This window comes from Pseudomonadota bacterium (assembly GCA_018823135.1).
Taxonomy (GTDB): domain Bacteria; phylum Desulfobacterota; class Desulfobulbia; order Desulfobulbales; family CALZHT01; genus JAHJJF01.
This window is the reverse complement of sequence record JAHJJF010000097.1, coordinates 1-57,671: the sequence shown is the minus strand read 5'-3', so window position 1 is coordinate 57,671 and position 57,671 is coordinate 1. Positions and strand designations below refer to the sequence as shown.

The window sequence follows — 57,671 nt, the reverse complement described above, 5'->3', positions numbered from 1 at the left end:
GTCGACCGCCGGATTTTTTCCCGGCAGGCCGATTCGTGTCATGCCCTGATTCATGCGTCATTTTGGGCATGGCGGAGAACCAGAGTTCATCCTTGCTGATTGATGCCATTGAGACCAGAGGTAGAATCAGCAAGAATGAGGCAATCGTAAGTGTTTTAATGAAGGCCTTCATATACATATTCCTTTAAAATTTCAGATTCACACGGGCCATGATGGTTCTCGGTGCACCAGGCTTGTAGCTTTTTACAAGGGCAAGATCCTTGGTTACCTCAACGGCATACTGATCATCAAAAAGGTTATCAATATTGACGCTGAAATCGTATCTGGAGGTTTCGTAACCCAGCATTAGGTTGGTCACAAAATCATACCCTTCGTACTTCTCTGTATTGGCATTGTCCATGTAATAGGAACCCCAGGTATGCGATTGAATTTTCGCCTTGAAACCGGTCTGATGCTTGTAGGAAGCAAAAAGGGAATATTGATGTACCGGTATATACGGCAATCGATTACCGTTTCTGAAATTATCCTGATAGACCATCCCTATTGGAAAAACGTAAGAACCAGTCGGTTCATTAAATTCTTCAAAAGTGTAGTCGGAATAGGTATAGCTGGTACCTATGTTTAGACTATCAAGAAGAGTGTAGGAACCGGCAAACTCAAAACCCTTTTTCAGGGTTTTTCCGGCATTGACATAGTCGGTATGGTCAGATTGGGCAACCTTGACAACCTCATTTTTTACTGGTGAATAGTATACCGAGGAATCAAAGGTCCAATTTCCCCCTCGCCCTTTAAGCCCCAGTTCGTAACTTTGGGTTTCCACCATTTCCAGGTTCGGGTTGTCGTTTATTTCGCTCTCACTGGGTGTATTGACCCCGGTTGATGCACTTATGAAAGTATGAAATTGCTCGGTCAGCTCGTAGTTGGCACCGATTCTCGGGCTGAATGCGGTATAGCTCTTATTCGTTTCAGTATACGGTACACTTGGAATACCATAATTTTTCGTTCCCCAATTGTATTCCCAATCCGCATTACTGATAATTTTGAAATCAATCACATCAACTCGTGCGCCGACATCAACCACGGTTTTTTTAACGGGGGAAAAGGATTCCTGTACATAAAGCCCGTAAAGAAGCGCTTCCCGGGTCTGTGTTTCCATATGATCTCCCACAGCATCAGACAATACATGATCTATCGGGGCCGGACTTGGACCCGGAGGATCTACCCCTAATGCAATGTCAGCATATTTATAGTACTCGGTTTTCTGGTCATCAAATCTGACCGTAATACCAACAGTCATTGTGGCTGCTTCGCTAGCAACCTTATGCTTGTAATTGAACTGGAAATCAGTTCCCATGGTCCAGGTTTCGGCATCGTTGATCCTGCCGGTTACCGGGTGATGGTGTTCCCAGTAATTGACATAGACGAGAGGGATAAATTCCAAATCTCCCAATTCCTTGGTGACTTTCGAACTTACAAAATACGAATCGGAATAGCGCCCCGAATACTGCCACTGTCCTGTTGTTTGATTAGCTTCTCCGGTTTGCAGGTATTCTTGGAACATGGCTTCGTCAAGGGATCCGGACAACTGCAGATCAGCCTTGGAGTAGCTGATATTATTCTCCCAGGTTGACCCGTCATCCAGAACCACATACGGTTGGACGCTCAACTGGGTGGTTTCGAATTCATTCCAGCGTCGCCATGAGTTACTGGTCTCTCGCCTGGAAAGACTGGCGCTGTAATAGAGTTTTTCCGATATGTCATCGGTATAGGAAGCATGCAGATTATAAGTATCGAAATCTCCTGCTCCGAGTTTTATGGTGCCGCCTTTTCTTTCCAGCGGATTTTTTGTGATGATGTTTATGACTCCTCCGGATGCATTGGCGCCCCACAATGTTGAGTTCGGCCCCTTAACCACTTCGATGCGCTCGATGTTCTGCGTGTCGACCATATCAAGGCGGGTCATGCCATCCGGGTCGGTCACCGGAACTCCATCGCGGAGCACCATGATCTCGCGAACTCCATAAGCAGCTTTAAGACCAGCGCCGCGAATAATCAGTCGCGAGTCATATCCCTGATTGGTCGTCTCGATTAACACTCCAGGAGTGCCGGTGAGGGCTTCCTTAACATTGAACATCTTGGTATCGTTAATCTGCTCTTCGGAAATCACTGCAATTGACGCCGGGACTTCGGCAGTCTTTCTTTCGATTCTGGTTGCGGTGACACTTACCTCGTCAAGTTCTTTTTTCACTTCTTCAGCACCGGCATTTGATTGCATGGCAAGAACAACTGCAGTTGCGAGTAATATGCTCTTTTTCAAAACCCCCTCCCCTTCTTCCTGAAATTACGTTATTTATTGAAGCAAACAGCAGACTGCCACGATGTGGTAGTTGGACGGGAAGATAACATTTCTTAATAAGGCTGAAAATGTGGCAAATTGTCGCATCAACTTTGTGGTGCGGCTGGAGAAAAAATAAAGGAGGGCTAATCAAAAAAACGAAGAATGTTTCTTTGATCTTAAAAAGATTCTATTCTTTAGGCAGGGGGATGAACTGTCAGATTTGATTATCAAGAAGGAAAACAAATCAGGATAATTTGCGGTTTTCAGACGAAACAGCTTTGTTCAATCGTTGTGATGATGGTTTCACCAGTTCCCCTAAAATGATCCGGCGTTGGGAGACTTGGGGCAACAGGCTTGGAGTGCTGGTTTCGGTGAGCAGATAGATGTCTCGTTTATTTCCGGAATACAACACATTGGGGCCAATTCGGACATCCGGGGATTCGAGCTTTATGGCGCCATCCTTTATGTACTGAGATATTGCTGATTGCGGGTCTGTGATATCGCCGAAAATCCTGGCGCTGCCGATACAGGTTTCAACACAAAATGGTTCAAGTCCCTGATCCAGTCGCCCCTGGCAGAAATCGCATTTATCAGCTTTGAGTGGTTTTTTCGCATCATTCACAAAACGTGCATTATACGGGCATCCCTTAACACAGGCTCCGCAACCGATGCATCTTGATTTATCAATCTCGACAATCCCGTTGAATGGGTTTTTCCAAGTAGCGGAAACCTGGATTGTCTTTGCCAGTCCGGTCCCCTGATGGCGAAATTCTTTGGGGACAGGCGTGACCGGACAGACCGGGATACAGGCAGGTTTGTCACATTGGTTGCAATGCCCCGGATAATAGGTTGAAGCAAGGCCGAACGGAGTTTCAGCAGGCCCGAGTCGATGGACCCAGCTTCTCTGGTGCGGCACCGGCACCTGCCAGATTGCCCGGCAGGCCACGGCACAGGAATGACAGCCGATACATCTGTTCAAATCTATGAGCATTGCGTATTGCATTTAAGAATAAACCGCGATGGTTGGCTATTAAAAATTCTGTTAATAAAACTAGTCAACTATACAACACTTTTCTTGAGTTTCAATTCCGATTAACAAAAAATATTATTTTGCTGCGCCTCCCAAAAGCCGGCTCTGGCCATTGATATTTGCAGAATCGTATTGATTTGATCACATAATTACAGGCAAAGGAATTGATATATTGACATGTATAAAATTATTGTTTAATTATTTGTAATAATTCAAAAAGTTACTTCATTCTCGTGATGGTGTTCTATGCGATATTTCTCTGTAAAAAAATATATGCATTTGTATAACGTTATTCGCCTGTCGTTTGCCTTATTAACTCTCATTATTTCCCTTCACAGTCCCGCCATTGCAGATGAGCAACAACTGAACATGGAACAGCTTCTTTCCATGGATATCGAGCAGCTTATTGAACTTGAAGTCACCCTTGCCACCGGCAACTCAAAACCTCTCAAACTTGCACCATCGGTGACCACGGTCATTACCTCCGAGCAGATTGAAAAAATGGGGGCTACCACACTCGATCAAGTCTTGGAGGCGGTGCCGGGCCTCCATGTGGAGCCTTCAGGCACCGCTTTTTTGGGGTCGATCTGGTCTATTCGCGGCATTCATGCAGTCTCCAACCCTCATGTCCTGCTGCTGATTAATTCCGTGCCTTTTACCAGCAACTATACGGGCGGCCGGGGTTCCGCCTTTAAAATGCCGGTGGCCATGATCTCCCGGGTGGAAGTGATCCGGGGGCCTGGCTCGGCACTGCATGGCGCCGACGCTTTTTCCGGGGTGATCAATGTCATTATCAAGAACGGTCAGGAGTTGGCGGGCACCAAATCAGGCGCCCGTTACGGCTCCTTTGATACCAGCGATGTATGGCTCCAGCATGGCGCAAACTATGGCGGCTGGAAACTGGCCTTAGGCCTTGAGTGGCAAAAAACTTCAGGCGATAAGGACCGGATCATTGACAAAGATTTTGTTCATACCTCAGCCCCTGGCCTGCCTCCGGCCGATCCGACTAAATCCGATGCACCTGGCCCCATTGACACCTCTTACGAATTACTGGATACTCATCTCAATCTACGCAAGGACAACTGGAACCTCAACCTCTACTCCAACCTGCAGGAAACGGCCGCGGGCCTTGGAAGTCTGCAGGCCCTCACTGATGGCAATGAGATTGATAGAACCAGCCTGCTGGCTGACCTCAACTATGAAAATAAGGTACTCCAAGACTGGCAGCTTTATGGCCGGCTCTATTATTCCTATTTTCACGCTGATACTTTTTTACAGCAATTGCCGCCGGCCTTTCTTAATATGCAGGGCAATCCGATCAGTGAAAGCCAGGATGGTGGCGTCGAACTGAGCAGCCTCTACACAGGCTTCCGCGACCACCAATTGCGACTGGTGGCGGGATGGAAGAATTATGATTATGAACCGGACCAGTATAAAAACTTTGGCCCGGCCGCCGGGGCTGACCAGTTCGGAGACCTGGTTCATGTCACGGATCCGGACCATATTTACATGAATGACGCCAACCGCAGGCTTTTTTTTGGCGTAATCCAGGATGAATGGTGTTTTGCCAAGGGCTGGGAACTTACGGCCGGTGTCCGTTATGACGAGTACAGTGATTTCGGTTCAACTACCAATCCCAGGGCTGCCCTGGTCTGGGAGACCCGTTACGATCTGATCACCAAACTTATGTATGGCCAGGCCTTCCGCGCTCCTGCCTTTGGAGAGCAATGGGTCAAAAATAATCTCCAGGTCACAGGTAATCCGGACCTGGACCCGGAGGAGATCGAGACCCTGGAGCTGGCCGTGGACTACCAGCCCCTCAGAAACCTGCGCCTTGTAACCAGTGTCTATGCCTACGAGGCCAAGAATATTATCCAGCTCACAGGGGCATTGCCGCAGCCGTATACCAACTACGGCGAACAGAATGGGCAGGGCTTAGAATTTGAGATGGACTGGGAGATTATGGACAGCCTCTTGCTGCGTGCCAACTATGCCCGACAGCGTTCGAGATATATAGATACCGACAGTCTGGTGCCGGATGCGCCGGGCCAGCAATTCTATCTGAACCCTCACTGGGCTTTTATGAAAGACTGGTCCCTGGATAGCCAATTTTACTGGATCGCTGACCGCCACCGTGCTGCAGGTGATCCACGGTCTGATATCGAAGATTATGAACTTGTCAACCTGACTTTAAGGCGTAAGAATATCTCCAGGCATTGGGACATGGCCCTAGCGGTACGCAACCTTTTTGATGAGATCGGTCGTATCCCCAGCCCCTATGCCCCTGCAGTGCCAGAAGGAGCGTATGTACCCAATGATTATCCCATGGAAGGCAGAAGTTTCTGGGCAGAGATTGCCGCGCATTTTTAAGTAACGAAAACACAAGGCAGGTTGTTTAGCAGGCAACCCTGTTAATGGGAGTTGAGGCACGATTAAAAGATAAATTGATAAAAAAAGAATCTGGCTGTTAAATAAAGTTGTTCACCACAATCAATACTAATACGAACCGTTAAAAGTTCTATTCAAAGATGGTATATTTTTGTTTATTACTTTCCATTCAACATATAAGACAGCGCTGAAACATCTGCTCCTTGCCCTTCTTATTGTTTCTCTTCTGGATGTCTTCCCGATGACGGTATACGCTGAAAACTCCGCGTCACGCGCAGGTGAGTATGAACTCAAAGCGGCGTATCTCTATAATTTTTTTCATTTCATTCAATGGCCGACAAGTGAAAACCAAGAACTGATTGCAATCAATGTTATCGGCAAATCCCCTATCAACCAATCACTTGATAAGGTCAGGGAGCACATAAGAAAATCAACCAACAAGGAGGTTGAAATTCGATATTTTGATACTTTTGATCAAGATATCGATCTGGTCTGCTGCAAACTTCTTTTTATCAGCAGTTCTGAAAAAGCAAATTTCAGGGCAATAATTCGCAGTCTCAAAAATGCTCCGGTTCTCACCGTTTCCGATGAAGAGGGTTTTCTTGAAGCCGGCGGCATGATTAATTTCATCTCCACGGATGACAACAAGATCCGCTGGGAAATAAACCGGGTACAACTCAACAATGCAAATCTCGGTATCAGCGCCAAACTTCAGGAAATTGCTGTAAGAGTCATTACCAGCCAAAACAGAAGGGAGGGATTCTGATGCATTTCTTTAAAGATCTCTCCATCCGGAAAAAACTCGCTTTCATAGTACTGTTTACAAGTTCAACCGCAGTCATCCTGGCCTGTCTTGCTTTTTATCTGTTCATCATCAATCAATACAAGGTGTTTTATCATGAAAACCTCATAAGTCTTTCAGAAATCGTCGGTAAAAACTGTGAAGCCGCACTTGCATTCAATGTTCCGGATGATGCTCAAAATATTCTGGCTTCTCTTGATGCAAAGCCCAGTATAGTTCTGGCCAAGATAACTACCTCTGACGATAAGCTGTTTGCCGCTCATACAAATTGGAAAGAAGATGAAAACCCCTCAATTAATAAATTTGATACGGTGTTTAATCAGGTCCAGGCAAGCAAAGGTCTATGGGTGCAACGTGATATTATCGTTGGAGGCAGCATCCTGGGGACCCTCTATCTAGTTGATGACCTCAGTGAACTCAAGGATGTCCGTAAGGCCGCGATTTTCATTCTCACCGTAGTAGTATTCCTGACCCTTTTCTTTGCAAAAATTCTTGCTTCAAATCTTCAGCGAATAATCTCAGACCCTGTGGTATCCCTCGCAGCTGTTACAAGACGTATTTCAGAGGAACAGGATTTCACCTCAAGAGCAGTTAAATACGGCAATGACGAAGTCGGCCGTCTGGTTGATGATTTTAATGATATGCTGGGTCAATTAGAATCCAGGGAAATCGCATTGAGGGAAAGTGAAAAGCGGTTTCGCACCCTGGTTGACCAGGCTGTCGACGCATTTTTCCTGCATGATGCAAACGGCTGTTTTGTGGATGTGAATCAACGGGCATGTGAGAGCCTGGGATATACGCGGGATGAATTACTTTCCATGTGTGTGAACGACATTGCCAATATATCCCAACCCGAAAATTTTAAAGAAAAATATTGGGATAAACTTACCTCAGACCACACGGTCACCCTGACCAGCGAGCATCGCCGCAAAGACGGCACGACCTTCCAGGTAGAGGTCAAGCTGGGACTCCTTGAAATAGGCGGCCAGCAATTCATTATGGCCCTTGCCCGAGACATAACTGATCGATTGAAAGCCGAGGATGACAAGATCAAGCTTGAACTGCAACTCGCCCAGTCACAGAAAATGGAATCCATCGGCACTCTTGCCGGCGGCATCGCCCATGATTTTAATAATATCCTCACTTCATTGCTGGGAAATATTGAACTTGCACAATTGCTGCTTCCGGCGGGTAACGATGTCAGTGATCGACTCGTTGAAGCACTTAAGGCTGGAACCCGCGCCAAAGAACTTGTCAGACAGATTCTCACCTTCAGCCGTCAGGCGCCCCAGGATCAAAATCCTGTTCTGGTGCATTTGATCGTCAAAGAGGCATTGAAACTGTTGCGTGCGACCATTCCCACCTCTATTGAAATCCGCCAGGATATCGATAGCAATTCCGGCTCTGTTTTGGGCAATCCCATTCAGATTCATCAGGTCATGATGAATCTTTGCACAAACGCCTACCATTCCCTGCGCGATCAGGACAATGCCGTACTTGGCTTAAAACTCAAACGGGTCAGCATATCTCCAGAGGATGCCGGAAAAAATATCAGTCTTTCTCCCGGCTCCCATGTAATGCTTGAGGTCAGCGATACCGGTCACGGCATGAGCAAAGAAACTCTGTCAAGAATTTTCGAGCCATACTTCACCACCAAACCCCTTGGCGAAGGAACCGGAATGGGCTTGTCCGTGGTGCACGGTATTGTAAAAAGTTATGGAGGCGACATTACGGTTTACAGCGAGCCCGGCGCCGGAACAACCTTTCACGTTTACTTCCCGGCAATTGAAGATGGTGAAGTCCATGAGGAAGTAAAGGTTGGGTCCACCCCGGGAGGAAATGAACACATTCTGGTTGTTGACGATGAAGTGCCAATCGTCAGCATGGAAAGAGAGATGCTCACTGCTCTCGGATACCGGGTGACCGCAGTTTCCGATTCACAAGAGGCGTATGATCTTTTTTTGAACAATCCGGATGATTACGATCTGGTTATAACCGACATGGCAATGCCGCGGAAAAACGGCATACAGCTTGCTCAGGCGATTCTTGGGGTAAGATGGGATATACCTGTTATCCTCTGCACGGGATTCAGTGAAACCGTCAATGAAAAAATTGCCAATGACATGGGCATAAAGAAATTCATCATGAAACCGATCATCATGCGGGATCTGGCAATGAGTGTTCGGGAATGTCTGGATAAAAGAAGGGGCAAACCCAAAGTCTCATCCCCTGTTTAAATCCTTGTGCTTATCTGCCGGTATCATCTTAAATCAATAGCCATTTTCATGGAATTATTTATTTCCGGGTAATTGATGTAAGAGGTATTTCTTCGATAATCTGCACGTGGTCAAGATAAAATCTTCCATGAATAAACGGGGTGTCGCCGATATCGGGACACCAGTCAAAAAGAAATCCGTCAGTTGTGAAAAGATACGCAGGAGGCCCCGATGCCCTGCCCTTTCTCTCTCCATAAACCAGCACATAAGCCTCGCCATCCTTCACTGCGCTGAAGATCCTCTGAGGATTTCCCATCTGCCGGAGATAATCGGCAACTGTCTCGATTTTTCCTTTGGGGTCGTTAAAAGCTTTATTGCGTCGTTCCGAAATATAAAAGAAAAGAAGAAGGAACATCAGCAGAAAAAGCAGAATGGAGCATGCCTGGAAAAATCTCCGGGGTATTGCGGTTAATCCTTTGCTCATTTATTTCCTCAAACAGTACGATAAATATGCACGTTTCCTGGTGTCGGTGTTGAGTAATCCATCTAAAAATGAGTATAATCTATATAATTATCCTTTAAAGCAAAGATTTAATGAAAACTAACTAAGATTTATGGTCCGGAGGCAGCATGCCCGCAAAGCCCGTGCAAGATCTCAATATCGTTGGTGACTTTCTCAAATTTTTTATAATCCTCCTCGTTCCTTTTGTGATTATCGGTGGCGTCTGGGGGTATTTTCAACGAGCATTGCTGCTCTATGGCATTGGTTACCCTTTGATCTACAGTATAGGGATCAGTATGATCATTATTGTCATAAATAATGACATCAACGATGTCCTCGGTCTCTTCGGACTTGGCAACAAGGCTCAACTCAGTTTGACAGTAAAACATGCCAAGGCCATCCAGAGCATCGGCATCCTCATAGGATCTTCGAATTTCAACGAGGCATTAAAGAAAGTAAACGCCCTCTTGAAAGAAGAACCGAAATTCCCAGTCGCGCTGAACATGAAAGGACAAATACTCCTGGAGGGGTTTTCCAAATACCAGGAGGCACGCATATGTTTTGAAAGAGTTCTGGCTGCTACTGATGAAGGAGACGAACAGCATACACTTGCCGATTCAATGATCGTCGAGTGTTATAGCATGGAGGGAGAAACAGATTAAGAGAGACGAGAAATATCAATTGCCCTGTGTGGTCAAATCAAAAAAATACAGACGAATTTCAATTTTATTACCGGTTCAATCCCAGCTTATGTCCCAACCGAGATTTTTTGCAACCTTGCTCATGTCGTTGGGGTAAAATTCGCCTGGCACTTCGTTGGTTACCTTTTTATAGACGAATCTGGCGCATCGTTTATACATTTTCCGACAATAATATTCTTTTATTACTTCAGATGCATCCGGCATATTTTCCATCTTATCATTGAAAAAAAGACAATTTTCAAGCAGTTCACAATCAGCCATAAAGATACTCCTGTACCTGGTTGTTCAATGATTAATTAAACAGTTAACAACCACATTTATAAATATAAACCAATTATCAGTCAACAATTAAGGATATCAGTTATCTGATTTAATTGGTTAATATTTCTATGTTGAAAATAAATAAGCTAAAGATGCACTGTCCTTGTCAGGATTTTTCAGTATATTTACGAGTCATCGTCCTATGCAGGCAGTGATAAACTGAAAGTCGTACCGGATTTTGGAGTCGAGATGAAATCCACCTGTCCGTTAAGAAAATGCTCACCGAATATTTTCATGGAATAAGTCCCGAATCCTCTTCCGTCTCCATTTTTTGTGCTGAAATGACGTTGAAATATCCGCAATGCGATATTATCCGGGATGTTTTTCTTGCTCCAAACAAGAAAATTCACCGTATCCAGACAAGACTCAATCCAGAATTTCACTTTTCCGCCTTCATCTGTAGCTTCAAGGGCGTTGGTAATCATGTTGGTCAGAATTCTCATCAATAAAGAATAATCTGTTATGACCGGCTTATTGGGCAAGATTTCCGGAATTGTGATTATTTTGTTCTTGGAAGCCGGATGGACGGCGAAAATATTTTGTATATCCCGAACAATAATTTCAGGCTGAATCGGCTCAATATATATTTGATATTTACCCACTTCGGTTGCGCTCAAAGCTCTTTGGATCGCAACTTCTTTTGAAAGTCTGAGGCAGAGATGCTTGATTTGTCCGGCAATTTCCTGGACATTATCATATTCAATAAATGTTAGAATTTCCGAAGCTCCGATAAGCCCGTTCATGATATTATTCAAGTCATGAAAAAACATTCTTTCCAGAGCGGCCCTTCTTTCGTGGGTTGTGATATCCTGAAGCAGCACAACCAGGAAACGTTTATCGGTTATGTTAACCGGGGTTGAACGGACATGGAGAAATAGATCCTCATCTTTGCCGTTTTTTTTCACCGTGGCGGCACATTTTCTTTCAGCATAATGGTCGGTGCCGAGACTTGTGACAATCGCAACGGCCGCGCCGCAGGTTGAACAGTATCGTGTGGTGCCGCATCCCCCAAGCGCATCATAAGCGTGCACACAATTAATCGCTTCACCGGGCCTGAGACCTATGATTTCTTCTATGCTGGTAATGCCGATTAATTCGAGAAAGGAGATATTTGAAGCAAGGATCTGTCTGTATTCATTCAAAATTATCATGCAGCCGGTCACGGATTTTAATACTGCCTCGGTGATCGGGTTGTTGACAACACTCTTGATTTGCATCAATAATTCCGCACCATCAAGCCTTTCAGGCTTGGCAAAATAGGTTTCCATGATCTAAACCGTTTCCATGATAATTTAAATTTGTTGTAAATGGGGTCCACAAAAAAATCCTAACTTCCGAATTCATGAAAAGTCAAGAAAAAGCATACGGATAGAGTAAAAAGCAAAATCTTCCTTTCTGTGAAAATTGTCCAAAAGGTCTTCACGAACATTCGACCTCAATCTGCAACACATCTGTGGACTTGTAAATTTGAGTTTTTCTTAATGATTACAACAAGCTTTACTTTTTATATTTTTTTTGCGCTTTTACTGAAAAAGGAGCTGATTGTCATTGACAGCGATTGAGCAATCTGTAATTTTGCATTCCATGAAATCACTCAAAGAGAATCTTACAGACTGGACTGATTGGGACCAAGCAGAACTGGCAATTGCCAAGTCGCTGAACATTCTGTCACCTGATTCGGAAATGACCCCTGACACAAAGGGAATTTTCTGGAGCACCAACCCCCTGGGTAATTTCCTGGCCGATGTACTGGAACAAATGTCTGAGATTGGTATTCTCGAATTTCGCGAAAAGCCGGACCTGCAGTTCAGATGGAATAATGATTATACCCTTGGATCTGAATAATTTCGTTTTCCTTCCCTTCAGCAGATCCAGTTTAAAGATATTTTTTCAGTTAATCATCTCCACCCTGATCTATTTCACCACCTCTAAACTATTTTCATGTTGAACCTTGAGAATCCATGGAGTTTCGGGATTATTCGAAGGCGTTGCTCCCTGCCCCCAATGCGAATCGTATAAACCCATGAGTGCGTGACAGGAAATCCCCCATCGGCGAACCTGTTGGAAACGGGATTTCGTCAAGCAGCAAAGCAGTTCGGAAATGCCGAAGCATCAAAATACGGCCACAAGCATTTTAAACCTGAAAAAAATAGCGGGACACAAAGAAATTATTAAGCGCCTCAGAATTCACCATTATCGGCAAATTCAATTCCTTCAATATGAAACGACAAAGATACTCGCTTGATTTGCCTGCATTCTATCTGGCAGTTTGGTCATTTTTATGCTATCTTCTGCGGCTCTAATTAATCTCTTCGGATAACATAAATAAATGATCATAATCAACGATCTCAATCTACAATACGGCAACAAATATATATTCAAGGAGCTATCCGCACGTATCGGAGAGCAGGACAGAATCGGCCTGGTGGGGGTAAACGGCACAGGTAAATCCACGCTGCTTAAAATAATTGCAGGAATTCAGGAAACTGATTTCGGCGTGGTTACCAGGTCCAGACATGCGACCATCGGCTATCTTCCCCAGGAAATAACCGCATTTCCATCCGGCAGGTCACTGTATGAAGAGGCTGAATCCGCCTTCGGCAATATCATTGAAATGCAGAACAGGCTCGAAGAGATCAACCTCAGACTGAGCTCGGAAGATTCAGGTTCCGCCGGTTATTCGCTTCTCCTTGTCGAACAGGGAGAATTACAGCATGAACTGGAACGGGCAGACATTTTCCGGATGAAATCTCAGGTGGAAACGGTTCTTTCCGGCCTTGGTTTTTCCGAAGCCGATCTTTCCAAAGACTGCACAACTTTCAGCGGCGGCTGGACCATGCGTCTGATGCTTGCCAAACATCTGCTTGCAAAACCTTCTTTTCTGCTGCTGGATGAACCGACAAATCATCTTGACATTGAAAGTCTCACCTGGCTTGAAAGTTTTCTGACCACCTATCAGGGCGCAATGATAATTATCTCACATGACCGCGCTTTTCTTGACAACATGACTTCCGCAACCTGGGAACTGAGCCGCGGAACCCTGACCGCTTACAAGGGAAACTACACAAAATATCTCGTAGAAAAAGAACTGCGTATGCAGGTCCAGCGTGCCGCCTACGAAAATCAGCAGGCGCAGATCCAGCAGACCATGCGTTTTGTCGAAAGATTCCGGGCAAAATCAACCAAGGCCAAACAGGTCCAGAGCCGTGTTAAACAACTGGCAAAACTGGATCGGATTGAACTGGAGGATTCGGAAAGCACCATTTCATTCCGTTTCCCTCCGGCTCTTCCCAGTGGCCGCCTTGCTCTGGAGGTTAAAGGTCTTACAAAATCCTACAACAACAAAAACGTCTTTACCGATATCTCCTTTGAATTGCAGCGAGGAGAAAAAATAGCCGTGGTGGGCGTAAACGGCGCCGGCAAATCCACCATGGTACGGCTTCTTGCCGCAGAAATAACCCCTGATAAAGATACAATTCGCCTCGGCCACAATGTCAAGACATCCTATTTCGGTCAACACCAGGCTCAGGATCTTCCTCAGAATTTAACCGTATTGCAGACCCTTTCAGAAGTCGAAGGCGATCGGAGTGTTACCCAGGATCGTTCAATTCTGGGCGCCTTTCTGTTCCGCGGCGATGATGTGGACAAAAAAGTTTCTATCCTTTCCGGAGGGGAAAAAAGTCGACTGGCCCTTGCCAAGATGATTATTACCCCGGCGAATCTGTTGATCATGGACGAGCCCACTAATCATCTGGACATGATGTCCCAGGAAATCCTCCAGGAAGCAATGAAACAATACGACGGCACCATAATCGTTGTTTCCCATAACCGTTATTTTGTTGATCAGTTTGTCAATAAAGTCCTGGAAATCAAAGACGGCAAAGCTACCCTTTTTGACGGCAATGTCTCCTACTACCTCGAAAAAACCAGAGAGAGCAGAAAAGTTTCTTTGCTTCCAGGCAAACCGCAGTCCGAGGCCGTTCAATCAACTGATGCCGCCCCGGCCCGCGGCAGGAATGCCCGCCAAGCGCAGGCACAAATCAGAATTGACAAAAACAAAATCCTGAGACCCCTGAAAATTCAAGCCGATGAAGCTGAAAAAGAAATCGAAAAGTATGAAGCGCGGAAATCTCTTGTTGAGAGCTATCTTGCCGATCCGGAACTGTATAAAGACCAGGATGCCTTTGCTGATAAAAGCCGAGAATATAAAGAAGTTGGACGACGCCTCGAAAGATTATATGCAACCTGGGAAGAGACCCAGGCAAGAATCGAGGAAGCGGAAAAATCCTTTGGGCAAGACGCCTTATAGAGGTTTCAGGGATCAGGGACAGCAATTGGAAGATGTGAAGGATGGAGAGTTCATTTTTCCGTTGATTTCCTTTCTCGTTTTTCACGCCGAAAAAAAAGCATCCATGAAATTTTCTTTTTTGTTGAGAAAAAAGAGCTACAAGCTTGACCAGTTGTCGATTTATCAGTATACATCACTTGTTTAAATCCGGAAATTCCGGGAAGTTTTCTTACTCTTACCTGAAAAAATTAACGGGCAGACAATATTTCCCCCCAACATCTGAAATACTTGTGGGTTTCATGATCGTCATAAGTAAATGAGATAGCTGGAGCCGATTTGTATGTCCGAACTATTAATTATCAACACGGAGGGGTACAAATGAAACAGAATTCTTTGTGTAAAAAACTCATTACCGGAGCTGCGGTTACAGCGTTACTTGCTTTTGCTCCATCAGTCTTTGCGTCAAGCGACGGCGGTCATGGCGGTGGCCATGGGGCGGCCGGGAAATCCATGACTCCCATGGAAACCATCAAGGCAGCGATCCAAGGCAACAGCCAGTTCACCGGCCATCATGATAACGCTTTTTTTGAAGCCTATCAGACAGGCCAAACCCCGAATCTCACGGTTGTCACCTGCGCCGACTCACGGGTGCACACCGGCCTGTTCGGCATGGATCCCAACAATAATATCTTCATCATCAGAAATGTCGGCAACCAGGTTGCAAACTCCGAAGGTTCAGTTGATTACGGCGTCCGGCACCTTCCCACCAAAATTCTTCTGATCATGGGTCATTCCAGCTGCGGCGCAGTTAAAGCGGCCATGGGTGATTATTCAGGCGAGACAAAAGGCATCAAAGCGGAACTTGATCCTCTGAAACCGGTGATGGCTGCCGATGACCAGCAAGGCGAATTCAAGACCCGCTGGGACATGAATGTTGAACGGAATGTTGATTATCAGGTCAAATATGCAATGGAACTCTATGCTGAAAAAATAAGTTCCGGTGAAATGGCCATTGTCGGCGGCGTCTATGATTTTAACAATAATTACGGAAAGGGCCGCGGCACCCTGGTTATTACGAATATAAATGGTGAGGCTGATCCCAACAAAATCATGCGCGATCCACTGTTACAGGAAATTCCCAAAGGTGACATCGTAACTCATGTTGGAAGTTTAGCTCCCGCAATGAAATAATTTCTACGCCAAGGTGAGAGGAAAGTACTTCACGAAAAGAGAAGTCCTTTCCTCTCACAATTTTTTAAATAGTAATTTAGGCTATTGGCTGAAGGTGTTGAGGTTGTCAACAAGAAACACCTGGCCTTGAGTCAACAGCCTAAACAACCCGAGTAATTTAAATGCCTAAACTGCTACGACAACAACTGGAAGATAGAGAAGAGCAGATTCTCTCACCCTTTGCCTGTCTGAGCAAACACAGCAAAGGCCGTCTGAACCCCGAAGAAGAATGCCCGATCAGGACGGCATTTCAACGGGACCGTGACCGAATCATCCATTCGAAGACTTTCCGCCGGCTCAAACACAAAACCCAGGTATTTCTTGCCCCTACCGGAGATCATTACCGTACCCGCCTGACCCATGTGCTTGAGGTTTCACAGATTGCCCGAACCATTGCCGGTGCCCTGCGTTTAAACGAGCACCTGACTGAGGCAATCGCCCTGGGACACGACCTGGGACACACCCCTTTCGGCCATGCGGGAGAGGCAACTTTAAACGAACTGTATCCCGGCGGTTTCAGGCATTATGAGCAAAGCCTGCGGGTTGTGGATATTCTTGAAAAAAAGGGAAAAGGGCTGAATCTCACAGCTGAAGTCCGAGACGGGATCGCCAAGCATTCTAAAGGGAAAAAGGAAATACTTCCGGATGATATCTCCGAACTGCCAACGACCCTTGAAGGCCGCGTTGTCCGGCTTGCCGATATAATTGCTTATGTGAATCATGATCTAGACGATGCCATCAGGGCCGGCGTAATCAAAAAAAATGATTTGCCGAAAGCTATCATCCAGAAGGTCGGCGCCAGCCATTCCATGAGGATCGGCACCATGGTGAATGATCTGATCCATCGGACCATTGAAACCGGCGAAAATCGTCTGGTGATGAGCGAGGATATTATGCAGGCCATAGCAGATATCCGAACCTTTCTCTATGCGCATGTTTATGATGTAAGCAAGGTCCACAATGACTTTGTCAAATCCACCAAGATCCTTCGGGAGCTGTATTATTATTTTTTAGAACACGGGACAAAATGGGATAACGATATCATTTACGATAAGGACACCTCGAAACACAAAAAGGTGTGCGATTTTATTGCCGGGATGACGGACCGTTATGCCCTTGATCTCTATACCGATATTTTCTTCCCCAAACCATGGAGCGTTATTTAAACCCATGTCAGAAACCAATACGAATAAAGCACACGAACTTCCCAAAGCATACGAATTTAAAGATGTGGAACAAAAATGGTATCGGACATGGGAGAGCGAAAAGCGTTTTTCCGCATCCATGGTTGAAGGCAAACCTTCCTACTCCATAGTAATCCCGCCCCCGAATGTTACGGGTGTATTACATATCGGCCATGCGTTGAATAATACCCTGCAGGATATCCTTATCCGCTATCGGAGGATGCAGGGCCAAAACACCCTGTGGCTTCCAGGAACAGATCATGCCGGGATTGCCACCCAGAATGTCGTGGAACGGCAGCTCGCCGCAGAAGGTTCAAGCAGGCACGAAATCGGTCGCAGAAAATTTGTTGAACGGGTGTGGAAGTGGAAGGAGGAGTCCGGCGGCCAGATAATCAACCAGCTGAAACGGCTGGGATCTTCCTGTGACTGGGACCGTGAACGGTTTACCATGGATGAGGGATTGTCCCGGGCGGTGCGCGAGGTGTTTGTCCGTTTATACGATGACGGCCTCATTTATAAGGGCGATTATATCATCAACTGGTGCCCACGTTGTCACACGGCGCTTGCTGATCTTGAGGTGGAGCACGAGCCAACCGACGGCAAACTCTATCATATCCGTTATCCGTACACATCCGGCGACGGGTATCTAATCGTTGCGACAACCAGACCAGAGACCATGCTGGGAGATACGGCGGTGGCAGTGCATCCAGCTGACGAGCGCTATAACAGCCTTCCTGAAAAATCGGTAATTCTGCCGCTGGTGAACCGCACAATACCCATTGTTTTTGATACCCATGTGGAACGCGAGTTTGGCACCGGCGCATTAAAGGTCACCCCGGCCCATGATCTCAATGACTTTGAGATCGGCCGTCGCCATGATTTGCCCAGCCTTTCGGTGATGGACGATAACGGCGTGATGAACGGGGAGGCCGGACCATATGCCGGGCTCGACCGTTTCGAGTGCAGGAAAAAAATTGTTGAGGATTTGGACTCACAGGGTTTCCTTGAAGGCATTGATGACTATCAACACGGCGTCGGACATTGCTATCGATGCAGCACGGTTGTGGAACCGACCTTATCAAAACAATGGTTCGTATCTGTAAAGCCCCTTGCCGAAAAAGCCATTCAGGCAGTTAAAAACGGCGATATCCGCATCCATCCGAAATCATGGGAAAACACTTATTTTGACTGGATGTACAATATCCGGGACTGGTGTATTTCCCGGCAGATCTGGTGGGGTCATCAGATACCGGCCTGGACCTGCGAATCCTGCAATGAAATCATCGTGGCCACTGCAGCTCCGAGCCAATGCTCAAAATGCAAGAGCAGCAAGCTGATACAGGAAACCGACGTACTGGATACCTGGTTTTCTTCGGCGCTCTGGCCTTTTTCCACCCTTGGCTGGCCGGATAAAACCAAAGAACTGGATTTCTTTTATCCCACATCCGTACTGATCACAAGCTTTGACATTCTGTTCTTCTGGGTTGCCCGGATGATGATGATGGGGCTTTATTTCATGAAAGAGATCCCCTTCAAGGATGTCTATCTGCATGCCCTGGTCCGGGACCAACACGGACAGAAAATGAGTAAATCCAAGGGAAATGTCCTGGACCCGATTCTGCTCATGGATAAATACGGCACCGATGCCATGCGCTTCACCATGGCAGCCTTTGCCGCACAGGGCCGCGATGTCAGACTCTCTGAAGAACGAATTGAAGGATATCGGCACTTTATCAATAAGATATGGAATGCAGCACGATTCTCGCTGATGCATATCAGTTCCTGCGATCCTGCAATTGTTCATTCAATAAATCACGAATCTCTCAGCCTCCCCCATCGCTGGATTCTGTCCCGCATGAGCAGGACAATTACCGATTTCACCAAAGGACTTGAGGATTTCCGGTTCAATGATTCCGCTACAGCAATTTATCAGTTTATCTGGCGTGAATTCTGTGACTGGTACCTGGAATGGATCAAACCTGATCTTTATGGTGACAATGAAGAGCTTAAATACAATTCGCAAGCCGTGTTATTACATGTTCTTGAGGTCATTCTCAAGCTGCTTCACCCAATAACTCCTTTTGTTACCGAGGAAATCTGGCATGCCCTTCCGGGGGAAAGACAAACAATCATGACTGCTGAATTTCCCGAAGCCACACCGCAATGGGAAAGTGAGGAGGCCGAAAAGGCCACTGATTTACTCATTGGGATTATTACCGGTATTCGTAATATTCGAAGTGAAATGATGATTCATCCTTCCGCTCAGGTTGAGGTTTTCATCATATGTCACGACGAAGAGAATATCTCGCTGTTGGATGAATACACTTCAACTGTTCGGGTTATTACCCGCACCGATAAATTTACCGTTGTGCGTAAAGGTCAGCGTCCTAAAGGCGCCGCATCCTATCTTTTCAACGATATCGAGATTTTCATTCCTTTGGCTGGTTTGGTTGATGCGGAAAAGGAAATCGACAAGCTCCTCAAGGATAAGCAAAAAGTCGAAAAAACCCTTCAGCAGGTTGAAGGAAAACTCGCAAACCCCAAATTTCTATCCGGTGCGCCTGAGACAGTTGTTGCCGGCGAAAAAGAAAAGCAGCAAACCCTTGCCGCCAAACTCAATAAAATTATCGAGAATATTTCCCGGCTGAAAGAAATATGATGGTTCGGAGCCCTGGTCACACTTGTTTTCATCCGAGACTAAAAACTATATCCTTATAAAAAGGAGAAAATGCCTTACAACTGTTTTGTGTTTTTCATATTGACAGAAACTATCATCATGTATATTAGAATTATAAGTTAATTTTTTTATTAGAATAAAAGCCTATGAACCTAAGTCAAAAAGAACATAATGAACGACGAAAGCATATCCGCTTCAAATTGAAAGAAGGGGTTATGGCAACCGTTCGTTATAATGAAGGGGTGGTCGGGACGATCATTGATATTTCCCTTGGCGGTCTCGCCCTGCAATATATAAACCTTGGCAAGGAGCTTACTATATCCCAGGGGCAGAAGGTTTATCTGTGCGACAAAAAAAATCGTTTGATCGCCATTACCTGTGATATTGTCTGGGATAAAGCTATCGAAGGACATTATTCAGCATTCAAAGTGGTTGAAGTCCGTCAGAGCGGTGTCCATTTCCATGAAGTTGAGGCCAATCAGGTTTTAAATCTGGACAATTTTATAACCAACAACATTTGACCTTTCCTTTCTTATCACAATACTCCGGTCTTTCTTTTTTCCCTTGCTTTTATCTGTTAAATGCTTTAATTTGCCTTCCTTTTCATACCATGAACAAATTGCCCTGAACAGGAAAAGCACCTCATGGGCATATATGCCCTCCTGACAGGTATAAACGAGCGAATCTAAAGATAGCATTCCTTTCCTACGGTGATCCCCCGGTTCGGAGTTTTTGCTTTCCTGCCGATGGTAGCTTCAGTATTTCATGAATAATTTCCAATAGTAAATTAATTTCTTTCGAGAACTTTTTAAGCTATCTCACTTTATTAATATCCGAGTTAAGCGCTTCCCTTTTTTGGTCTCGCTAACATTTAACTCTTCCCGCTAACTTTTAATGCAAGATAAATTTATGGAACAAAATAAAATTAGGAATATCGCCATAATTGCCCATGTTGATCATGGTAAAACAACACTTGTCGACCAGTTATTCCGACAGGGCGGCATGTTCAGGGATAATCAGGAAGTCACGGAACGCCTGATGGATTCCATGGATCTGGAACGTGAACGAGGCATTACCATATCTTCAAAAAACGGCTCGTTTCGATTTCAGGATCACTGGATAAATATTATAGATACCCCCGGGCATGCGGATTTCGGCGGCCAGGTTGAGCGGGTATTGCGAATGGCTGACGGCTGCCTGCTTCTTGTTGATGCGCAGGAAGGACCGATGCCGCAAACCTATTTTGTCCTCAAAAAAGCTCTTGCCCAGTCTTTACCGATAATCGTCGTAATCAATAAGATCGATAAACCCGCAGCCCGCCCTGCATGGGTTGTGGATCAGGTCTTCGATCTTTTTGTCAAACTTAATGCACCAGATCATCTTCTTGATTTTCAAGTGGTTTATGCCTCTGCAAAAATCGGCTATGCAACCGACACTCCGGATGAGCCTGGGGTCAATATGGAACCTCTGTCAAGGAGAATCATCAGCCATATCCCTGCACCCGTCGGTGATCCCGATGCGCCGCTGCAATTCCAGGTCAACACCATCGATTATTCCCAGTATCTTGGAAAACTCGGGATCGGCAAGGTTGTCAATGGAAGATTACGTTTGAACGACAAGGTCACGGTTTCCCTTCGTGACGGGTCGCTGGTTCCTGCTAAAATCACCAAGATATTCAAATTTGAATGCGACCGCAAGGTTGCTGTTGACCAGGCCTCCACAGGTGAGATTGTCGCGGTTGCCGGCATGGAAGAAATAACTGTCGGGGTGACATTTACCGACCCCAACGATCCAAGACCGTTGCCGCTCATCGATATCGATCCACCTACCATCTCAATGAATTTCATCCCCAATGATTCGCCTTTTGCCGGCACTGAAGGAAAATTTGTTACGTCAAGGCATATCGAGGCACGTCTGCGTCGTGAAACCCTTGCAGATGTTGCATTACAAGTCGTCCCACTGACTGAAGTCACAGGTTTTGCAGTATCAGGTCGCGGCGAATTGCATCTTTCTATTCTCATCGAAAAAATGCGTCGAGAAGGCTATGAGTTTCAGGTCACACGGCCCCAGGTAATCTATAAGGTTGAAAACGGCAAAAAGTTAGAACCCTACGAAGAATTAACCATTGATGTTGAAGACCGTTACAAAGGTACGGTTATTGAAAAACTTGGTAATCTCAAAGGGCAGATGCTGGATATGACCCAAAACAACGACATGGTACGGCTCGTGTATAAGATACCGACCAGGAGTCTGCTGGGGTTCAGGACCGAGTTTCTCACCGATACCAAAGGAATGGGTATCATGAATTATGTCTTTGCAGAGTATGGAGCTTATGCCGGAGATATTATCAACCGCCAGAACGGGGCGCTGCTGGTTAAAGAAAACTGCACCACGGTTGCTTATGCCCTTTTCAACCTTCAGGAACGTGGAAGACTGTTTCTCGGACCCGGAGAAAAAGTTTATACGGGCCAGATAATCGGCGAACATTGCCGCACCGGAGACATGGTGGTTAACCCTGCCAAAGGGAAAAAACTTACCAATATGAGGGCTTCAGGTTCCGATGACGCCGTCCTTCTGACCCCGCATATAAATTTAAGTCTTGAAGACTGCCTGGCCTTTATCAACGATGATGAACTTGTGGAAGTAACCCCACAAACAATCCGCCTCAGAAAAAGATAAGTTCCGCCATCAATGTCTTTGTTTGGCCTTATGGAAGCCGATCTGGGTATTGATTGTCCTTGACACACTCTGATCATGCACCTTGTTCTGGATGCTGGCAATAAGTAATGTCAATTCTTCAATGTTCCTGTTTATCTTGTTTTTCGGTTGATCCGGAGAATGACAGCCATTGCAGTCCTTATCAAATACCGCCATCTCGCGTTTTTCACGTTCCGTATGCGATGCCATGAGTTCCCTTACATCCGGTTGCGAAGTCGTGGTGGTAAATCTTTCGTTTACCAGCACAACAAGTGAATCTTTGGCCCCGAACTTGAGGGTTACATTTGCACGATTCTCCATATGACAATTTCCACACCGTCCTTCGAAAATTCCTGCCATTACCCTTTCAAAGCGCTGGGCGTAACCGGCCAAGACCTCAATTTTTTCGTTATCAATCAGATCAGGGGCTTTTTTCTGCATTTCCTTAATGGTGTGCAACCATTCCTCGTCGGTCATACTGCGCTGAAAAATCCTTTGGGTATTATGGCATGTTGTGCAGGTTTCCTGAAATATCTGCATGGAATTTTTCTGAGTCTGGGTATGAAACCGTACCAGTTGTTCGACTTCTTCATCCAGGATCAGCCCCCGGCTGTAAGCCTGCATTTTCTTTAAGGTTTTATTCCAGGTTTTTTCATCCTTAAAAACATACATGGACCGTTCCGGTTCATGGCATGATGAACATTTCTGCACAAAAAGGGTTATTATCTGCGGATCAATTGAAGAGCCTAGCCCCAATGCTGTTCCTACAGACTTGTTTAATCCCTGTTGCACGGCAAGATTATGCTCGCGAACATGGTAGTTGATAATCAGTTCAACATCCTCATCCAGGATAGTATTGCCGGCTTTTTCCTGCATTTTCTTCACAACCGCCCTTGCCTGTTCAAGGGTCATGGCTTTTTCGACAAATCGTTTTCCCGGATGGCATTGCTGACATTTCTGTTTAAACACCTGGGATTCTTTTTTCTGGCGTAAAATATGGAATTTAACCAGTTGTTCCAGTTGGTCGCTTGAAATCTGTGAATTTTCTTTTCCCCCCATCCGCTTAATGGTTTTTATCCAGGTTTCTTCATCCTTGAAAGTGTTAAGCACTCGTCGTACACCATGACACTTCTGGCATTTATCATTGAAAAGATCAGCGCCCATAACTGATTGTTCCGACGTTTGCCCAACGTCCTTCACACCTTCCTGACAAGAGTATGAAAGAAACAATAATGACGCAACAATAGTTAAAAGAGATGCATTCTTAATTGTATGCATGAAGTAATTCCTGCTCATGATTTCTTTCCTGTGGCTCAATTTAATCCATGTATAAAACGATTTATCCTGGTTTGAACTGTATTATAAACGCATGTGCAATGAACCTGTCAATATCAAGAATAATTCGTATCGATTATTTAATTTTCCATGATCCGTAATTGCTCCTGAAAATATCCATGTTCCTGGGACGCAAAACCGTGCCAGGGATTCCCTATCTTCCCAACCCGTTTATATTTAAGGAAAATTCAGTTCAATCATTTCTGCGAAATCGCACAGATCCCTGGAGTAAAATTACTTACGCAATCTTCCGCTTGCGTTCCCAAAGATCTGTGCTAATATCCTGATAAATCAATGAATTTAGAAATTGATAATAAGCAAACAGATTTTTCCAAAAACAAGTAATTGATATCCACTTAAATTGAAATCTTATCCACTTATAAAATTAATATCATGGAGAATTTCCATTCATTGTCAAAGGTGGGCATATAAAACTTTTACGGTATTCACTTTGTGGTCCACCGATTATGCAGGGCGCCAGGTGATTAACACATGAAAATGATCAAATGGTTACCTGTTTTTGCTGTATTATCATTATGTTGCGGATGCAACGTTGTTGAGGGAGTAAGCGTCAGACTCAGGGAGAAGAGCACTATCGAGTTAGTCGTTCTTAACAATGACAGGACTCCGGCACAAGACATAACTGTTACGATTCAAGAATCCGGGCCACGACATATTGTTCCTGTTCCTTGGACAAAATCCTGGATGACTAAACAAAAACCCAGAACACACGTCTCGGACGATAACGGTATATGTCGCATTGACTTTGGAGACAGAGATCTGGATATCATTTCTGTTTCAAGCAGGGGAAAGAAAATAACTGACTATGAGGTAATTCATGACTATTGGTGGATAGACCAAGATAAAAAACAACCACCGGACAAACATCTTTCCTGGCAAAGAAGCTATAACCCGAAAACAAACCAATTATTGGGACATAAAGCAGAAATGATAATAGGAACCGAATAATTTCCCGAAGACTATTCCACTCACGATAAAACGAAATAGAGCTGACAGGATCTATTTTTTTGCCGCAAGCGAACATGCACGGTAACCAATCAAGGTCACTCAAAAGAACAATCAAGATCGCCGCAGAGTACGCAAGTTTTTACGGCTTTGGCCAAAATCTTTTATCTCGAAGCCTCCCTTACCTCAGCCAACCCTGAAACTTCACAAGTCGCGTCTCCCGACATTTAAGGGTAGAGAGTTATTCAGTGAACAAATAAAGTGACATTTCGATATTGTCATGAAAGAATCCAAACTAGTTATCAATCCCGTTTGCTTGAGATATACGCAATAAAGATGGCTAAATGACCAGGACAAATGTCATGAAAAAGATGATGTATCTATTTGATTTAGTTGCTGTTTTAATATTCAGCACTACAGCTTTTGGAGATAACGTTACCTTTCAGGTGGACCGGGAGTTTTATCCCTATTATCCTTCACTGATCAAATGGGAAAAATCAAAAGCTCCCTTTACAGCGCCCAGGGTATGCGGCGAATGTCATCCGGATCAATACGAGGAATGGCGAGGATCAATGCATGCTCTGGCCTTTCATGATCCGGTTTATCAGGGTGAATTGAATAAGGCTTTTCAGGAGGTTGGACATGGCATCAGCAGGCAATGCGAAGGCTGCCACTCCCCTGCCGGTGTTGTTACCGAGGAAATTAAAGGACCGGGTATCTCAGGTTTGAGCGAGGTTGCCCTGGCAGGTGTTTCCTGTGACATGTGTCATTCGATAAACGGCATAACCCACTGGCAAACCCCTTCCCACGAGCCTGAAAACGGATCCTTCATTATGTCCCCCGGATATGACAGTGATACCAAGGAAGGGTATACCCTTACAAAGTACAGCCCTTTTGATTCTGAAAAATTCTGCGGCATCGGCCATCATGAGTGCAGAAAAAATCCGCTTTTTCTGCAGGCGGAATTGTGCGCTTCCTGCCACCAGGTTTATCATTACGAATCGCATTTTCCTTTCGAATCGACCTATCTCGAATGGAAACACGGTCCCTATGCTCAAAAAGATATAGTCTGCCAGGATTGTCATATGGTGGAAACTGAAACATTTCTCCGTTCAGCCGACAATTTCCAAAAACCATGGCGAAACGAGTACAAACATTATTTTAATGGCGCAAACTATCTTCTCTATTTCCTGGCCGGTAAAGCAGCAGAAAAGAGTGGAGATCAGGACCTTGTTGCGAATCTTGCAAAAAAATATGAAATGGCAGTCGCCAGATTACAAGCTGCCGCCGGTCTTGAAATAACCCCGATTTATCTTGATAAGACAATTACTGAAATCAGAGTCCGTGTAAAGAATTTGCGAGCTGGTCACAATCTGCCCACTTCGCTTACCAGTATACGTCAAATGTGGCTGGAACTGATAATTACTGATCAGAATGGAAAAACGCTTCTTGAAAGCGGCATGCTTGATGATGATGGGCAATTAAGGGAAAACACGAGGATTTTTAATTCATCAGGCATGGATGATAATTTTCATTTTGCCGTTGATCCATGGATGGTGACATCTTTTTCAAGAAACGACACCATAAAACCACGAGGATACAGGGATGTGAATTATGGGGTAAGAATCACTGATGAAACGGTGGAGTTGAATGTCAAGGCAAGCTTGCGATATCGCCAGGCTGACCAGAAACTCGCCGAAAAGATCCTCGGTCATCTTCCGGAGAGTATTAACCTTGAAAAAATCTATGGCGTGACCGAAGTACCGAAACTGCCAATTGTCGATATGGTTTCAGAAGAAACGGTATTTAAGGCAAAAAACTAATGCTGGGTTATTTTAAATCGCGGCAATATGACATAAAAAGAAATCTGAAATGGTAAGAAAATTTTTTGCAGCGACGTTGCTGGTTATGCTTGTTATTATTCCGTTCATAAACTGGAGAATCGGCGCTCTGTTATGGATGTGCGCCTGGCTGGTCTATATATTTCAGAACCTTTTCACCAAAAGGAAATGGTCCATCGGCAAGAACCAGGAATCTGAAGACAGTGATCAACAAAAATAGGCGAATTTTGATGAAATGGCTGCAATGAAACTTGGAAAAACTGATTTCATAAATTTCAATTTTATTGAGGGAAAATAGGCTGTTAGCTGTTGATTGAATTTGCGCGCAAACTTTCTCCCACAATGGAAATATGGCGGATTTAAAGCTGCTCCAAGTAAGTTCAGTAAATTAACTTACGCTTACTCAAAACATCATCTAGTTCTTTTGTTCGCCTCCGGTCTTCCAAAATACGATATGCGATCAAGGCAACAATCGGACCGAGAGCGATAAACAAGAAAAACTCCCACATGACTGCGTCCTCCTGTCTTCAGCTTAGAACCAAAACAAAAAGAATGTACAGAAATAAATGTTAATTGTTTGATAAATACTATTTACTATCCTTGATTCCGATATCTGATGTTATTCGTTCTTTTATGAAGAAACCGCTGAAAGACACACGCCCCATATTTAATATTTGAAATATCAAGGATGCAAAATCAATGTCATCAAAGATAAAAACCACAATAGCCCTCTGTTGCGGCACCTTCCTGGCTATCGGTATTCTTGTTTTTTCGAAACAGGTCAACACAACGAACAGGAATAATCCCCAATTCAGTTATACCTCCACAGAAAAACAGGGCAGCCCGGTACAAATAATCACAGGGATGAAAATCGAAATTCCTTTTGAATTCGAGCTTGATGATGGGATTTCAGGTGTCACTTTTGAATTGGCAGGAATTCATGCCAATCTTAAAGGAATTACCCTTTCAGACACGACTGTGTCTGTTGTCCGACGACGAGCCAAAGCGAAAATGATTTTCCATATAGCTTCGGAAAAAGACCTTGATGCGGGCAGCCATATCCTAACGATTCTGGCGAAAGATATGGAATCCGGCGAAGTAATTCGTAAAGGGGAAATACTTGTTAATTATAATATGTTTAAGGTCATTGCAAAATGCTCTTGCTAGTTGCATTAACAGCAACGTAATCTCATGACAAACAAGGCTGAATAATTTTTCAGTTACTATTACAAATCTTTTTTTCAGTTATGAATTGAAGTGAGGAACATGGAAGGAACTTTTGATGTATGGAAATTAGTGGCAGGCCTGGGAATCTTTCTTTACGGGATATTCCAGCTTGAAGATTCGGTGAAAGCCTTATCCGGCAAAGCATTCCGCCGCCTGATCAGACTTTATACCGATGGAAAAATGCGGGCCATCGGCAGCGGCACCATTGTGACCGCAATTCTTCAAAGCAGTTCTGCGGTATCACTTATGGTTCTAGCCTTTGTCGGCGCCGGTGTTATGACCATGGAAAATGCCATCGGTGTCATAATGGGGTCGAATATCGGCTCGACTTTTACCGCCTGGATCATTGCGGCCCTCGGCTTTAAATTAAAAATTGAGAGCTTCGCCCTTCCTCTTGTCGGCGTCGGCGGCATAGGGCTTGTTTTCTTTGATAAATCATCAAAACCCTTTCATCTCTGCAGATTATTGATAGGTTTCGGATTCATGTTCCTGGGTCTGGACTACATGAAAGGCAGTGTCGAGAATTTTGCCAAAGGCTTTGATCTCAGCATTGTTCATGACTACGGACTCTGGGTTTATCTGTTGGTGGGCATTCTTATCACCGCGCTTATGCAAGCCAGCTCAGCGAGCATTGTCATAGTGCTCACCGCTCTTAACAGTCAACTGATCACTTTTGAAATGGGCCTGGCAATGGTCATCGGCGCAAATGTCGGCACGACAATCACCGTATTGCTCGGCTCAATGGGCGGCACTCAATCCAAAAAACGCGTTGGTTTCAGCCACTTGACATTCAATATCATCACAGGACTTATCGCCTTTATATTTCTTCCAGCCTTTGTCTGGTTTGTAAAACTCTTTTTTGACATTGAAAATAACAGCGTTATGGGGCTTGCTCTTTTTCATACAACATTCAACATAATCGGGGTTGTCCTCTTTTATCCTTTTGTCGGTGTCCTGGCGCGGCGGCTCATCATTCTTTTTCCTGACCATAAAGCAATCCTGACGGTTTATATAAATAATACTCCCACGGAAGTCCCAGAAGCGGCAACCACCGCAATCAGAAATGAAATCAAACATCTCTTGCAGGAATGCCAACTTTATAATCTCAGACTCCTTAACATCGATGAGAAACTGGTCTTTGACCTTAAAACCCCTTTTGAGGCCAACAAAAAAAGAAAGTTTAACCCCGATGATCTGTATGAAAATATCAAACTCCTGCATGCGGAGATCTTTTCTTTTTATGCAAGGTTACAAAATCAACAATTGGAAGAAAATGAAGTCAAGGAACTTGAACGGATTATTTTTGCTTCAAGAAACATCATGAATTCAATCAAGAATTTCAAAGGGATTCGTCATAATTTTGATGAGTTCGACAGCTCGGAAAATATTTATCTGAATGCGCAATACAAATCCTTCCGCAAACGAATACTCGAACTGTATCATGACATGAACCGCATTCTGCTCATGGAAAATAAAGAAGAGCAATACAGAAGACTGCTGACCCGATATGTGCTCATTGAGGAAGATGACAAGCGCTTCATCAAAGCAACTATGGCGGCAGTATACGAAAAGAAAATCCAGGAAATGGAGATTTCCTCTTTGTTGCTGGTGAACCGGTTATTTACCCAGACCTGCAGACTGCAGATTTTCAGCCTCAAAGATTTGCTGCTCACCTCAAATCAGGTCAACGATTTTGACCGGGCCATGGACATGAAAGAAATCATCGAGGAAGAAAAAGCCAAGGTTAAAGAAGATACGGCATAGAAAACCCGGTGCAGATCAAAGAAAGATGGCATCAAATGGTACTATTCTTTTTCCCTGACCAGTTGGAAAGGGAATTTGACAATCCATTTCCGTGAAAAGTAGACTGAAAACGCCACAAGCATTGCAATTGCTGCGATCACCGACATGATGAAATAAAAGAGGTCAATGGTATAATCATCGGCAATGTATCCACCTACTGCGGTTGCTGCGGATCCCATCCCGAAAAGCAGGAAGAAATTCACCCCGAAACCAATACCGTGGGATGCCTTTCTGGTATATTTAGCAATAAGATAATTCTGGGAAGGTTGCCAGGCATAATATATCAGGCTGAAAAATGCGCTTGAGGCAATAAGCGGATATTCGGAAAATCGGCTTATACAATAGAGAATCGGCGCAACCAGCAAAAAAATGAGTGCCGGGAAAAGTTCAGGTCTTTTGAGTTTATCGGTGATGTATCCTCCAAACCATGCGCTGAAAAATCCCAGCGACAGCACTGCGGTTGTCAGATAACCGGCAAGGATCGGGCCATGATCGTTATTGGCAATTGCGCTTATTTCCTGCTGAAAAAGTGTTGGGAAAAAGGTCAGCGATCCCCGGAAAATAAAGCCGGACAGGATGCTTCCCGCCAGGAGGGCAATCAGGGCAATGGGTAGTGAGAATGGCTGCGGCACCTGGTGTGCTTCTTGATGATCCACCGGCTGAGGGGCAGGAGAAGCTGATTCTTTTGTTTTTCCGCCAAAGATTGATGAAAGACTTAAATTCGGTTCCTGAGGTATTTCAGTTAAATAAATAATTATGAAAAACACTAAGCCGGCTAGACCAAAGGTGATATATCCCGCCCTCCAGGTTCCGGTAATCATCACGCAGGCGCTTGCAGCCAGAGGCGCCAGGAACAGACCGACATTCCCCAGAAGGCCATGAAAACCAAGCGCCCTCCCCTTTCTTTCATTAATCCGTCTGGCGATTAAAGATAATCCGGCCGGATGATGGATGCTGGCAAAAACACCTAAAAGCGCATAGGAAACTGCAAAACCAGCAATGCCGACAGAAAAACCGACAAACAGTGATGACAGTGCCATGCCGAGAATGCCGATGGAAAGCATCCTCTTTGAACCGATTTTGTCCGCCAGATATCCTGCCGGGATTGCCCCAAGGCCGTATAAGAAATAAGAAATGTTGGCGATAATCCCGAGAGTTGTGAAGTTAATCGAATGCTCACTGGCTATTGCCACAAGTAACGCGGGCAAAAGCGTCATATAGCCATGGGTTATCAGATGAGAAAAACCGGTCAACCAGGCAACGCGCTGTTCCGAAGACATTAACGCTTCTCCCAGTGAACCCGGTCTGCCAGTACGGGTTTATACTGAATCTCAGCCACGTCATGATCTTCCTGTTTATCATAGAGAAGGTTCTCAATTTCAGTCTCCTTGATGTTGCCGAACCAGTTGTTCCGGGCATTTACCGGATAATCCTGGGCCTCGGCCACGGCAATATTATAATCCTGGTTGTCAAAGATATTATTGTTTTCAATTAACACACCGCGGGCCTGGTAGAGGTAGATTCCTCTGCCGTTTTCAGTGATGTCGTTGTGGCGGATTACTGATTCAACGTCTTCCTTGGGCCAGATTCCAAAAAACTTATTATCTCTGATTATGTTGCGAAGGATCTGCGCTTTTGAGTTACGATAACCTATCCCCCCTTTGTTTCCAGAAAGCAAACTGTCGGTAATCGTCACATCAGACATTTTCCCAAACCATGGAGCATCAGGGGTTTCTTCTTCTTTTTTGAAACTGACGGCAACGCCGTTTTTGGCAAATTCGCTGTAAGAAATCGTTACGCTTGAGCCATGGGCATGAACTCCGTTATAGGCGCAGAGAATTTTAGCGTGCTCGATTATATTACCCTCACTGCCGAGAAAATTGATTGCCCCCCAGTCTTTAGCACGCGGATTGAGTTCTGCTGAGGTAAACACCACTTTCTGCTTCAGGGTGCCGCGAGCGATGAGTTTACCTCTGACAATGAGTTCGGCTTCGGGATAATACGGTGAGTCCGGGACAAAAAGATTCTGATCGCTTTGCTCACCGATCCGTTTGAATTTGACCATGGTTCCGGGTTTGATGGTCAGGGTGATTCCCGGCGGCACATAGACATCGCCGCTGACTACGACCACCCCGCTCCAGGTGGTATCCTTTTCAAGGGTTGTTTTGCCGATTTCAATGGCTTTTTCTTGAGCACAACCGGATGATAGGAAAAAAAATAGTGCCAGAAGCAGTACGGAGGATTTTTTTGATCTGTCAGACATTATTTTTGGTATCCAATGATTTGAGTGTGTCGGGCTATTGATTACGATTTGGTATATAAATCAATCAAGTCCGGTCTGATATTCAGGGGCGATGCCATAGCCTCTTTTCCGGTTCAGGAGGCCGATGGCAAACAGCAGGCAGATACCAAAAATGATGGCGATCTGGCCTGATATCGGGGTTCCGGCAACAGTGCCGCCAAGCTGCCAGTTCTGGACTATGGCTGCACCGACCAGCATCCCCATCACTGTAACACCGGCATCATTATCACCTTGTCCGGCGGCCACCAGTTGGCGAAGAGGGCATCCCCTGATCAGTACTGAGCCGAATCCAACCATCAGCATCCCCAGGAATGCCCAGCCGTAACTTTCGTTTGAACTTGGCTGACCGTGAAGACCGAAATTGAATTGACCGGTTAAAAGGCTGGAGACAAGGGCAAAACTGAAAAAAGATGCAATGCTGATCAGCAGTCCGGTTGAACGGGGACAATTCATTATTTCACGTGGGCCCCACAGAAAGATCCGTGCAATGCCGCCGGTGATACAAAATTGGGTGTGCTGCGCAAAGCCACCGACAAGCAGACCAATACCAAGCGACAGAAGAAATGGAGCATATTGGGCAGCGGCGCCTTTGGTACTTTTGGCTATAAACGATGGATCGATGATTGCAAGCATCAGTAAAAAGAGCATGATCCCTGGAATGATAAAACCGTTTGCCCGGGGAACGGGGCTAGCCACTCCAAGTTGAAAACCGTTTTCAACGAATTCAAGACCGATATACACTCCGGCAACAAGACCCACGAATCCGACGATAGCAGAAATATCGCCTGCGGCAAGCTTGAGTACCATCTTTACCGGACAGCCGATAAAAATCGAGCACCCGATAATCAGCAGGATTCCTATTAAAAATCGCAAAAGAGGTGAACTGCCACCAATGGCATGGAACTCACGACGATAGAGAGAAAAGGCGAAGGCCCCAAGCACAAAACCCAGGATTTCAGGACGGAGATATTGCATGCGGACATCATTATGCAAGCCGATGGCGCCGGCGACATTTTCAAGAAAACACGAGGCGCAAATACCTGTATTGGCAGGATTTCCATAATAGGAAAGGGTCAGCGAGCCGATGCCGATGACCGCCCCCATTAATATGAATTTATGGACTGGTATTTTTTCCATTATTGCTAACCGCAGCTCCCGGCAATTTTTCTCTTCATGTAGTAATAAGTCTTCCGGTGTTGTTTCATATCAGGATTAGCGGCATCTTCATTCTGAATTTTATCGATTGCGGCTTTGGCTTCCTCAAGGCTCACACGAATCTTTTTTCCCTGGAAAAGAGCGGTTTTCTTGTCCAGGAAATCAGGATTGAGATCTACGCCGTTTTGAAATTCGTACATTGCTGAAATCGGTTGAAATTTCCGCATGTAAAGATCAGCAAAGAGCATATGTGGTCTACCGTCATATGGAAAATCAGCAACAAGACTTTTAATGAGTTCTTCTGCCTTATCAAGACTATTATTTATGAGGAGGTTCCCGGCGACCTTGAGTTTATTGCTGAGCTCAGGGTTGTAGAAATTTGCCAGCGCTTTCTGTTGGTCACGCGCTGCATCTGCTTTGCGTGGCGATGATATTTCCCTGGCTGTAAGAAAACCACCCCAGAGAATCAAAAAGATGATGATGATTGATGAGACCTTGTCAAGTTTATCCATGTCAATCGATCAAGTTTTCATATTTCCCTGGAGGGTCGACATCTTCGAGAAACTGGTTTCTACGGGTTCCAGGTTCGGGGACCTTGAACATCGTGATATCAATGTTTTGCAGTGTTTCTTTATCTTTTCCAGTGACTGGAACCGGAATAACTCCGCCGGCAGGTTGTCCGCTGAACGCACCGGCGTCATCCGGAGGACCACCATATGTGCCGACGGAAAGGCCGGTCTGGGGACGTCCCGGTGTGATCCTTTCTTTGGCAACAAGATAATACGATAATCCTGCTGGCAGTTTAATGCTATATTTACCCTGCTCATCAGTGGGTATGGAGATCAGGTCGGGTCGATTTGAATCAGGATTTGCCTTTATCATGACCAGTGCGCCGACAAAAGGTTTGCCCTGTTCGTCACTGACCGTGCCCTCTATGGTAAAAGAACTCTTGAATTCCTCAAATTTCTCAGGGGGCGAGACACGGATTTCCCCAAGATTATTCATCTGTCCGCCGATGATTTCAACGACCTTCATTTTATTGTCTTCGGAAACTGCAAAGTAAAACTTGTCGCCAGGTCCAGGAGGCCCGGGCCCCATACGCAAATCCCTTTCCATTGAACCGAGATAATACTTGCCACTGATAATCTGAAGGTTAAACTCGCCTTCGGGATTCACCATGTCAACCAGGTCGGGAATTCTCCGGACATTGCCGTAATTGGGCGGCGGGCCACTATTAATGTCAAAGAAGGAGACCATACCGCCGGGCAAAGGTCTCACTCCGTCAATCATCAGCCTGCCGGAAACTTCTACTAATGTCGACGGTTGAACCGACTGTTCCTGAGCGGATACCGACGCGCAGACCAACACTGACAAAAAGCATGAGAGAATGGATTGTTTCAAGGGCATGTTATTTCATTACCTAAGGAGAGGAATTCTATTGAACCATCTGAACAGTTAAAACATATTTTTTTGAAGCCGGATTCCAACAGTTCTCTTAAATTATAATAACTATTGTGCAAAAAACAAATTTCCTGCAGCAAATAACACAGGATGAAGAAAATTGTTTTTTGGTTCAAGCTACCTTTTCAGTTGGCTTTTTTCCAGGCCAAGAACAAAAAAATTATATGTATCGCTTCTTCCCATTGATCGAACAGTCCCAGGGGAAGATGCAAAATCATCCGAATCGGTTATGCCGCTGATGTAAATCTTTCCCGGAGTGTCAAAAATCACCGGGACCCGATCAATGCCTTTTCCTCCGAGAAACGTACTGTATCTTATTTCGGTTAAATAAGGGTCCAGAATGGTCAGAAAAATATCCCCGCGGCCATTGTTATATGATGAATCGTAGGCGTTTTTTGTAGCAGGAAAATTGACCGACTCGGTGTCGCCGGTCACCACAACGCTCTTCCCCCAATCCTCCAGTATCATGAGCGAAATTCCATGTCCGGAATCCCTCTGCTTGCCGCCGAGATAGGTGAAACCGGATAAGGCATGCAGGGAATCGTCAAACATTGCAACAAACCCATCACCTTCGCCGCCGTTATACGTTGTATCAAAACCGCTTTTAAATTTCGACAGGGATTCTGAACTGGTAAAACCTGTTATATAGCAATTGTTTTTATCATCGCGAACCATGCCTCGAAGCATTTCCCGGCCGGACCCTCCGAAGAGAGTTGCGGATTCAAGCTTTGAAAGCTGGCTTGTAAATTTAGCAATAAAGATATCTTCTTCTCCGGAATGTTTACGATCAAAGGCCTTATCCGAAACCGGAAAATCCTTTGACCTGGTTTCTCCGCCGGCATAAATAAAACCATCGATATCCACGGCAAGAAAAGTCGCCAAATCAGTATCACTGCCACCGATCAGGGTCGCGTAGACCATAGTCTTGAGGTCTGTATCCATCACTCCTATAAAGGCATCCCCCTTGCCGTTGAGCGTAGTGTCATACAAAGAACCCTTTGGGAAAAGCAACTGATCAGCGCCGGATATTAATGTGCTTCCGGCAAAATAGACCTGGCCGTTTCCCGGTGTTGTCACATAAAACACTTCCTCTATGTTGACAAGGCTTGATGCTTTAAGGTTCCGGAGTTCATTATCAAAACGGACGATAAATCCTTCAGACATCCCATTGAATTTCTGGTCGTAGGCGGTTTTTGTGACAGGAAAATCAGCTGATGCGGTCATGCCGGCAACATAGACATCGCCATCCTTGTCAATGGACAAGGAACGACACCAGTCGATACCCTTGCCGCCGATAAAGGTAACAGCGAGAAGATTTTTGAGGTCTTTATCGAATTTGGCAATAAAGAGATCACTTGAGCCAATATGTACTTTGGTGTTGTAGCTGTTTGGGGTTGATGGAAAATCAGCAGAAGAAGTAAGTCCGGCAATAAATATGTTTCCGGCGGAATCGCCGCTTATTCCTGAAAAGGGTATTTCCCAAAAATACATTTCCGCAGGTCCGAGCAGCACGGCGGTCAGTCTCGGATCAATCACCAACTCATGTTGCGGATCGTAATCACCCACATGAAATCCATAAGTGTTTCCGGAAATTACATACGAAATATCAACGGGGTGTTTTTTGTTGTTTAATAACTGGTAGGCAATGGGCTTTGAAAAAAGGGCGCGCGCATTATTGGAATTAATTTCAAGCTCGCCTTCTTTGTTTATACTTAAATCCGCCCCGTCAATTGTCACATTGATCGCATGCCATTGAGCTCCCGGTTGCAGGTGGAAAATCTTTTCAATTGAATCTCCGTAGGCAAGAAGCTCAAGCTGTATGCCCGGATAAATATCCTTGATAACCAGTTTTTGAAAAGAAGGTATTTCCTCATTCCAGTTTTCCGGGTCAGACCCCATATAGCTGCTGAGCTGTATGGCGGATCTATCTTGCGCAACAATGCCGACAGATACCGCCCTGTTGAAGTTTTCATGAAAAGACAAATAGTTAATCGACCCAAGTTTGTCTTTGCGCGATAAAGAGTAAGTCAAGGATCCATTATTATAAACGGCAACTGCGCCGGAAAACAATTTTGCAATATATCCAATGCCGTCGTTTTCAGGCTGGATGTTTTTTATAAACGGCAGTCTTACCTCCAGGGCTTGCTGATAATCAAGCTGCAATGAGGAATGATTTTGCGCGTTACCCTCTTGTGCAATTACAAACGAAAAGGCCAACAAAAAAGATATGATTACCGGTATACGATATGAATCATTATTCATGGATGCCTCCTCACCAATTAAAAACCATCCGCACTATATACTTGTGATCACGAAAATACAAACAATCCAAACTGTCTTTTTGCATATAAAAACACGAATTATAATGAAAAAAGCCGGAATCCTTTGGAATGACATGTATGAATTTATCGAAAAAAAAAGGCAGCGAGCTTAGAAAGCCCACCGCCCTTTTACGGTTTGATATTTTATTTGCACCCCAGCCTATTCATCGGGCAGGCAGGTGGAATTATCAACCCATTGCGCTCCATGAATGTTTGTTGTCGCGCTGTACTCATTGCTGTAAGGCGAATAAACAATATCAACATCATTAACGGCCCGGATTCTATAGGTATATTGCGTATCTGCACTAAGGCCGACCCGGTCAATATAGCTTGTAACATCCTGGCCAGCTGTGCCGATCTCCTTGAACACACCGTTAAACAGCTTTCGTTCAATTAAATAACCTGTTTCACCTTCCACATTGCTGTCCCAGCTCAAAAGCATCTTTTTCGAACCGTCAGGGCTGGCAAAAAGGTTTGCAGGAGCGGCGAGGTTGGTCAATTCACTCGAAGACGGCAACTGAACATTATCCCAGGCATTCCATTCCGAACATCCGCCCGGATGGGTTTTAAACGGCCGGACCCGGTAATAATAGGTGCTGAGTGGATCAAGGGCATCTGTATCGGAATAGGTGAGGTTCGGCATCGCATTATTATTCATTTTGAAATTATCGATAGCCGTGGTCATGGAGATAATTCCATCTCTTTTTGCATACTGATGTATTTCAAATGCATTGGCGACATCGCCTTCATTGGCATCGGTTCGGGTCATCAGCAGGTACCAGGCATTATCCTTCCAGACATAGAGAGAAAGGTTCGTGCCCTGGCGGGTCATTCTGAATTTTCCCGAAGTAAACCGTGTAGCCTCCGCTCCGTCATGATCAATCCCGTTGGTGTTAATTCTCCACCAGAAAAACCCGCCGGTGTTGAAATCAACCGCACGATCTATAATTATATAGTCGCCGGAAACAAAATGAACGTATAAACGGAGAGGATATTGGGTGGTGGATGAATTTTCAGGATGATGGAGCTGCTTGATCTCATCTGCGGTGAGATTTCTATTGAAAACCTTAACATCATCAACCTGGCCTTTGAAATTGCCGTATGCATTGGCAGCTATTCTCTGAGGCGCATACAAAGGGGATTTTGTGGATTGCAGGCCGGTTCTCACCAGATTGCCATCAAGGTAAATTGACGGTATGCGGTTTGCCACAACAATTGCGATATGGTGCCAATCCGTACCGAGAGCGCCGCTGTACACAGCCAGTGGCGGCAGATACCCGGAACCATGGGCATATACGGATATACCATCGATACCCACGGAAACCCCCAGGCCAGCACCTGTGGCATAAAACTGGGCATCAAAGAGATACTTCTGCCCGGCGGTGCCCAGGGTCCCGGTATTACTCTGCGGATCGTCAATCTGATGCCCCTCGGTTGCCTTGACCCAGGCGGCAATGGTGAAATTAGTCTGGGGAGTGCCTCCTGCATAATTCCACGATATATTGTTTGATCCATTAAATGATGCGGCTTTGCCGGTTCCGTCATAACCGCCGGCAACCTGGGTTGCACCAGCATTGGCAGTTCCTTGATTGCCGGTATGCGAACTGTCTTTCACATCTCCTGCAGCCGCCCAGACTGCATCGTCCATATTAAAATGGACTATCTGGCCGTCTGTTATGTAGGAGTAGGCAACATCAAGCATTTCCCAGTCAAAACTCACGTCAATATCATAGATTCCCAGATACCAGGGATAATCCATTCCCATGAATGTTTGATTATAGCCGGTCAGGTTGGTGTATCCATCATTGTTATCAGTGGAGGTGGCCTTCATGATAATCCGCTGGTCTTTATGTTCCATGGATACCAATCCGGAGATGTCGTTACGCTGCGTCTTGGGCAGAGTAATCGCGGTCCAGGGAGTTGGAGGAACGGCATTTTCCACCGGCAGCAGAATATATCCATTCCAGAAATTAGCATCGACAGTGTCAAAGGTATCAAAGTAATTTGAATAGGAATTTACCGAGGTATAATTGCCGGTAGCAGCATCACAATCCTCGTCAACCGTTACCTTGCATCGTTCAATGTAAAATCCGGATTCATCCGAGTTGGTGTCCGACCAGCGAAGATCTATGCGCCGCTGATTAAAATTTGGATCATAGACCTCGACAAGAGAAAGGTTTGCCGGGACGATTTCATCATTAGTCTGAATGCCGGCAGGATCGCTGTCCGTATTCCAATGACCGCTTCTGACCGCCCTGATGATATAGGTATAGGTGTGACCTGGGCAGACTCCGGGGTCGCGGTTAAAGAGCCTTTCTTTTGACGGCTTATGAACACTTCCTGAATAGGTTATTACAGGACTTGCACCAAAAGGCTGGCCCGGATCATCTATACCTGTACATGTCACTTGATCCCCTTCACAACGCCAGATCTGGAAGATATCCTCGGTTGTTGTGGTATCATCCCAGGCAAGATCGATAGTCGTGGTATCAAACAGGGTAAGTTGCGGTGTCCCCGGTTTCGGTATCGTGGTGGTAATGCTCACCGTTGGATCGGTGGGTTCTGATTCCCAGTCACAGAATACCGATTTTGCAGCGGTCACCCGGTAACAATAGGTCGTGTTGTAAATGAGACCGTAGGTCGCATCGATATCAGTTCCCTTATCCAGATAAACATGCAGGTCATTATCAACACCGGTGCCGGGCACCGTACCGATGGGATTAACCGTGAAATTCTGGCAGTTCTCATCGCCCCGGTAGATATTGAAATGGGTTTCATCCGGATTTGTATCTCGCCAGGAAACCAGAATCTGGCCTTCGGAAAAGAGTCTGGAATCAGGCTCGGCAAGAATCGTTGGAATCTTCCAGCGCGGTGTATGGTTGGACAATGAATTACTGTATTCAGGGCCCCAGGCGCTATGCGGCGCAGCCTCGTCTTCACCGAAGGTGACGTCGGGTTCAGTTGGGGCATAGGAACGAACTTTTACATTGGTATAACTGCAACGTTGACTGTAGGAAGCATCATTTGAGCCCAGAATTATCGTGCCGTGGGTATATGACAAAGGTGAATAACTGGTCCCGAAATTGACTTTATTCAAATAGTTGTCAAAAAGAAATTCCCAATCACTGTTTATTCCGTCGCCATCCGTATCGTATACTTTAATAATCCATCGATAAAATACATCTCTCGCATCTGATATTGCTGCCGTAGCGGTTGAATCCTTCGCTGTTATTCTGGTATTGGCAGAATCATAATCGTATCTTCTGAGATTATGCTGGATTAACGATCTCTCTGAGCCGTTACCGGTTTGGTTGAATACGATATTACAGCCGTAGGAATACGCGCTTCTTCGGGCAACATTTGCCTCCAGCACATACCCCTCAGCGTTTTGCAGGTCCTGATTTATCAGCCCGGTCTGTTCGATATTGGCGTTATAGTATTTGAAAAACGTGCTGGGATTGCTTGATCCATTTGCTGCGGATGGATTACCGTAATACATGCTGATTTCGTTATTCTGTCCCGTTTTGAGCCAGACAACAGCATAATTTCCCGACACCGTGCTTTCCGTCCAGTGAGGAATCTGCGCATGGGCGATTTCATCATAGAAGCGCAGATCATTAAAATCCGTGCGCATTGTTTCATCATAGTAAACCACCAGACGGGTGTGGTGATTCGACACAAATGGCCGAGCAGAGTTATTGAACAGCAATTGCCTGCGATGTTTCCAGCCGCCGCCGAACAGCGTTCCTGTGGTGTCGGCGCTGAATGAACCGACAACATATTGATAGGTTTTATCAGAACAGGCGGTGGTATCCACCCAGGAATTGATATTCGATCCGGAAAAACCTGCCGTTGCGGTGATATTCTGGTAATCGGCATTCGTGGCCGGATTATCATTGACGCAATTGCTCGAGCCGTTATCAAGACATCTGAAAAACCGGTATCCGGATTCCGCTTCCGTGCCCTGTCCTTCGGTCCAGTCAAGACGCATATCCGTGGTGCTTAAAGGCACGGGGGCAACACTGTTCAAGACCGGCGGATTCAAGATGGTATCAACACACATCTGATTGCTGTATCCATCAGCAGGATCGGTATGCCAGCCGCAATAAGCGCTCTTTACCGCCCGGACCCGATAACAGTAATTGGTGTTGGGTTCAATAGATATATCCGTATAGTAAAACCTGTTTGCCTGGGTCGGGATTATCTGACAGTTGCTATTAACGCCGATACAGCGTTCGATCTGGAAACCGGTTTCATCAGACACCAGATCATTCCATTGCCATTGCAGATTGACCCTTGATTCAGATTTCCTTCTTACAGCTTCGACAAAGAATGGAGTTCCGAAGCTGATCGATGGTTCGGTGGCCGCATATTTACGGACAAGCACCCAATCGACACGCCCATCCATGGCCTGATTGTAATTAGCATTATCATGACGCGGACCGATTTTGATATAATATGTGCCTGAGAATGTATAATTATTATAATATGCCGACCAGTTTGCCGATGTTGTCGTGACATATTCCGTCGTTGCGGTCCAGTCGGTTGCAGAACTCAGCACCAGACTGTTCACATGGTATTCGCTTAACGGTTTGTTCTGTCCCATATCCAGAGACTGCCCGAAATTTCTTACATACTGTCTGCCTCCACCAGTGCCGTTTTGATCCAGAATGCTTGCGCCATTACCGGTGGATTGCCACCACATGACCGGCGACCAGCCATTTGCCGGCGCAGTCAAGGTCCGGGTCTTTGCCGAAACAACCAACGGCAGGTTCGCGGCAGTATATGCCGCACTCTGGATATAATTGGCGCTGGTGCTTCCTGTTACCCGATTCATCCGCAGTTCACCATCATCAATACTTTCAGAAATCGAGGTGCCAAGAACCTGCGTCGGCCATTTGGCATTATCAATGACCCCATCGTCAAAATCGTCAAAAAACAGAAAGATATTCCCAGGATTGGTGGTGCTGGTGCTCACCGCATTGGGATTGCCGTAATACATATATATCCGGTCTTTTGAGGCCCCGGTCTTGATCCAGAAGGTGGCGCTGCTGCCATCGGTTTTCTTTTCCAGCCAGTATTCGATGTCATGACCGGTGGTCTCCGTATTATTATCAAACTGATAGAACCGGACATCACTGAAATCAGCGCGCATGCCGGTAGCATGCTGCACAACGATCTTTGTCTGGAAATCAGTCCTGAAATTGGAGATGGTCAACAATTTGCGCCACTCCCAGACTTCGCCACCGGCCCCGGCAAATGCTACTTCCGGAGAATACAGGAGTGGCTCAATAACATCAGGGGTTTGCGCCGGCGGAAGATCAAGCTCCGTGGAGGTCAATGTCAACGGTTCCCAGAGATCAGGTGCTACTTCCTCTACTCCAACTCCCACGGTGGGTTCGGTTACAAGATAATTTCGAACTCTCACCCAGTCAGTCTGTGACTGATCACGTAGTAAAGGATGCAGAGTGTCGGTGGAAGTTGGGATATTGGTAGTATATTCACCGATCAGGGTTGTATCCTGATAATATTTAACTGATGCCGGGGTCCAGACGAGCTTATACGTATGCCATGAGGTATCAAAAGCGCCTCGATTGGTTTCAGTTCTTGTGCCGCCGTTATTGATATCGGTATACATGGTGGGGCCGCTGTAAAGTTGAAATCCAATATAATTGATGGAATTGAGATTGAATGTTGTTCTTGTGTCGGTTATTCCGAACCGATTATGGGTGGTGGTAGCTGAAGATTTATTACGGAATTCTGTAATAGTATTAATCGGCACGTTATAATTACTCGCATATATATAATCTTCAGAGGATGCCTGGCTGTTTGTCTGGTAATCAAGGGTCACAACGCCGCCGGATACTGTTTCACCTGCATGCCCCGGCCATTTTGACACATCAAGGGCCGTGCCGTCAAAATTATCAAAAAACAGAAATGTTCCAGGTCCGCTACTTTCACTTGTAGCACCGGGGTTATCGTAATAGAGGCTGATGGTGTTGTTAACCCCGGGTTTGAACCAGACCACTGCGGTATTGCCGCTTATGCTTTCTATCCAGTATGGAATTTTCGTACCTGTTGTCTCATCATAGAACCGTATATCACCAAAATCCGTCCGTATATAATCATCGCGGGTTATTATTACTTTTGTCGCGTGATTTGCCGCGAAATTCTGGAATGTGAGAGGTTTTTTCCGTCTCCACTCCCCGGCGCCGGTATTATCGAACTTGTCCGCCATTTCAAAAGATTCATAGATCAGCCTCAATCGATAATTGTACTGAGTGTTCTTGCAAACCTGGGAATCGTTAAAACTTCCAACGTCTCCTTCAAGGCTGGCGACAAAATTCCAGACAGATGAATTATATACTTCCCTCTCAAGGACATATCCGGAATTTGAACCGGCCTTATCATCCCATTGCAGATTGATCTGCGTCGTGTTCGGCACGGTGAATCTGAAATTAATCGGCGCGGGTGGCTCATCGGTTTTTGCCGTCATCTTGGCACTGTATGCCGTAGGCCAGTCATCCGTACATGTTTCAAGATGAGTGGCAACCTTGTTTGCCCTTATCTGGTAAGTATAAGGTGTTGACAGCTCAAGACCTGTATGCACATATCGCGTGCCAACGCCTTTATTCATATGATCAAGGATTTCAGCAGAGGAAAGTGCCCGATTATAAATCGCAACATCATCTATAAGCCCTTCAAAATTCTCACCAATGGTCAGCCGATATCCTTCACTGGACCCCATAGGTATTGTCGCTGCAAGAGAACCCTCCAAGACCCCATTGATATACAATTTCAGGGTGGTGCCGTCAAAGGTTCCTGCATAGTGATACCAGGTGTTTGCCATGAAAACTGTAGTTGAAGATACACCTAGACAGCTGCCCTCCCAACAATACTGGACATTAATCTTGCCGTTGGATTTGCTGAAATGGCTTCCGTAACCGCCATGTAGATAATTCCGTTTAAATATAAACAGCGGATAAAGGTCGATCATATTTTGAACATTAACCGAAGGTCTGAACCAGCCTTCCAGTGTAAAGGCGTTATCTTTATACAGTTTCAGCCCTTGTGGAGTGCCAAGAGATACATAACCGGTACTGTCAAAGGCCGCAGCACTGCCGAATTTTCCACCACCGTTAAAAGGAACCGAATTCTCCGCTGATCCATGATAGGTATTGTTTTCACTGTTGGTAAAATCATTATCGAATTTCAAATGCACCAGCGGCGAACTGCCAATTGTCGCCAGATAGGTGAAATCACCCTGGTTCTGGCATTCAAGCGTGGCAATATCACCCTGGCAGTATTGAATATCAAAGCCGGATTCCGCAAGATTGGCATCGGAAACAGTAAGCTCCATTTCCGATTCGGAAATGGCGTTGCCGTCAAGGAGACTCGGAGTAACCTTGCTGCCAGCCACAACAGTCATAATCGGGCTATATGCAGTATCCCATTCATGGGGCATGACAAAGCACGGATCATCCGGCATATCTGCTAAAACAACATCAGACTTATAGAGACCATAATTGGTAAGACTGACATCGTAAATCATGAGAAAACTGGTGTATTGCAACAGGCTGATTTTCAAGGGGGTATTTGAAATCTTTGGTGCAAAACTGCCGGTTGTATCCTTGAGCAGGGTCCAGTCTGCATAATATTTTGACGTTCCTTCACCACCCTTTAAGTAATACGTTGCCCCACCGTTCTTATTTGCAGTGATTTTAAAGTCGTACTCAACACCAAAAGTTGAATCCACCGAAATTGCAGGGGTAAGGCTGTATGAGCCAGTCCCTTCACGTATTGCCGTGGCAGCCCCAAACCCCATATATACTCCATGGGCAAAGGCATCTGTATTGGTTGTCGCTCCCTGGTTTTTCTGAAAGCCGAAATACCATTCGCCACCACCTCGGTAATACATCCGGACATACATTGTCAGGTCTTGTACATTCCTGGCGAAAGTCTGTTTTGAAACAAGTGCTTCCCAGCTGACATTCACTTTTTGAAAATAGAGTCCATTATCCTGCCAGACCTCTCCATAATCTGACCCGCTTCGTGCGATATCCCAGATGTTGGTGGTGTCTTCGGTACTCCCGGGAAAATCATGATAAAACGTAAAATACCTGGCAATAAAAACCTGTTTATCAACAGCTATGGCGCTGGCATTACCGTAATACATGTAAATATCATTGCCGTTGGCCGGGGTTTTCAGAAGCACTTTTGCGTATGAATTGTTGACCTTCTTGATCAGCATGTACGGAATAACCTCACCGTTCCTGCCGGTAGAATTATAATCGTTGAACTTATAGAATCGCAGATCATCGAAATCCGCCTGCATGCCAGTGAGATAATTGATCTTTACCTCAACAAGGCTCTCCGGCTGGAACTGCGAAATGGTCATCTGTTTGCGTTTGGTCCAACAGCCGCCCATGCCGTTTTCAAAATCCTGGTCCACTCCCTTTACACGATATTTGTACGTCTCGGCAGGGCAAAGGGTTGTGTCGTCATAATAGAAATTCGCCTGCAGGGTGTCATCGATTGCATCCACCCCGTAAATTTGAGCAAAATTAACGCAGGAAGCACCGGTGCACCGTTCCACAAACATGGTGGTTTCTTTGGTCCGGATATCATTCCAGTGCAGATAGCTTCGAGTGGTATTGACTGTTTGCGTATCAAGGGTAATTGAACCGGCAATATTGGTTGTAATGGTAAATGGATTTGAAAAACCGGTTGACCAGTTGCAGGTTGAGCTCTTGTAGGCCTGAACCTGATAGGTATAGCTTTCATTGGGCGTGCGCCGGATGTCATTGAATGTTACAACACCGGTGCCCGGATGTGCCGGGACAAGAATAAACGGATCAGATGCAGAGAATGTACACCCGACGCCGGTACAGCGCTGGAATTTAAACCCTGTTTCATCAATGGAATTATCCGTCCAGGTGAGTCGGATTTCCTCTTCATTGACATAGGATGCAGAAAGACCTGTTGGATTGTTTATAGTATTCGTTGCATCGGAATCATAAGGCTCAGTGTAAGCAGAACCTGAGAGCCAGCTTGGATCTGACGGACGAATTGCCTTTACCCTGTAGGTATATTCAGTATTATTGCAAACCGTTGTGTCAGAGTAGGTTTCAGCTTCCATGGCCAGGGTGACACCCACCCCTGAAACACCAAAAACAGGATCAAGAACAAAAGCTGCTGGTGTGCAAACAGCCAGTCCGCCCACACAGCGTTCTAAAATAAAACCTTCTTCGAATTCAGTATTATCATTCCAGGTAATGTCAATCCGGGAAGTCCTGTCCACAGCATTGGTGGTTACCGAGATATTGGTGGGCGCATTAGGAACTCCCGGTGTGAAAATATCAGCTGATTCATCGCCCGCTGTACCGCCGAGATCCGGATCAGTTTCCCAGCCGGTGGGACATTCAGGGGAACCGGCGGCGATTTTATACGCCATTACTTCATAATTGTAATGGGCATTGGGATTTAAGGGAAAATCTGAATAAAAGGTCGGAATCGCAGGAAGTCCGTTGGCGTAAGAGTTCTGGACTTCCGCCAGGGTTATGGCGTGATCGTAGATAGTCAATTGATTGATAGCGCCCTTGAAATCACCCCAGTTGCTGCCGTCAGGTCTTGCCATACCGATGGTCAGAGGCGACGTGTCACTGGAGGTCAAATAGCCGCCGCCGGTATTCCATTGACCAAGAAGAGCGCCCTGAAAATAGAGCTTTGTCTCATTGCCGTCAGCCGCATCCTTATCATAGGTAAGAACCAGATGATACCAGGTGTCCGGTTCAAGGGTAATGCCGGTGTCAGCGGCTGTACCGCTTTCCACTCTGACGTTGAAATTGCGTTCCTGTTCCGTATCAAGATAGAATTCAATACTGTTGCCCTGAATGCCGATTTCAAGATTATCGTTGGCAGCATCAGAAGACTGGGCGATCAGGACATTGTTAACCAGATGATTGGTGGCGCTGCCCATCTCCCCGGTTTTCTTGAACCAGATTTCCACGGAAAGTGCGGCCGGCGCATCAAGTGCATCAATATCTCCCAATGACACATAATCATCAACACCGTCAAAGAAACCGCCGCTGGCATTGCCGTAAGCCGTGCCATGGTGATTATTGCCGGAACTATCCACCACCATATCCGCCACGCCGGGAGACCAGGATTCATTCATCTTCATGTGGACAATACTGCCGGCAGGAATATTTGAACCGGTGAGATCCACAGGCAGCAAAGCGCCGTCCTGATCAGGATCGCAACCCAGGCCCAGGCAACGATAGATTTTAAAACTGGTTTCATCGGTATTAGTGTCTGTCCAGGTAAGATCGATCCGGCCTTCACTCTGGGCGATGGCCGACACTACCGTCGGTGTGGCAAAAGGCGTGGCCTGAACATCGACGAGATAGACGAAATAGGAGGTCCAGAAGCCGTTGAGAGCGCCTTGAATTCTATAGGTATAAGTTTTTCCGGAGCAAGCCGTTGGGTCGGTATAGGTATGGGTTCCAGGAGGCAGGGAATCGATTAATACCTCATAACGCGCATCCACCGGCGAATCATCGTCCGGGGCCGGATCCAGACAATTATAAAGCGATTGATCACAACGTTGCACCGCATAGGAGTCTTCATCTGCGATAGTATCGATCCAGGTCAGCGTGACCGTTGTAGAATCATCGATGGAGGCCGACAAGGCATCCGGAGCAGGTGGATGCACAGTATCAATTGTCCGGTAAATCCAGCGTGACATCTCGCCGTTATCACAGACTGTCTGAATTCGATAACAATAGGTATCTTCAATAGTCAGCCCGGTATCCCGATAAGAGGTTTGGGCCAAAGGAATTGTGTCGCCGGAAACCAGTGTCCAGGCGCCGCCCAGTTTTGCAGTATTGCAGTCAACATTCTGCCGTTCGAGATTGTATCCGTCACCAATACCGTCTTCCAGAGTGTTATTGGCCCAGTTCAAATCTACGTAGGTATAATAGGCAGTTAAGGTGAACGGCGCCGGCGCTTGTAATATTTCGCCGATAAATTCTATCGCAACATAATCATAATTGCTGCCGTTATGGGTGTATCCGGCCACATATGCATTGCCAACCCGGCTCACCGCAACACTCTTGGCGCCGTCATCATTACTGGAAAGGCCATCATAAATAGTTCCGCCCTTCCATTCTCCGACGTAATCATAAATCACCGCGAGAATATCACTGGAGCCGCTGTCGTTGGTATTTCCTCCTAGATAGACATTCCCGGAAACATCCATTTTCATGGAAACAACGCTGTCATTTGTTGCCTGACGGTCAAGAATGCGGGGAATATTCCAGACATTATTGCCGTCCAGATCATAGCGCATGACAAAAAAATCATTATTCCCGGCACCTATGAATGTCGTGCCACCCACCACCACTTCCTCAACTTCATCACTGATGTCAACTGCAACACCGACACCAAAATCATCGCCTGCCCCCGACCCGGTGTAAGGCCTGGCCCATATTTCGTCCCCTTGAACCAGACCGGCGCCGCAATTATTTTCCGGATCGCTGTTGCCGCAGTATTTCGTCAGAAAAATATCTTCGCCCTGACTCTCGGTACTGACATATCCGGTGACATACACGTTATTAAGCGTATCAACCGCAATGTCGGCGCCCTCATCGTCGCCAAACGCAGAATCATAGACAACCGACCACATGGGGGTGCCGTCAACACCGCTGTATTTTCGAACAACGATATCAAAATCAGTGTTGCCGTGGGTTGCGGCATGGGCGTGCTTTGCGCGTCCGGCAATCAGAATATCACCATTATAGTCAAAAACAACCGCAACGGGCTTGTCGTCAAGTCCGGCAACGTCCCAGACCTGAAGCGCGTATTCAGGGTGGTCAACAGTTGCCCAGGCGCGAGTGCCGTTGGCAAGATACTTAATCAGGAAAATATCATCATTTACGCTTGCATTCCGTCCATAACCGATAATCACGATATTGTCCGAAGCGTCTTTTGCCTTGGCAATTGCAGTTACTCGATCATCTTTGTTGCCCGGTCCGTCATACGCATCTTTCCATTTCGGTTTGTTGCCGGAATCAACAGCCCTTGGCGGGACCGAATTATTAAAATTGGAATAATATTTAACCGTATAAAAATCAAAGGTGTTTGAAGGACCGGAACCGCTCAGTGAAGAATATCCGGAAACCACGGGATTATTATTGGAATCAATAATGATGCTTTGTGCTTCATCAGATTCATTGAATGCATCATCATAGCGATGGGTCCAGATCTCCGAGGCGTTGGTATAATTAAGCCGGGCGGTAAAATAATCGAATGTGCCTGAGGTGGAATAACTGTAGCCGGTGATAACCGGATTAAGATCAGGCCCAACCGCGATGGCATTTGCTTTATCTTCACCAGGACCGATATATTTGTAAATCCATACTGGATCATCATTCTTAATATTTGTGGTCAGAATTCCCGCTTCATTTGAAAAATGAGAATAATTAAGAATATCATAAGGCTCCTCAAGATCGTCGGGGTCATAACCGAATGCGCGAACCTGATAGCAATATTTTTTATCTGCTTCCAGGGCTGGAGAGATTGACGGGGAGTCATCAAAATATGATACGCCCTGCCCGACCGTTGCATGAGGATTTTCCGGATATAACGGATCCAGGCATAATTTTCTGAAAACCTGAAATCCGTCCTCATTTGTCGAGTTGATATCCCATTGAACTTTCACGTCGGTATCGGATTGACCAATGAGGCTCAGCCTTAAACTGGTTGGGGTGTTTATTACTCCGGGATCATATTGAATAGCCTGAAAATCAAAATTACTGGGATCGAGGATATAATAGGAAACTCCCGCGGCAACCGGATCGCCATTGGGAAAAGGAGTAACCAGAGTTAAGGTGTTACTGGTGTTGCTTTGAATCTGGCGGCTTAGTCCGTTATGAGTGCCACTGGTAATATAAACGTAATAACCGGCAAATAAATTATTCGGCCAGTTATAATCGGTATCAATAATTATCCTGTCCGTGCTGCCGGCTGAGGCGTTGTCAGCCTTAAAAAAAATATAATAGGTGTCTCCAGTCACAACCGGAGACGGAAGCACCGTAGCAACCGTTAAAGAAGTTTGGGTGTTGCTTGCAATTTGCCGACTGACTCCAATATTAGTTCCGCTGGTGACTTTGACAGACAATCCTGCCCACTGGTTTACTGACCAGTTTTTTGTCGAATCTTCAATTACCGTGGTTGATCCTGATGCATTTGAAGCCAGACCATCTGTAAAAGACGGGCTTTTATTTGACCAGCCCGCCACATAAAATTTCCCTGATTCAGACAACCCCAGTCCTACGGATTTATCATCAGCATTTGCCGGGCCATCGAACATTTTTGTCCAGATTTCATTGCCGTTAACCAGATCATATTTTATTGTAAGAAAATCATAGTTAGAAGCAGCATTCATCATGTAGCCGGTGACATACACCGAGTTATCATCAATAACCATGGCAGGCGCTGTATCTGCGCTGCCGTTGCCCGAGTCAAAAATCATTTCTTCGGGCCAGGCACGTTGGCCTCTCAGAGAATTGCTGGAATCACCGTAATATTTAGCCGTGAAAAAATCGGTCGCTCCTTCCAGTGTCCATGTTGTGCCGGTAATATAGACATTATTTGCCGAGTCAATGATTATATCATTGGGTTTGTCAGCCCCGCCAGAAAACATGCTGTCATAGCCTGTTGTCCAGTCAATCGGCGGCGGGTCGATTTCCCCGAGATATTTTATGGTGAACATCTCATCATCGGTCCCATTGCTTATATGACCGGTGACAATTACATCATTCTCCGTATCAATTTTCACAACCAGGGCATGATCGTCTCCAGACCCGCCGTCATGCAGTTTAGCCCAGAGCACTTTAAGTTCAGAATCATATTTAACAGTAAGATAGTCGAAATCAGTAGTAACGATATCCGGATCATTATCGGATATGCCGGTTGCCGCAATATAGATTGGTTCTCCGGCAGAGACCGCAATTGAGTTGATCCGATCATGGTCGTTGGCTGTGTTATTGTTATATGGTCGTATAAATGATGGTTTGTTACCAATTGGCCCGTCTTTACTGTATTTAATTACCAGAAAATCATCATTGCCGGTGAGTCCGTGAGTATAGCCGCCGACATATATATTGTTATTGACATCTACTGCCACTTGAACAGGATAATCATTGCCATTTGTTGAGTAATTATAGGTATGTTGCCAGATCACCTGCCCAGGTTGCTTTCCCTTGCAGAATGTGACCGGATCAATACTGTTTCCACAGTATTTAATCGTCTGAAAATCAAAGTTTGTGCCGTTATATGCAGCGCCGACGACAATAATATTATGCTGGTGATCAATAACTACATCCACGGCATAATCGTCTCCGCCGGTCAAATCAAACGTGGCGGGCGCAGACCAGGCAAGACCTTCCAGACCGGTGGTATCCGGATTGACTTTAATTGTGAAAAAATCTTGATTATCAGCAGGCGTGGGTTGTGTGTAGCCGGTTATAACCATGGAACCGTCGGTGTCAACAGCCACGGCAACAGCTTCCTGTTTGCCGGATAAAAGATAAGAGAATCGATTGAGAACCTCACCGCCTTCACCTGAAGCATTCTGGAAACATCCCAGGAGAAGAACGAGGATAATTGCCGAAAAATACCGGCTCATGCGACGGGTGAAACATCGCCCAACTACACAAAACAATTTCCCGATCACAGGTAACCTGCTGATGAAGCGTTTTTTTGAACTCATCGAATACATCCCATTCATTATTGTTTTACCGGCGGCAAATAGAGTAAAAGTCTCTTTAGCTTCAGCCATCAGGGCGAAGACCATATGGTCACGTTGTTCCAGAGCTGTTTCTCCCTGAAATTTTTTGGAGGGCTATCGTAATCCCAGTCATCTGACTTCGGTTCTTCAATACCGGGATTCTGATATATATCAGCCTCGGCATGACACTTCAGGGCGTAATAATGTGATTGGTTGTTGCCAAAAAGTGCGGCGACGGGAAATCCATAAGACCGCATCGTATCCCTGCCGCCAGTGTAACCTTTAGTGAATTGCGGCAGCCCTCCTGTTTGAATCCCGCCACGATGCTGAAAATCAAGACAGTTGGTCTGCATCAGTCTCGGCAGGCCCGAGGCATGAGGCTGGTGGCACTTGGAACATGAGAAGTAATGCTCATTCATATTGCCCCCCCAGCCTTTCACCGCCTCGTGGATTCGTTCAACTGACCGGAATTCATCGGTGTTATAGATGTCTTCCTCAACCGCCGGATTGGTCAGATTCTCTTTTGGATGGCACCTGAGACATAGCCCGGCAAACTGAGAATCATCCTCCTTGATTTGAGTGGCGTTGGTGGGATCGTTAAAAAGGGTGCGATCAAGGTTGTAGCGATTTTCAGGAATCCCATCGTCGTCCGGCACAAATCCTCTCCTGTAGACATCGAAATGTTGACTGTAATACGGTGCCGGATAGCCCCAGGTCTTGTAAGTAGGATCTCCTGTATTTTTCGGTTTATAAAACCGCGGTCCATAGGGATCAGGTGCTGGATGATCTTCCCGATACGGCGAAGTAAGCCAGGTTCCCTTGAGCAATGGCACAGCATATTTCATGTTATCGCCCAGGGTCGGACTGACGCCATGGGGATCATGGCAAGGTGTGCAGAGCCCATTGATCCTGCCAAGTGTGGGTATATCATTGGCACTTGGATCAGCAGGATTAAAATTTGAAGAGAGCGGATTATTGTGCGATGCATTCATGTGGCCGCCCAGGGTACGTTTGGCATCTCTATAGGCAAAAGACACATTTGAATCCGCTAGATAGGTTGAAGCCTGGTTCCGGCTTATTGCCGTGCCGGAATTGAGCTTGCCTGGATAGGATCCTTCAAATCGATTATTGTCCTTATAGCCGACAATCGGCGCTAATGCCCCGAATGTAGTTCCGTATCCCCATGGCGGGATGTCTCCATTTTCATTTTCAATATTGGCAAGCTGCGACTCATGGCAGTCAAAGCATTGCCCGGCGCCGGCATTATAAAATCTAACCGAAGCTTCATCGTCCCAGGCGGAAGCGGCATAAGTTGTTTGATACCCTCCCTTGTTCTGCGTGGTTTCCTTTAAGTTTGCGCCGTTGTTGAGACCCTTGAGAGAAGTATAACTGGAAGTCGTCCCTATGACATTTGAACCATGGGAATTATGACAATCAAAACACTGAACGTCATAGGCTCCCGGCCGTGAATTATCGATGTTGAAATCCACGCCGTCAATGGCATTGAAGCCCCCGGCATTATTCACCGCATTGCCGTGTGCTGAAAAGGCTTTAACCAGATCTTTTTTTGCAGCATTGGGCAGATATGCATACTTACCCCATTTTGCAGTTCCCTTTTCTGAATATTTTTCATCAATACTGTATCCATCCCAGGCGTATTGACTGGGAGTCTTGCAGTCATCGATAAATACTTCATCATTTTCGCTGTTTTGCTCACTGTGGCAACTGATGCAATGAGGCGTGATTTTTGTAATCTCCTTTCTTTCAGCTTGAAGTACGACTGCCGGGTCAGGATCGTTGATTTTGAGATTCGTTGCCCTGAACGTTGTAACGGTTTCAAGTCCGGGAGTAGTAATATACTCGGTTGGTCTCTCACCCACTGTCGGCGAATCACCTTCCTGCCAGATGACCAGGTCAACAGGATCATTTACCACGGTTTCATGGGTTACGTAGTTATAGCCGGTATGATGTTCAAGATTGATTAATCCGAATTCGGTTGCTTCCCAGTGACATTGATAACAATCGGTGTTTCTGATGCTTTCGTCTTCTCTTTGGACATGATGCGAATTGGACCTGAATTGTCCCATGATATTCATCCGGGTCTTGATCGTACCGTCATGACATTTGGTGCAATCCCTGGGCAGACCGAAAGCGGTATGTCTTGGAACAGGTTTAGACGAATGACAGGTATGGCAGGTATTCTTCTCGCCGTTCTTATCCTTCCCTGCATGACTGTCGGTGAACCTGTGCTCATGACACTGGGTACATCTTTTCCCTGGATTATGATTACTTCCACCGCTTTTATTGTAGTACTGGGTTTTTCCTAAGGAATCATCGTGGCAGACATTGCAAATTCCGTTTGGCGGATCATGCTTTGCATAATTAGACCCAACTTCATTATCAAGAAATTCAACCCTCTTCCGTAGAGAAGGTATGGGTTTCCCATGGATACCATCCGATTCCGTCGCAACCCAGGTCTGAACCATAAAGGCATTGAACTTGTCTTTTGGATCATTAACCCCTTCCGAATAATACGGGTTGGAATCCCCGTGCGGATCATGACAATCCCAACAGAACTTGCCGCCTTTCCATACCGGATTGACAATTTTATATTGATCACCGGCTATTATGTTATTCGGAAAGCCTTCCGCCAGGGTGATTGTATTATTTGTATGGCTTTTGATTTTTCGCTTCAGATCTTTATTAAGGCCGTTTTTAAAATAAACAAAATAATCGTCATACTGTTTGATCCAGGCGTTCGCAACCCAGTTTTTGTCATCTTCTTTCAGCGAATCATTCATTTCTGGGGATGAATCCACGGTGCCGGTATCAATTATCACCTGAGCAACATCCTGTATCTGATAAGTTGTATTGAGTCCCACGGGATCGGGGAAGGGTGTATAGACTATTATGGAATCCGCCGTATTTGATTTAATTCTTCTTTTTTCATCAACATTGGGGCCATTGGTGATAACCACAAAATGATTATCTTTCCAAGTATCTATTCCCCAACCGGAATCAAGATCCCTGAACTTATTGTTAATAAAAGGAGGTTCATCTGTAACGCCGCTGTTGACAGCGTTTTCAATTATATTGATACTTCCCAGATAGGCCTGATAATGCTTGTAGCCAAAATGAAAGGACGACGCCTTGGCAATCTCGGGTTGAATAAACCCGAAGCCGGGCATATCAGGTTTAAATCCGGTAATATAATTATCACCCTCATGACATGTCTGACATTGTCCGCCACTATCGTCATCATGGCATTTCAGGCAGACCCCCATCATCACATACTGATTGGAGATGTCGGCAATTTCTTCGGCATTATTTATCTCGGCGGGCATTTCAACCTTATGCCGGGTACTGTTTGCCTCATGGCAATTACCATTTACCGAATCGGAGCATGAGGTTTGCCCGTTTACATAAAGCGCATGGTTCGGCCGTGAAATCTTATAGGGGGGATCATTAATCACCAAATCAGCATCAGCAGGGATGTCAGCTAATTGCGGCGCCATGGATTCGTCGTATTGATCATTGTGGCAGGTAAGGCATTCATTGTCATTTCCAAGCATATGACAATAGGCGCATTCCCTTTCAAAGCGCAGGGTGAAATGTTCGTGTCTTCGAAGACGGAAAGGATTGTCGTCCTTGCCGTGCAGTACATTATTGTCGTGGCAATACCAGCAACCGTTGGTTGGAAATTTTGCCGGCGGGTTATCGGATCCGACGTACAGATTTGGATCACCGTTTTCATCAAATTCCCTTCTGCCGTGGCCGGATTCAACCCAATCAAGCAAACTTATCCTGGCACGGCTGCCATTGAATTCTCCGAAATCATCAAAATCAGTTGACGGAGTGCTGTGACATTCGAGGCAGGTTACATCATTTATAACCGACCCGCCCCAGACCGGATCCTGCCCGCCCACATGACAAGCGGTGCCTGCACAACTTTTCGCCTTATGCTCACCGATTTTCGTACGATAATACGTGCCACCGTTCTTGAAATTTACATTTTTGGTTTTATTTACATGATAAAACCCGCTCACATGGGATTCTTCGTCATTCACCATCTCACCGCTTGACGGAACTCCTGTCTTGTGGCAATCAAGACAGGCACCGCCAACGGTATTATTATGGCAATCATCACAGGAAAAACCGGTATTCATGTGTCGGACATGTGAATTTGCCCTATCCGTTCCCGGGCCGGTATTTTTATACATGGGCATGGCAGACAGCCACATGTTTTCTTCCGTCCATGCTTTATCCGGCTCACTGGGATGACAGCTTAATTCCGGATGAGCCGCATCAATAACAAAGCAATCCATTTCCGGTGGATGACCGTGACAGGAATTACAATCTCGTTTTGCGGTGTTGTCATTCCATGGGTATGCCCGAAAATCCGTAGTCCTGCCCGTGCCGTCACTATGGCAATACGTGTTTTCACAATTTTTTGAAGCGGGTTTAAATGCAGGATCAGGAGAGCCGTCAATATTCCATTTTGGCGCAATATTTACATTTATTTCGCCGTTTGCATGATATTCAGTCATCGACCAATTGTTCCATCGCGTGTCGATATTATCATCAGGATTAAACTGATCGGTATAACCGTTTATGGTTGATTGATGACAATACCAGCAGGGATATTGCCTGATTCCGGCTTCACCGACTAACCTTTTATGCCCGAAGGTCTGCATTTCTCCAAAATCCTCATCCGGAGAATTCCAGAGTACATTTCCAAGTGAATTAAAGGTGTCCGGCCGGCCGTTATGGCAGCCGTCACAATCCATTTCGTAGGCGGGGTTGGACCAGTTTTCTGCATATGTGGTGTCATTGGGCGGCCCGCCGCGGCCGTCCTGGTGGCATTTCAAACAGACAACAGTGTTGTCCGGCACCTTGATGGAATGGTCCGGATTCCGCATGTCGTCAAGGTTATGGCACCCCGAGCATTTCACATTGAGATCAAGATGCTCGGAATGACTGTTGGAATTATGGCATTCCTTGCATACGGCACCGGTTCCGTCAAGCTTATGGGCAAAACCCACTTCATGACGATGACAATCAATACAATTTGTGCCATCTGTTGGTTTTGGGGTTACAAGATCGAGCAAGGTATGGGTTGTTGATCCGGTGCCGCCACTTTTATAATGAGCTGTAAGCGTATGGCAGACTTCGCAGATGCCGTCACGGATTGTATCTGCGTCGGCAAAGGCGTTGGTGCCGGAATTATCAAAGAACTTAACATTAACACCATTGACCTGTTGCCTGATCAACTGGCCGTATATAATGTGAAAATTCGTAGCAGGCGTCAGTCCCCTCCAAACTCCTGTGGCATTACCTTTTATTGTGATGGTATTATAAGGGTATTCGCCTGCATCTTCGACATTTAAAACCAGATAACTTTCCCTGAGATTCAAAGCATTCGGGTAGATGATCGTCCTGGCATACTCCGAGGTTTTGGCAGATAGACGGGCGGGATTCCAACCATTTTTATAGGTAATCCCTGTGGCGAGATCAAAGGTAAGGATGGATGTATCGGTGATGCGGTCATAGAAAAAACCGACAATTTTGCCAGATGCCAATTTCAACTGAGCCAGATCATCTACAGAATTCCAGTTCTTCTGCTCCTGAATATGGGGGTTATGACAATCTATGCATTGTCTGGTCCAGGGATTATCCGGATCATGATAAGCTGATTCGGTTTCTCTTCCGGAATGAGTTACCACTAAAGGACCTTCCACCTCATTGAAAGGTCCTGATTTTTTATTATGGCAACTCATGCATATCAAATTATACAACGTACGATCATTGTTGCCGATATCTTCAGGAAGGGGAGCATCCAAATGCCAGTATCCTGAAGACAAAATTGTTACTCCGTGGCAGCTTTCGCAATCAATGCCGTTTGAAATATTATGCGGTGCATCAATACTCATCCGGGCTTCTGCCGAAATTGCATAGAATAATGTGACGGCCAATATAATCAGCCCTGCTCTTCTCACCATAATGCTCCCCTACTGCTCGCGATACGATACAACGGCCGACTGCTCGAATATCGTGCCGTCCAGTAACATGCCGGTTACGGTTATCTCATTATTGCC

31 protein-coding genes (1 of these 31 running past the window's edge) are annotated in these 57,671 nt (G+C 45.7%); 16 read left to right on the top strand and 15 right to left on the bottom strand.

What is annotated here, in order from left to right:
- The 3 genes from KKE17_10640 to KKE17_10630 form a co-directional block, all read right to left on the bottom strand.
- Positions 1-172, bottom strand: partial view of a DUF4198 domain-containing protein gene (locus KKE17_10640; protein MBU1710449.1) — the 5' end (the start) only. The gene continues 857 nt to the left of window position 1, outside the view; only the first 172 of its 1,029 coding nucleotides appear in the window; its start codon is at positions 170-172; its stop codon lies beyond the left edge, outside the window.
- Between the two features lie 12 nt (positions 173-184).
- Positions 185-2,317, bottom strand: coding sequence for a TonB-dependent receptor (locus KKE17_10635; GenBank protein ID MBU1710448.1), 2,133 nt, complete (start codon positions 2,315-2,317; stop codon positions 185-187).
- A gap of 265 nt (positions 2,318-2,582) precedes the next feature.
- Positions 2,583-3,341 (bottom strand): 4Fe-4S dicluster domain-containing protein, encoded by a 759-nt coding sequence (locus KKE17_10630; GenBank protein MBU1710447.1) that lies wholly within the window; start codon positions 3,339-3,341, stop codon positions 2,583-2,585.
- Between the two features lie 396 nt (positions 3,342-3,737).
- Here KKE17_10630 and KKE17_10625 point away from each other — a divergent pair, with 396 nt between their 5' ends.
- The 3 genes from KKE17_10625 to KKE17_10615 all read left to right on the top strand — a co-directional run bounded on the left by KKE17_10625 (position 3,738) and on the right by KKE17_10615 (position 8,795).
- On the top strand, positions 3,738-5,738 hold the full coding sequence (locus KKE17_10625) for a TonB-dependent receptor (GenBank protein MBU1710446.1): 2,001 nt from the start codon (positions 3,738-3,740) through the stop codon (positions 5,736-5,738).
- A 169-nt stretch (positions 5,739-5,907) separates the two neighbouring features.
- On the top strand, positions 5,908-6,522 hold the full coding sequence (locus tag KKE17_10620; GenBank protein ID MBU1710445.1) for a YfiR family protein: 615 nt from the start codon (positions 5,908-5,910) through the stop codon (positions 6,520-6,522).
- Positions 6,522-8,795 (top strand): PAS domain S-box protein, encoded by a 2,274-nt coding sequence (locus KKE17_10615; protein ID MBU1710444.1) that lies wholly within the window; start codon positions 6,522-6,524, stop codon positions 8,793-8,795. Before KKE17_10620 ends, KKE17_10615 begins: the two co-directional genes overlap by 1 nt.
- Positions 8,796-8,853: 58 nt before the next feature.
- Here the strand turns inward: KKE17_10615 and KKE17_10610 are convergent, their stop codons facing one another.
- A complete protein-coding gene (locus KKE17_10610; protein ID MBU1710443.1) occupies positions 8,854-9,258 on the bottom strand; it encodes a hypothetical protein in 405 nt (134 codons plus the stop codon).
- A 146-nt stretch (positions 9,259-9,404) separates the two neighbouring features.
- On the opposite strand from KKE17_10610, the gene KKE17_10605 reads away from it, so the two are divergent.
- Complete coding sequence (locus tag KKE17_10605; protein MBU1710442.1) at positions 9,405-9,938, top strand: hypothetical protein; 534 nt, start codon at positions 9,405-9,407, stop codon at positions 9,936-9,938.
- Positions 9,939-10,013: 75 nt separating this feature from the next.
- On the opposite strand, the gene KKE17_10600 is transcribed toward KKE17_10605, so the two are convergent.
- Both KKE17_10600 and KKE17_10595 read right to left on the bottom strand, forming a co-directional pair.
- Positions 10,014-10,238 (bottom strand): hypothetical protein, encoded by a 225-nt coding sequence (locus tag KKE17_10600; GenBank protein ID MBU1710441.1) that lies wholly within the window; start codon positions 10,236-10,238, stop codon positions 10,014-10,016.
- 200 nt (positions 10,239-10,438) lie between these two features.
- On the bottom strand, positions 10,439-11,566 hold the full coding sequence (locus KKE17_10595) for a HAMP domain-containing histidine kinase (protein ID MBU1710440.1): 1,128 nt from the start codon (positions 11,564-11,566) through the stop codon (positions 10,439-10,441).
- Between the two features lie 316 nt (positions 11,567-11,882).
- On the opposite strand from KKE17_10595, the gene KKE17_10590 reads away from it, so the two are divergent.
- The 7 genes from KKE17_10590 to typA all read left to right on the top strand — a co-directional run bounded on the left by KKE17_10590 (position 11,883) and on the right by typA (position 22,356).
- Positions 11,883-12,143, top strand: coding sequence for a hypothetical protein (locus KKE17_10590; protein MBU1710439.1), 261 nt, complete (start codon positions 11,883-11,885; stop codon positions 12,141-12,143).
- A gap of 484 nt (positions 12,144-12,627) precedes the next feature.
- The gene (locus KKE17_10585) at positions 12,628-14,607 is read left to right on the top strand and encodes an ABC-F family ATP-binding cassette domain-containing protein (GenBank protein MBU1710438.1); all 1,980 of its coding nucleotides are present in this window, start codon (positions 12,628-12,630) and stop codon (positions 14,605-14,607) included.
- 357 nt (positions 14,608-14,964) lie between these two features.
- Positions 14,965-15,777, top strand: coding sequence for a carbonic anhydrase (locus KKE17_10580; GenBank protein ID MBU1710437.1), 813 nt, complete (start codon positions 14,965-14,967; stop codon positions 15,775-15,777).
- 161 nt (positions 15,778-15,938) lie between these two features.
- A complete protein-coding gene (locus tag KKE17_10575; protein MBU1710436.1) occupies positions 15,939-16,982 on the top strand; it encodes a deoxyguanosinetriphosphate triphosphohydrolase in 1,044 nt (347 codons plus the stop codon).
- A gap of 4 nt (positions 16,983-16,986) precedes the next feature.
- Positions 16,987-19,659, top strand: coding sequence for a valine--tRNA ligase (locus tag KKE17_10570; GenBank protein ID MBU1710435.1), 2,673 nt, complete (start codon positions 16,987-16,989; stop codon positions 19,657-19,659).
- Between the two features lie 164 nt (positions 19,660-19,823).
- Positions 19,824-20,198, top strand: coding sequence for a PilZ domain-containing protein (locus KKE17_10565; protein MBU1710434.1), 375 nt, complete (start codon positions 19,824-19,826; stop codon positions 20,196-20,198).
- 388 nt (positions 20,199-20,586) lie between these two features.
- Entirely contained in the window at positions 20,587-22,356 is a 1,770-nt protein-coding gene (typA, locus tag KKE17_10560; protein MBU1710433.1) for a translational GTPase TypA, read from the top strand.
- Between the two features lie 9 nt (positions 22,357-22,365).
- Here typA and KKE17_10555 read toward each other — a convergent pair whose 3' ends face one another.
- Complete coding sequence (locus tag KKE17_10555) at positions 22,366-23,652, bottom strand: cytochrome c (protein ID MBU1710432.1); 1,287 nt, start codon at positions 23,650-23,652, stop codon at positions 22,366-22,368.
- A gap of 549 nt (positions 23,653-24,201) precedes the next feature.
- Between KKE17_10555 and KKE17_10550 the strand changes: the two genes are divergently transcribed.
- The 5 genes from KKE17_10550 to KKE17_10530 all read left to right on the top strand — a co-directional run bounded on the left by KKE17_10550 (position 24,202) and on the right by KKE17_10530 (position 29,507).
- The gene (locus tag KKE17_10550) at positions 24,202-24,678 is read left to right on the top strand and encodes a hypothetical protein (protein ID MBU1710431.1); all 477 of its coding nucleotides are present in this window, start codon (positions 24,202-24,204) and stop codon (positions 24,676-24,678) included.
- 359 nt (positions 24,679-25,037) lie between these two features.
- Positions 25,038-26,498, top strand: a complete 1,461-nt coding sequence (locus tag KKE17_10545) for a cytochrome c family protein (protein MBU1710430.1) — start codon at positions 25,038-25,040, stop codon at positions 26,496-26,498.
- Positions 26,499-26,547: 49 nt separating this feature from the next.
- Positions 26,548-26,736: a hypothetical protein gene (locus tag KKE17_10540; protein MBU1710429.1), complete on the top strand. Its 189-nt coding sequence runs from the start codon at positions 26,548-26,550 to the stop codon at positions 26,734-26,736.
- A 479-nt stretch (positions 26,737-27,215) separates the two neighbouring features.
- Positions 27,216-27,683 carry a hypothetical protein gene (locus tag KKE17_10535; protein ID MBU1710428.1) on the top strand — a complete coding sequence of 156 codons (468 nt, stop codon included), beginning with the start codon at positions 27,216-27,218 and terminating at the stop codon, positions 27,681-27,683.
- A gap of 99 nt (positions 27,684-27,782) precedes the next feature.
- On the top strand, positions 27,783-29,507 hold the full coding sequence (locus tag KKE17_10530; protein ID MBU1710427.1) for a Na/Pi cotransporter family protein: 1,725 nt from the start codon (positions 27,783-27,785) through the stop codon (positions 29,505-29,507).
- A gap of 41 nt (positions 29,508-29,548) precedes the next feature.
- Here the strand turns inward: KKE17_10530 and KKE17_10525 are convergent, their stop codons facing one another.
- The 8 genes from KKE17_10525 to KKE17_10490 form a co-directional block, all read right to left on the bottom strand.
- Positions 29,549-30,826, bottom strand: a complete 1,278-nt coding sequence (locus KKE17_10525; protein MBU1710426.1) for an MFS transporter — start codon at positions 30,824-30,826, stop codon at positions 29,549-29,551.
- Positions 30,826-31,809: a right-handed parallel beta-helix repeat-containing protein gene (locus tag KKE17_10520; GenBank protein MBU1710425.1), complete on the bottom strand. Its 984-nt coding sequence runs from the start codon at positions 31,807-31,809 to the stop codon at positions 30,826-30,828. Before KKE17_10520 ends, KKE17_10525 begins: the two co-directional genes overlap by 1 nt.
- A 60-nt stretch (positions 31,810-31,869) precedes the next feature.
- Positions 31,870-32,985: a YedE-related selenium metabolism membrane protein gene (locus KKE17_10515; protein MBU1710424.1), complete on the bottom strand. Its 1,116-nt coding sequence runs from the start codon at positions 32,983-32,985 to the stop codon at positions 31,870-31,872.
- 5 nt (positions 32,986-32,990) lie between these two features.
- Positions 32,991-33,515: a hypothetical protein gene (locus KKE17_10510; protein ID MBU1710423.1), complete on the bottom strand. Its 525-nt coding sequence runs from the start codon at positions 33,513-33,515 to the stop codon at positions 32,991-32,993.
- 1 nt (position 33,516) lies between these two features.
- Complete coding sequence (locus KKE17_10505; protein MBU1710422.1) at positions 33,517-34,410, bottom strand: carboxypeptidase-like regulatory domain-containing protein; 894 nt, start codon at positions 34,408-34,410, stop codon at positions 33,517-33,519.
- Between the two features lie 171 nt (positions 34,411-34,581).
- Positions 34,582-36,726: an SBBP repeat-containing protein gene (locus KKE17_10500; GenBank protein MBU1710421.1), complete on the bottom strand. Its 2,145-nt coding sequence runs from the start codon at positions 36,724-36,726 to the stop codon at positions 34,582-34,584.
- A gap of 219 nt (positions 36,727-36,945) precedes the next feature.
- A complete protein-coding gene (locus KKE17_10495; GenBank protein ID MBU1710420.1) occupies positions 36,946-51,558 on the bottom strand; it encodes a DUF2341 domain-containing protein in 14,613 nt (4,870 codons plus the stop codon).
- A gap of 68 nt (positions 51,559-51,626) precedes the next feature.
- Complete coding sequence (locus KKE17_10490; protein ID MBU1710419.1) at positions 51,627-57,506, bottom strand: CxxxxCH/CxxCH domain-containing protein; 5,880 nt, start codon at positions 57,504-57,506, stop codon at positions 51,627-51,629.
- Positions 57,507-57,671 lie beyond the last annotated feature (165 nt).

Coding starts and splice junctions, on each gene's coding strand:
- KKE17_10520 (MBU1710425.1), bottom strand. CDS start 31,809: ATGTCTGACAGATCAAAAAAATCCTCCGTACTGCTTCTGGCACTATTT.
- KKE17_10625 (MBU1710446.1), top strand. CDS start 3,738: ATGGAACAGCTTCTTTCCATGGATATCGAGCAGCTTATTGAACTTGAA.
- KKE17_10610 (MBU1710443.1), bottom strand. CDS start 9,258: ATGAGCAAAGGATTAACCGCAATACCCCGGAGATTTTTCCAGGCATGC.
- KKE17_10605 (MBU1710442.1), top strand. CDS start 9,405: ATGCCCGCAAAGCCCGTGCAAGATCTCAATATCGTTGGTGACTTTCTC.
- KKE17_10585 (MBU1710438.1), top strand. CDS start 12,628: ATGATCATAATCAACGATCTCAATCTACAATACGGCAACAAATATATA.
- KKE17_10530 (MBU1710427.1), top strand. CDS start 27,783: ATGGAAGGAACTTTTGATGTATGGAAATTAGTGGCAGGCCTGGGAATC.
- KKE17_10575 (MBU1710436.1), top strand. CDS start 15,939: ATGCCTAAACTGCTACGACAACAACTGGAAGATAGAGAAGAGCAGATT.
- KKE17_10500 (MBU1710421.1), bottom strand. CDS start 36,726: ATGAATAATGATTCATATCGTATACCGGTAATCATATCTTTTTTGTTG.
- KKE17_10535 (MBU1710428.1), top strand. CDS start 27,216: ATGTCATCAAAGATAAAAACCACAATAGCCCTCTGTTGCGGCACCTTC.
- KKE17_10515 (MBU1710424.1), bottom strand. CDS start 32,985: ATGGAAAAAATACCAGTCCATAAATTCATATTAATGGGGGCGGTCATC.
- KKE17_10570 (MBU1710435.1), top strand. CDS start 16,987: ATGTCAGAAACCAATACGAATAAAGCACACGAACTTCCCAAAGCATAC.
- KKE17_10495 (MBU1710420.1), bottom strand. CDS start 51,558: ATGAGTTCAAAAAAACGCTTCATCAGCAGGTTACCTGTGATCGGGAAA.
- KKE17_10600 (MBU1710441.1), bottom strand. CDS start 10,238: ATGGCTGATTGTGAACTGCTTGAAAATTGTCTTTTTTTCAATGATAAG.
- KKE17_10540 (MBU1710429.1), top strand. CDS start 26,548: ATGGTAAGAAAATTTTTTGCAGCGACGTTGCTGGTTATGCTTGTTATT.
- KKE17_10595 (MBU1710440.1), bottom strand. CDS start 11,566: ATGGAAACCTATTTTGCCAAGCCTGAAAGGCTTGATGGTGCGGAATTA.
- KKE17_10550 (MBU1710431.1), top strand. CDS start 24,202: ATGAAAATGATCAAATGGTTACCTGTTTTTGCTGTATTATCATTATGT.
- KKE17_10590 (MBU1710439.1), top strand. CDS start 11,883: ATGAAATCACTCAAAGAGAATCTTACAGACTGGACTGATTGGGACCAA.
- KKE17_10510 (MBU1710423.1), bottom strand. CDS start 33,515: ATGGATAAACTTGACAAGGTCTCATCAATCATCATCATCTTTTTGATT.
- KKE17_10630 (MBU1710447.1), bottom strand. CDS start 3,341: ATGCAATACGCAATGCTCATAGATTTGAACAGATGTATCGGCTGTCAT.
- typA (MBU1710433.1), top strand. CDS start 20,587: ATGGAACAAAATAAAATTAGGAATATCGCCATAATTGCCCATGTTGAT.
- KKE17_10615 (MBU1710444.1), top strand. CDS start 6,522: ATGCATTTCTTTAAAGATCTCTCCATCCGGAAAAAACTCGCTTTCATA.
- KKE17_10565 (MBU1710434.1), top strand. CDS start 19,824: ATGAACCTAAGTCAAAAAGAACATAATGAACGACGAAAGCATATCCGC.
- KKE17_10580 (MBU1710437.1), top strand. CDS start 14,965: ATGAAACAGAATTCTTTGTGTAAAAAACTCATTACCGGAGCTGCGGTT.
- KKE17_10505 (MBU1710422.1), bottom strand. CDS start 34,410: ATGCCCTTGAAACAATCCATTCTCTCATGCTTTTTGTCAGTGTTGGTC.
- KKE17_10555 (MBU1710432.1), bottom strand. CDS start 23,652: ATGCATACAATTAAGAATGCATCTCTTTTAACTATTGTTGCGTCATTA.
- KKE17_10490 (MBU1710419.1), bottom strand. CDS start 57,506: ATGAGTATTGATGCACCGCATAATATTTCAAACGGCATTGATTGCGAA.
- KKE17_10525 (MBU1710426.1), bottom strand. CDS start 30,826: ATGTCTTCGGAACAGCGCGTTGCCTGGTTGACCGGTTTTTCTCATCTG.
- KKE17_10545 (MBU1710430.1), top strand. CDS start 25,038: ATGAAAAAGATGATGTATCTATTTGATTTAGTTGCTGTTTTAATATTC.